The organism is Kitasatospora sp. NPDC029312 (genome assembly GCF_055569215.1).
The window spans coordinates 1-53944 of sequence record NZ_JBVHXY010000051.1; the positions used below are offsets into that span (position 1 = coordinate 1).

A 53944-nucleotide genomic window follows, 5' to 3' on the forward strand; every position below is an offset into this window, starting at 1 on the left:
GGCGTTGACTTTTGGCACGCTGTTGAGTTCTCAAGGAACGGACACTTCCTTCGGACCGCCTTCCAGCGGGCCCTCCGGGCGCTTCGTTCTTTCGTTTTCCAGCTTATCAGACGTTTTCCGCTCCGCTTTCCGGAACTTCATTCATCCGATTTCCCGAACTGGCTGGGGCCGCTTTCTGCGACGACCACCACGTTAGCGCATTCCGAGCTTCGCTCGAAATTCACCCTCACGCCCGGTCGACGAAAACGCCGACCAACCCAACCGAATGGGCATCGAGGTGAGAGGGGGACGCGCTACGAGGGATGGCCGCTCCAGCGACTCGTTCAACACTAGGCCACCTGGAGGACATCGTCAAACACCGAGGGCCGGATCTGTCCAGATCCGGCCCTCGGGGCTCAAAACCGCAGGTCACAGCGGGTACATTTTCGGCCAGTTGATCAACTGCGAGCCCGTCGGGCGCCGCCCGGCCGGGCGGCGATCAGCCGGCCGTGACGAGCTCCGCCGCCGCCAGGTTGCGCTTGCCGCGGCGCAGCACCAGCCACCGGCCGTGCAGCAGGTCGGCCTCAGTGGGCACCGCCTCCTCGTCCGTCACCTTGACGTTGTTGAGGTAGGCACCGCCCTCCTTGATCGTCCGGCGGGCGGCCGAGCGGCTCGGCGCCAGGCCGACGGCGACCAACAGGTCCACCACCGGCTGGAGTTCGGCCACCTCGGCCTTCGGGACCTCGGCCAGGGCGGCGGCCAGGGTCGGGGCCTCCAGGTCGGCGAGATCTCCCTGGCCGAACAGCGCCTTGGACGCGGCGACCGCGCGCTCGTACTGCTCGGCGCCGTGCACCAGCGTGGTGAGCTCCTCGGCCAGCGCGCGCTGGGCGAGGCGGGCGGCCGGGCGCTCGGCGGTCTCCCGCTCCAGTTCCTCGATCTCCTCCTTCGAGCGGAAGCTGAAGATCCGCAGGAAGTTGGAGACGTCCCGGTCGTCCGCGTTCAGCCAGAACTGGTAGAAGGCGTACGGGGTGGTCAGCTCGGGGTCGAGCCAGACCGTGCCGGACTCGGTCTTGCCGAACTTGGTGCCGTCGGCCTTGACGATCAGCGGCGTGGCCAGCGCGTGCACGGACTTGCCGTCGGCCTTGCGGATCAGGTCGGTGCCGGCGGTGAGGTTGCCCCACTGGTCGCTGCCGCCGGTCTGCAGGGTGCAGCCGTAGCGCCGGTTCAGCTCCAGGTAGTCCATGCCCTGGAGGATCTGGTAGCTGAACTCGGTGTAGCTGATGCCCGCGTCGGAGTTCAGCCGCCGGGCGACGGCCTCCTTGGCGATCATGTTGTTCACGCGGAAGTACTTGCCGACGTCACGGAGCAGGCTGATCGCCGACATCCCGGAAGTCCAGTCCAGGTTGTTGACCATGCGCGCCGCGTACGGGCCGTCGAAGTCGAGGAAGCGCGAGATCTGGCCACGCAGCCGCTCGACCCAGCCGGCCACCGTCTCCGGGTCGTTCAGCACGCGCTCCGCGGTCGGCTTCGGGTCGCCGATCAGGCCCGTGGCGCCGCCGACCAGGCCGAGCGGCAGGTTCCCCGCCTGCTGGATCCGGCGCATGGTGAGGATCTGCACCAGGTTCCCGAGGTGCAGGCTGGGGGCTGTCGGGTCGAAGCCGCAATAGAACGTGACCGGGCCGTCCGCGAACGCCTTGCGCAGTGCGTCCTCGTCGGTGGACAGGGCGATCAGCCCACGCCACCGCAGCTCGTCGACGATGTCCGTCACGGTCACGCTTCTCCTTCTATCGGGCGCCCGCCCGGCGTCGGCCCGATTCGGTCGGGCCCCGGGTCCGGTACGACTCCAGCCTGATAGAGCCTACGCGGTCCCGGCCAGCGAGTTTCCCCGAGGCGCCGGGCGGGGCGAGCGGCCCGCTCCCCCGGGGCGCCTCCGCGATACCGGAAATTCCGTTGTTCGTCGGCTGGGGGCCCATTCAGAGTGGGTTCACCGCCGTGCGGCGGCAGTGACGTGTGTGGAGACGGTCGTGCCGCCGTGGCACGCCCGCGGGAAGGGTGTGCCCAGTGCGCAACACGCTGGTTCTGAACGCGAGCTACGAGCCCCTGACGACGGTGTCGCTCCAGCGCGCCGTCGTCCTGGTGCTCCAGGACAAGGCGGTGGTGGAACAGGCGCATCCCCTGCGCTCGATCCGGGGGACGGGCGTGGCCGTCCCGGTGCCCCGGGTGATCAGACTGCAACGGTACGTACGAGTGCCGTTCCGACAACAGGCGCCGTGGTCGAGGCGGGGTGTCCTGGCGCGGGACCAGCACCTGTGCGCGTACTGCGGACGCCGGGCCACCACGGTGGACCACCTGCAGCCGAGGTCGCGCGGTGGCGCGGACAGCTGGATGAACACGGTGGCCGCCTGCGCGGAGGACAACCAGCGCAAGGCCGACCGCACGCCGGAGCAGGCGGGGATGAAACTGCTGCGGCGGCCGTTCGTGCCGACGCCCCAGGCCACCCTGATGCTGGCGCTGGGGCTGCGCGGCTCGGAGGTCCGGGAGCTCGCCGACTGGCTGCCGGCCGTGCCGGCGGCGTAACCCTCCGACGACGCTCGGCGGCTGGCCCCCTCGATGGCCTGGCCTCCCTCGATGGCCTGGCCCCTCGCGGTGGGCTGTCGGGCGAGGGCTACCGCCGGCTCAGCCCTTCGCCTGGTAGCCCGCCGCAGTGCCGAAGTTGGTCGAGTGCTCGGGAATCACGACCACCTGCCCGCCGCCGATCACGACCCGCCCGGAGACCAGCAGCGAGCCGGTGCCGGGCGGAAAGTTGCCGCCGACCGCCTCCTGGCCGCCTGCCAGCGGGAAGCGGCCGAGGCGGGCGGGCTGGTCGCGGCGCTCGTCGGCGGCCAGCACCAGCGAGCCGCCGTCGATGCCGACCGCCCGTACGGCGCCCTTGGCGGCGGTGGGCGCCTTCCAGCGCTGCTTGCCGGTGTCCAGGTCGTACCCGGCCACGGACACCGGCCCGCCGCCGTTCGCCGGGGTGAGGGTGGCGACCATCGTGCGGCCGTCGAAGAAGACGTTCGGAGTGGCCGAAAACGTACCGCGGGCGACGTCCAGCCGGCCGCCGTCGGTGACCACCGGGATTTCGGCGGCCGGATCGCCGGAGCCGCCCCAGGCGAACACCCGGTCGTCCTCGGGCTTGGCGCCGGTGGTGAGCACGACGGCCGGCTCGGCGGAGAGCACCGTCACCGTCTTCGGCTGGTTGTTAAGGCCCCGCCACCAGGAGACCTTGCCGTCCGTGGTGTTCAGCGCGACGGCCTGGTCGGCGGGGGTGGAGTCGGCGCAGGAGGAGGCGACCAGCACGGTCTTTCCGCTGACGCCGCCGGACAGGGTGCAGAACTTGCCCTGCCCGGTGTACTGCCAGACGTCCTTGCCGTCGGCCGCGTCCCAGGCGACCGCGCGGTCGTCGCCCACCGCGATCACCTTCTCCTCGGTGACACCGATCTGCGCGGCGTAGGCGCCTTTGGTGTCCGAGACGGTCTTGGTCCAGGCGGTCTTTCCGGTCTTGGTGTCCACGGCGGCGACCAGCGTGCAGGGGCTCTTCGGGTCGGCCTGCGGCCGGAACAGCGCGGCGCCCAGCCCGGCCGGGTTCACGCCCGCAGACAGCCCGCACGGGACGGCCCCGGCCGCCGGGGGCTCGACCGACCAGGTCGGCTTGCCCGCCGTCCGGTCGTAGGCGTGCACGCCGGTGCCGTCGGCCCGGACCACCGCGTCGGCCAGCAACCAGCTGCCGACCAGCGTGTCGTCGCCGCCCTGGGTGGCGGCCGCAGGCTGCGCCGACCAGGCCTTGGTGTGCGCCACCGAGAAGCCGGGCTCGCCACTGCCGGTCGCGGACGCGCTGCCGCCGCCCTCGGCGCCGACCGTCAGCGCGGCCGTTATCAGCACCCCGAGCGCGGCCACCCCGGCGCCGGCCCGCACCATCAGCGCCCGGCGGCTGGGCACGTGTTCGCCCGCCAGCACGGCGTCCGCGGCCGCCCGCGCCTTGGCCACCAGGGACGCGCCGGAGCCGGACGGCCTGCCGGAGCCCGAGCCGGCCGCGCCCGAGCTCCCGGCACCACCACGCGCGCCCCGACGAGCGGCGCGCGGCGAAGCGGCGGCCTCGGCCGGGGCCTGCGCCGGGGCCGACTCGGACTCCGCCGGGGACTCCTCGAGCTGCACGTAGCCGTCGGCCGAGTACTCGACGCCCGCCGGAACGTACAGCGCGTCCTCCGCCGGCTGCTGCTGCTGCGGCTGCTGCTCCTGGTGCGGGGCGGCGTACGCCTGCTGCCCGTACTCCGGGTACGGCTGCTGGTACGGCTGGTACTGGCCCTGGTCGCCGTACGGTCCTTGGCCGTACCCGGCCTCGGCGTAGCCCGCCTGCCCGTACCCGCCCTCGACGTACCCCGTCGGGCCGTAGCCACCCTGCTGTTCGACCTGCTGTTCGATCTGCTGGCCGTACGGCTGCCCGTACGGGGCGTCGTAGGGCTTCTGGTCGTACGGATGACCGTCGTACTGCGGCGCCTGCTGCCACTGCCCGTGCGGCTGTAGCTGCGGCTGCGGCTGCGGCTGCGGCTCCTCGTGGTAGGCCCCCTGGGGGTACCACTGGTGCGGGGCGTGGGCGTCTCCGAAGGGCTCCTGTGCCATCGTTCCGTCCCCTCCAGCCCCCGCCGCCTGCCGATTGCGGCAGTCAGCATCTCACGCCCGCCCGAGTGCCCTGTCCGAGTGCCCCGGTCGAGTGGCATGTCCGGGTGCCCAGCCCGGGTGCCCAGCCCGGGCCCCCGACGCGGCGCGGGCGCAGCCCTCAGACCGCCGACTCGGCGCGCAGGGCCTCGTCGATCCGGGCGGCGAGGGTGAAGTCCAGGCCGGTGAGCCCGCCGGCGCTGTGGGTGGAGAGGACGAACCGCAGGGTGCGCCAGCGGATGTCGATGTCGGGGTGGTGGTCGAGCGCCTCGGCCTGTTCGGCGACGGCGTCCACCACCCGGACCGCCGCCGGGAAGTCGGGGGCGTCCGCGCTGCGGGCGATGCTGTCGCCCTCCCGGGTCCACTGCGGAAGGGCCGCCAGGGCCTCCGTGATCTCGTCCTCGCTCAGCCGTGCCCTGCTGTTCACCGGTGCGCTCCCGTTGGTCGTCGGTCGAGGTGCGAACCGGGCCAGCCTACTGATCGGAGTGCCTGACGCCCTGTCAACTCACCAGCAGCTTGGTGACGGCCGCGAGCCCCACCACCACGATGACCCCGCGCAGCGCGGCCGGCGGGAGACGGCGGCCGACCTTGGCCCCGAGCAGGCCGCCGACCAGTGAGCCGACCGCGATCAGCCCGGCGGCCGTCCAGTCGACGGTCGCGGTGAACAAGAAGAACAGCGCGGCGACGCCGTTGACGATCAGCGCCAGTGCGTTCTTCACCGCGTTGATCCGCTGCAGCTCCTCCTGGAGCAGCATGCCCATCAGGGCCATCAGCAGGACGCCCTGCGCGGCGCCGAAGTAGCCGCCGTAGATGCCGGTGAGGAACACCCCGGCCAGCAGCACCGTGCTGCCGTCCGGGTCGCCGCCGGGGCGGCGGCGGGCGGCGACGGCCTTGGCCACCCGCGGTTGGATCACCACCAGGACGAGGGCGAGCAGGATCAGCGCCGGGACGATCGCGTCGAACGCTCCGCTGGGCAGCTTGGTCAGCAGCAGTGCGCCGAGCAGGCCGCCGAGCAGCGAGGCGGTGCCCATCCGCCGTAGCCGGCGCCCCTGGCCGGCCAGTTCGCGGCGGTAGCCGATCACGCCGCTGAGCGAACCGGGCACCAGGCCGAAGGAGTTGGAGACGTTGGCGGTGACCGGCGGGATGCCGACGGCGAGCAGGACCGGGAAGGTGATCAGGGTGCCGGAGCCGACGATCACGTTGATCATCCCGGCGCCGACGCCGGCCACCAGGACGGCGATCGCCTCCCAGAGCGTCATGGATCACCTCTCCTCGCGGTCCTGTCCGAAGCGATCATGCCGGACCCCGCACCGGCCGGACCAGGGCCGCCCATCATTCGGGACGTACGCCACAGCGCCGGGCACCACGGCTACCCCGGCCGCGCCGCCGCCCCGACGCCCCGACCGCCGCCGCCCCGCCGTCCCGGCCGCCCCGACGCCCGCCCGAACACGCCGCGGGCCCGCCGCCACCAGGCAGCGGGCCCTCCACCGGACGCCGTCGGTCACATCACTCGGGGTCGATCTTGCGGTACTCCCGCGCCGGGTCGACCCGCGGCCGGGCGGCACCCTTCTCGACGTCCACCGGCCGCGGCCCGGTCGCCGGGTCGAGCGGGACCTGGGTGGCCGCCGGAGCCGCCGGCGGAACGCTCGGCGCCGCGACCGTGCCACCACCATTGGCGCCGCCGTTGCCGGTCAGCCCGTTGAAGGCACCGCCGAGGCCCTTGAGCGCGTCGCCGACCTCGCTGGGAATGATCCAGAGCTTGTTGGAGTCGCCCTTGGCCAGCTCGGGCAGGGTCTGCAGGTACTGGTAGGCGAGCAGCTTCTGGTCGGCGTCACCGTCGTGGATGGCCTCGAAGACCGTCCGGATCGCGGCCGCCTCACCGTCGGCGCGCAGCACCGCGGCCTGGGCCTCACCCTCGGCCTTGAGCACCTCGGCCTGCTTCTCACCCTCCGCCTTGAGGATCTGCGCCTGGCGCTGGCCCTCGGCGGTGAGGATCGCGGCGCGCTTGTCACGGTCGGCGCGCATCTGCTTCTCCATCGAGTCCTGGATGGAGGTCGGCGGCTCGATCGCCTTCAGCTCGACGCGGTTGACCCGGATGCCCCACTTGCCGGTGGCTTCGTCCAGGACGCCGCGCAGGCCGGCGTTGATGACCTCGCGCGAGGTCAGGGTGGACTCCAGGTCCATCGAGCCGATGATGTTGCGCAGCGTGGTGACGGTCAGCTGCTCGATCGCCTGGATGTAGCTGGCGACCTCGTAGGTCGCCGCCCGGGGGTCGGTGACCTGGTAGTAGATGACAGTGTCGATGTTGACCACCAGGTTGTCCTGGGTGATCACCGGCTGCGGCGGGAACGGCACGACCTGCTCGCGCAGGTCGATCCGGTTGCGGACGCGGTCGATGAACGGGACGACGATGTTCAGCCCTGCGTTGAGCGTCCGGGTGTAGCGGCCGAAGCGCTCCACGATCGCGGCGCTGGCCTGCGGGATGACCTGGATCGTCTTGATCAGCGCGATGAAGGCCACCACGACCAGGACGACCAAAACGATAAGGACGGGTTCCACGGACTCTCCCCTAGACGACCAGGGCGGTCGCGCCCTGGATTTCGACGACGTCGACCTTCTGACCCGGCTGGTACACGCTGTCCGGATTGAGCGCGCGGGCCGACCAGATCTCGCCGTTGAGCTTGATCCGCCCGCCCTCCCCGTCGACGGTTTCCGCGACGACCGCGGTGGCGCCGTGCAGCGCCTCGATGCCCATCTTGACCTGACCGCCCTTCCGCAGCTGCCGCCGCGCGATCGGACCGACGAAGACGACCAGTCCGACCGAGACCGCGATGAAGGTCAGGGTCTCCAGGACCACTCCCCCGCCGAGCCCGGCCACGCCGGCCGCCGCCAGGGCACCGATCGCGAACATGGCGAACTCGGGCACCGCGGTGAGCACCAGCGGTATGCCGAGCGCTGCGGCGGCCAAGAGCCACCAGATCCAGCTGTCCACATGTCCATCCTAGGGAGCGAAGGGCCTTCGAGGCGGACAGTTCCCGCAGGTGGAGGGGCGGAAACCGGTCGCACGTGCGACCGGTTCCGGCGGCCCTCACGTCATGGACGACTATCGGACGGGTGCGGACGGACGAGTGGTCAGGCCGTCACCGGACGGCGCCTCAGCCCAGCGGCAGGCCCTGGGCCGACCAGCGGTCGCCGTGGCGCTCCAGGGTAAGCGGCAGGCCGAAGCACTTGGAGAGGTTGCGGGCGGTCAGCTCGGTGTCGATCGGACCGGCGGTGAGCACCTTGCCCTGGCGGATCATCAGGACGTGGGTGAAGCCGGGGGCGATCTCCTCGACGTGGTGGGTGACCATCGCCATGGCGGGGGCGAACTCGTCCTGGGCGAGCGCGCCGAGCCGGCGGACCAGGTCCTCGCGGCCGCCGAGGTCCAGGCCGGCCGCGGGCTCGTCGAGCAGCAGCAGCTCGGGGTCGGTCATCAGGGCGCGGGCGATCAGGGTGCGCTTGCGCTCGCCCTCGGAGAGGGTGCCGAACTTGCGGCCGGTCAGGGTGGCCATGCCCATCCGGTCGAGCAGGGCGAGGGCGCGGGACTCGTCGGACTGCTCGTAGGTCTCCTGCCAGCTGACCGTCATGCCGTAGGCGGCGGTGAGCACCGTCTGCAGGACGGTCTGCTCGGCCGGCAGCTTGTCGAACATGGCGGCGCCGGCCAGGCCGATCCGGGAGCGCAGTTCGAAGACGTCGATCTCACCCAGCTTCTCGCCCAGCACCGAGACCTTGCCCGAGGTCGGGAACAGGTACGAGGAGGCGATCTGCAGCAGGGTCGTCTTGCCGGCGCCGTTCGGGCCCAGGATGACCCAGCGCTCACCCTCGGAGATGGACCACGAGACCTGGTCGACCAGCGCGCGCCCCTCCCGCACCACGGATACGTCCACCAGCTCCAGCACGTCGCTCATGCCTACGCCTTCCCCAATACACACGAAAATCTCGGCCGTCGGTGCGGGCGGCGAGCCTACTCCGGCAGCCGGGGGGCACGGGTGGGTGCGCCGCACACGCATGGGCAAACCTACGCCACGCGGATGACCGCCGATTCCGTAGGCTGGCCGGATGCTCGCGACACCTGCCGACAATCCGTACCAAGAGCCCCGTTCGGGGCGGTTGACCGCCTGGGGCAACGCCCTGCTCAGCGGCCTGGTGCCGCCCGACGACGCCGCCACGGCCGTCCTGGGCGCCGACGAGGGCCACCGGGTGACCGGACTGCCCGGGGACGAACCGGGCGAGCAGCACGGACTGACCTGGGCGCTGGGCCGGCTGCGGGTGCTCGGGGTGAAGGGCCTGCGTCTGGCGCTGCCCTCGGCCGGGCACCCGCTGGGACTGACCGGGCCGGCGGCCTTCAACGAGCGCGCCCTGGCGGCCGGGGAGGCCGTGCTCGCGGTGGGTGCGCCGCTCGGCCTGGTGCCGGAGATCACGGTGTTCGGCCCGGAGGGGGACCGCTCGGCCACCGTGCTGTGGCGCTGCGGCGTGGTCGAGGACCTCCCTCCGGCCGACGTGCCCTCGCTGCACGAGGCGGAGCGCGAGCTCGCGGAGGGGCTGCGCGAGGCGACCGTCCTGCTCACCCGGCTCGACGTGGCGGGCGCCGATCCGGAGGCGCTGCGCGCCCTCGAGGTCTACCGCCGCCGGGGCGACGCCGAGCTGCTCGCCCCCGGCTATCCGCCGCGGGCGGTCCGGGTGCTGGAGTCGGCCCGGCAGGTGTCCGCCCTGCTGTCGATCGCCTCGGGCGGCCACGGCGCGGCCGTGAGCGCCTCCGAGATGGCGGCCCGCCGCTCCGTCCTGGCCCCGCTGTGGCGCACCGCCCGGCGCGCCCAGGTCGCCGCCTACAACGCCCTGGTGGACGAGCGCGAGGACCGCTAGCAGGGCCTCGGCGGTCAGGTGCCGGCCTGGCCGTCGGGGCCCCGGGCGCTCAGGCGCCGGCCTCGCCGTTGCGGACGGCCCACAGCGCGGCCTGGGTGCGGTCGGCGAGGTCCAGCTTCATCAGGATGTTGGAGACGTGGGTCTTCACCGTCTTCTCCGACAGGTGCAGGCTGCGGGCGATCTCCCGGTTGGAGCGGCCGTCCGCGATGTGGCCGAGCACTTCGCGCTCGCGCTCGGTGAGGGTGCCGCCGCGGCCCTGCGGGGCGCGCGGGCCGTCGTCGGAGAGCAGCGCCTCGGCCAGTTCGGGCTGGAGCAGCACGTGGCCGGCGTGCACCGAGCGGATCGCTCCGGCCAGCGCCTCCGGGTCCACGTCCTTGTAGACGTAGCCGGCGGCGCCGGCCCGCAGCGCGGGGACCACCGTGCGGTGCTCGGTGAAGCTGGTGACGATCAGGACCCGGGCCCGCCTGCCCTCCTCCTTGAGGGCGCGCAGCGCCTCGATGCCGTCGACGCCGGGCATCTTGAGGTCCATCAGGACGACGTCCGGGTCGAGTTCGCGGGCGCGCTCGACGCCCTCGGCCCCGTCGGCGGCCTCCCCGACCACCTCGATGTCGTCCTGGACCTCCAGGAAGGTGCGCAGCCCGCGGCGGACCACCTGGTGGTCGTCGACCAGCAGGACGCGGATCGACGGCGTGCTGTCAGGCACCGGGGACCTCCATCTCGACGAGCGTCCCCTTGCCGGGGGCGGACTCCAGGGTGAGCGTGCCGCCGACGGCGGCCGCGCGGTCGCGCATCGAGGCAAGGCCGAGGTGGCGGCCGGCCCGGCGGACGGACTCCGGGTCGAAGCCGCGCCCGTCGTCGCGCACCCGCAGCAGGGCGCCCCGCGCGGGCGTCCCGGCCAGGGTGACGGTGACCCGGCCGGCACCGGAGTGGCGCAGCGCGTTGTGCAGCGCCTCCTGGGCGACCCGCAGCAGCGCGGCCTCCTGGGCGGGCGGCAGGGCGCGCACGCCGTCGGCGGTGAAGGCGACGTCGGCGGTGTGCGCCCGGTCGAGGAGCTTCACCTGGGAGGCGAGGGTGGCGCTCAGCCCGTCCTCCTCCAGGGCGGCGGGACGCAGTTCGACCACGACGGCGCGCAGTTCGTCGGCGGCCTCGGCGGCGAGCCGGGCGACCTCGGCGAGTTCGGCGCGGGCGCGGACCGGGTCGCGGTCGACGAGCTTGGCGGCGGCCTTGGCGGTCAGCCGCAGCGAGAAGAGCTTCTGCGAGACGGCGTCGTGCAGGTCGTGGGCGATCCGGGCGCGTTCGCCGGCCAGGGTGAGTTCGCGGCTGCGTTCGTACAGCCGGGCGTTGGAGAGCGCGAGGGCGGCGTGGGCGGCGAGGATCCGCAGCAGTTCCTCGTCGTGGTCGGTGAACAGGCCGCCGCCGCGCTTGTTGGCGAGGAAGATGACGCCCATCACCTGGGGTTCGTCCTCGGCGGCCTCGCCGTCCAGGATCGGCATGCCGAGGAAGGCGTCCATGTCGGGGTGGGCGCTGGGCCAGCCCTCGAAGGCGGGGGCCTTGCGGACGTCGGCGAGCCGGGTGGGGCCGGTCTCGTGCAGCATCTCGGCGAGCACGCCGTGCTGACGGGGCAGCGGGCCGATCGCCCGCCACTGCTCGTCGGTGACGCCGTCGACGACGAACTGGGCGAAGCCGCCGTGGTCGTCGGGCACGCCGAGGGCGGCGTACTCGGCGCCGAGCAGCTCCCGGGCGGAGGCGGTGATGCGGCGCAGCACCTCGCGGACCTCCAGGTGGCGGCTCATCGCTAGCAGGGCCCGGCTGACGGCCTCGATGCCGGCCAGCGGGTCGCAGGCGGCATCGGCCCCGGTCAGCGGGTCGCAGGCGGGCGGCGGGCCGGCGGGGGTCCGGTCGTCACCGGTCGTGCTGGGCATACCGCCAAACTACCGCCGCCGTGAGCGCCCCCGCGTCCGTCCCCGGCCGCCCCGGGCCCAGGTCCCCAGACCTAGGCCGCGGGGCCCACCCCGCCCCGCCCCGAGCCGAAGGGGCGCGCCGGTGCCGAAAGGAAGAAGCGAGGAGGCCCGAGGAACGAGGCCTTGGAGCGCCGACCGTCGGCACCGGGTCAGAGCGCCCCGGAGGCGAGCGGGCGAATAGCAGCCCCGGAGGCGAGCGGGCGAATAGCAGCCCCGGAGGCGAGCAGGCGAATAACAGAAGGGCGCTCCCCCCCGAGTGCGGAGGGAGCGCCCGATCAGCGGCGGGCCGTCAGCCCTTCTGCATGACCTCCGGCTCGTGCCGGCGCTGGAGCCGGGTCACGATCACGCCGATCACGACGGCGATGGCGATCAGCACGCCGGCGTCGATCGACCACTGGGCGATGGAGTGCGTCCACAGCGGGTCGTACTCGGGGTTCTGGAAGTCCTTGTTCCAGGGGCCCATCAGGTGTGACAGGTCGAGCGTGGTGGAGACGATGCCGGTGCCCCAGCGGGCCGGCATCAGCCAGGCGACCTGTTCCAGGCCGGGCTTGCCGAAGATCTGGAAGAGGCAGCCGGTGAAGACGACCTGGACGATGGCGAACATGACCAGCAGCGGCATGGTCTTCTCGGCGGTCTTGACCAGCGCGGAGATCATCAGGCCGAACATCATCGCGGCGAAGCTCAGCAGGATCATGCCGATGGTCATCTCGATGATCGGCAGGTCCTTGACGATCAGCCCGTGCTCGGGGAGCTTGCGCGGCAGGAAGCCGACGGCGGAGATGATCGCGCCCTGGATCACCGAGAAGATGCCCAGGACGATGATCTTGGACATCATGTAGGCCGAGCGGGACAGGCCGGTGGCCCGTTCCCGTTCGTAGATCGCCCGCTCCTTGATCAACTCGCGGACGGAGTTGGCCGCGCCGGAGAAGCACGCGCCGATCGCCAGGATCAGCATGATCGTCGCGGCCCCGTTGTTGAGGTGGAGCTGCGTCTTGGGGTTGGGCGCGAGCCCCGGTTCGTTGGGGATCAGCACGCTGACGGCGCCGATGACCGCGGGCAGCAGCACCGACAGCGCCAGGAAGCCTCGGTCCGAGGCGAGCACCGACATGTAGCGCCGCATCAGGGTCCACAGCTGCGAACCCCAGCTCTGCGGCTTGGGCGGGCGGATCGCCTCCTGGGAGACCTGGGCGTGCTGGACCTCGCCCGCCTCGACGGTCGGGGCGGAGTACTGCTGGTAGTGCACGGATCCGCGGTAGCGGCCGGCCCAGTCGTGGTCCGGGTAGTTCTCGAAGGCCTGGAAGACGTCCGCCCAGGTTTCGTACCCGAAGAAGTGCAGTGCCTCGTCCGGCGGGCCGAAGTAGGCCACCGAGCCGCCCGGCGCCATCACCAGCAGCCGGTCGCACAGGGCGAGTTCGGCCACCGAGTGGGTGACGACCAGGATCGTGCGGCCGTCGTCGGCCAGACCGCGCAGCATCTGCATGACCTCGCGGTCCATGCCCGGGTCGAGGCCGGAGGTGGGCTCGTCCAGGAAGATCAGCGAGGGCTTGGTGAGCAGCTCCAGGGCGACCGAGACGCGCTTCTGCTGACCGCCGGAGAGCGCGGTGATCTTGTTGTCCGCGCGCTTGTCCAGGCGCAGCTCGTACAGCACCTCGTCGATCCGGGCCGCGCGCTCGCTGGCCTCGGTGTCACCGGGGAAGCGCAGCCGGGCCGCGTACTTGAGGCCGGAGCGGACGGTCAGCTCGCGGTGCAGGATCTCCGACTGCGGCACCAGGCCGATGCGGGAGCGGAGTTCGGCGAACTGCTTGTAGAGGTTGCGGCCGTCGTACAGCACCTCGCCGCGGTCGGCCGGGCGGTAGCCGGTGAGGGCGCGCAGCAGGGTCGACTTGCCGGAGCCGGACGGGCCGATGACGGCGACCAGGGACTTCTCCGGGACGCCGAAGCTGACGTCGTTGAGCAGGATCTTCTTGGCGCCCTTGTGCTCGACCTCGACGGTGAGGTGGCGGGCGGAGAAGGAGACCGCGCCGGTGTCGACGAACTCCTGCAGCTGGTCGCCGACCAGGACGAAGCTGGAGTGGCCGACGGTCAGCCGGTCCTGCGGGCCCATCAGCTGACGCTGGACCCGCTGGCCGTTGAGGAAGATGCCGTTGTGGCTGCCGAGGTCGACGATCTCGTAGCGGCCATCCGGCAGTTGGCGCAGCTCGGCGTGGTGGCGGGAGACCTGGAGGTCGGAGACCACGACGTCGTTGTCCAGCGCGCGGCCGATTTTGACGGTGCGCATGCCGGCCGTCAGGTTGCGGATCACCGTGGGCTGAGGGCCGCCGCCGTCCACGGGCTGCGGCGCCGGCTGGAAGCCCTGCTGCTGCGGGAAGCCGCCGTGCTGCGGGGCGTGCTGCGGCTGGGGCGCGTACTGCTGTTGCGGCACGAACTGCTGCTGCGGCGGCTGCTGGCCCGGCCAGGCCTGCTGCTGGTACGGGTCCTGCCCCGGCCAGGCCGGCTGCGGCGCGGGCGGGTGCGGCGTCGGGACGGGCCCGCGGGCGGTGGCGGCGTCGTGCACCGGGGACGGCTGCGGGGCGGGCGCGGTGACGGGCGCCGAGAAGGTGAGTCGGGGGCCGTTGTCCGGGTTGCCCAGGTTCACCACGGCGCCGGGGTACAGCTGGGCCTGCAGGGTGCGGGCGCCGGCCGCGTACGTGCCGTTGGTGCTGCCGTGGTCGTCCAGCAGCCAGCTGCTGCCGTTGAAGCTGATGGTCCCGTGCTGCCAGGAGACCCTGGCGTCGTCGAACGTGAAGTCCGACTGCGGGTTGCGGCCGATGGTGTAGGACCGCCCGGGCTCGAGGGTCCGCTGCTGTCCGTTGATCTCAATGACGAGTTGCGGCACTGCTCGCCTGCCCCGCTCTCTCGGTTCCCCCGAATTGTGGCCCCCGGCCGGGGGTGCGCTGTTCCTCTGACTGACGGGGGGAATCATTCCAGCCCGCCGTCCGCCGGTGAAAGTCACCCCGGGTGACTGTGACCAGGCTGCTACCGGACCGGGGCGCACCGGTGTCCCGGGAGGTGGACGGGTGCCCGTCGGCCCGTGGCCGACGGGTAGCGTGGGACTCACCATGAACGCATCGCCCCTGGCCGCTGAGCCCCTCCCCGTCGCCCAGCCCCGGACCGCGGACGAGCGCACCCTGCTCGTCAAGGTGTTCGGCAAGGACCGTCCCGGCATCACCGCCGGCCTCTTCGCCACCCTGGCCGGCTTCGGCGTCGACGTGATCGACATCGAGCAGGTCGTCACCCGTGGCCGCATCACGCTGTGTGCCCTGGTCACCCCGCCGACCGCGCCCGGCGCCGAGGGCGGCCTGCGGGCCACCGTGCACCGCTGGGCGGACGAGCAGAAGCTTCAGGCCGAGATCCTCTCCGGCATCGGCGACAACCGGCCGCGCCGCGAGGGCCGTTCGCACGTGACGGTGCTCGGCAACCCGCTGACGGCCTCCGCCGTCTCCGCGCTGACCTCCCGGATCACCGCGGCCGGCGGCAACATCGACCGTGTCTTCCGGCTCGCCAAGTACCCGGTGACGGCGGTCGAGCTGGCCGTCTCCGGGGTGGCCACCGAGGAGCTGCGGGCGGAGCTGGCCCAGGAGGCGGCCACCCAGCGGGTGGACGTCGCGGTGGTGGCGGCCGGGCTGGAGCGCCGGGCCAAGCGGCTGGTGGTGATGGACGTGGACTCCACGCTCATCCAGGACGAGGTGATCGAGCTGTTCGCCGCCCACGCCGGCTGCGAGGAGCAGGTCGCCGAGGTCACGGCGGCGGCGATGCGCGGCGAGCTGGACTTCGCCGAGTCGCTGCGCGCCCGGGTGGCGCTGCTGGCGGGGCTGGACGCGTCGGTCACCGACAAGGTCCGCGCCGAGGTCCGGCTCACCCCGGGTGCGCGGACCCTGATCCGGACGCTGCAGCGGCTGGGCTTCCAGGTGGCGGTGGTCTCCGGCGGGTTCACCCAGGTGACCGACCACCTGGTGGAGCTGCTGGGGCTGGATTTCGCGGCCGCCAACACCCTGGAGGTGGTGGACGGGAAGTTCACCGGCCGGGTGGTCGGCGAGATCGTGGACCGGGCCGGCAAGGCCCGCTGGCTGGCCCGGTTCGCCGAGCAGGCGAAGGTGCCGCTGGAGCAGACGGTGGCGATCGGCGACGGCGCCAACGACCTGGACATGCTGAACGCGGCCGGGCTCGGGGTGGCGTTCAACGCCAAGCCGGTGGTGCGCGAGGCCGCCCACACCGCGGTGAACGTGCCGTTCCTGGACACCGTGCTCTACCTGCTGGGCATCACCCGCGAGGAGGTCGAGGCGGCCGACGTGCGCGCCGGCACCCCGACCGAGTGAGCCCTGCGGACGTGAACGAGGGGCGCGCGGGTCCACCCCGCGCGCCCCTCGCATCCGTTCCGGACGTCAGTCCTGCGGGGTGTGGTACGAGACCAGCTCGGCGACGCCCGGCTCGACGCCCTTCCACGAGCCGCTGAAGCTGAGCACCGCGATCGCCGCGGTCGGGAAGCCGCCGAGGCGCAGCCGCTCCAGCGCGTCCCGGTCGCCCGCGTCGCCCGCCAGCACCTGGGTCAGGCCCAGCACGCCCGGGTTGTGGCCGACCAGCACGACGTCGGCGTACTCCTCCGGGGTCTCCTGGAGGACGGTGATGATCTCCCCGGGGCTGGCCTCGTAGATCCGCTCCTCGTAGACGGTCTTGCGGGCCCGCTTGGGCAGCTCGTGCGCGGCCAGCTTCCACGTCTCCCGGGTGCGCAGGGCGGTGGAGCAGAGCACGAAGTCGGGGTTGATGCCGGAGTCGGCCAGCCAGCGGCCGGCGTCCGGGGCCTGGTGGCGGCCCCGGTCGGCCAGCGGCCGCTCATGGTCGTCCACGCCGTTGGGCCAGTCGGCCTTGGCATGGCGGAGAACGATGATCCTGCGGGGCGTTTCGGCGCTCATACCCAGCAAGCTTGGCAGAAAAGCGGCCCGGGGGCGCGGTGCCCCCGGCTGCCGCCACTCCGCGGGGTGGCGCGTGCCATCGCGCCGGGTTCACCACGGCGTCACCGGGTGGACGGCGGTGGTACGGACGGTGGTCAGCCCAGCTTGGCGGCGACGGTGGCGATGATCGCGACCAGCACCGCGATGGCGGCGAAGGTGAGGGCGATGCGGCCGAGTTGCTTGCGGCCGTCGGTGGGGTTCGGGTCGAGAACGGGCATGTCCGGAATTCTCCCACCCCGAACACGCCCGCCCCTTCCCGGCCCCGCCGCCTTGGCCGGGTCTTGACCTTCCCGGCCGGGCCTTGACCTTCCCGGCCGCGTCCCGGCCTTCCGGCCGGGCCGAGATCCCGCCGGTCAGGCCCCGGCCCGTCCTGCGGCCTGCCGCGCCGGAGGGACCGCCTCGTCCTCGATGTGCCGGGCCCGCGCGGCGCGCAGGCCGACCAGCATCTGCGGCACCAGCAGCAGCGCCAGGAAGCCCAGCGGCCCGTACCACTGGCCGGTGGCCTGGTAGAGCCGGCCGATCAGGATCGGGCCCGGGATGGAGATCAGGTAGCCGACGCCCTGGGCGAAGGCGGACAGCTGCGCCACACCGCCGGCGGTCCGGGCGCGCAGCCCGATCATGGTCAGCACCAGCGGGAAGGCGCAGTTGGACAGCCCCACCAGGACGGCCCAGACCCACGGCGCCGCGGCCGGGGCGAGCGCCAGGCCGGCGTACCCGGCCATGCCGCACAAGGCCAGCGCGACCACGAACAGCCGCTGGTCGCCGCGGCGGGCGGCCAGGTTGGGCAGCACGAAGGAGACCGGCACCCCGATCACCATGGTGACCGCGAGCAGCACCCCGGAGGTGCCCTTGTCGACGCCGGAGTCCTGGAAGATCTTCGGCAGCCAGCCCATCACCACGTAGGCGCCGGTGGCCTGGAGGCCGAAGAAGCAGGCCATCGCCCAGGCCGTACGGCTGCGGGTGATCGGCAGCCTGGCGGGGATCGCGGCTCCGCCCGCGTGGTCGCCGCGCTCGCGCTTGGCGATCAGCACCGGCAGCCAGAGCACCAGGGCGAGTGCGCCCAGGGCCGCCCAGACGCCGAGGCCGTAGCGCCAGTCGCCGCCGAGTGCGCTGGTCAGCGGCACGGTGACGGCGGCGGCCAGCGCGGTGCCGGCGGACAGCGCCATGGAGTAGAGGCCGATCATCGGGCCGACCTTCTCCGGGAAGTACCGCTTGATCACCACCGGCAGCAGCACGTTGGAGACCGCCACGCCGGCCAGCGCGAGGGCGGTCAGCAGCAGGAACACCGCGGTGCCGCCGGCGAAGGAGCGGGCCAGCACGCCGGCCGCGATCGCGCCCATGCCGGCCGTGACCACCGCGATCGGGCCGATCCTGCGGGCCGCGGCGGGCGCGGCGAAGCCGAACAGCGCGAAGCACAGCGACGGGACGGCCGTGAGCAGCCCGGCGAGGGTGGGGTTCATTCCCAGGTCGCCGCGGACCTGGTCGAGCAGCGGTCCGAGGCTGGTGACCACGGGGCGCAGGTTGAAGGCGGCGGCGGCGATCGCCACGGCGAACAGCCAGCCCAGGTATGTGGCGGAGGAGGAGGGCCGCTCGGTCTGCGGCCCGGTTTCGGTTCGTGGGGAGGCGGCGGTGGTGTCTGCTGCGGGAGGCATGGGCGCCATCATAGAATGATGGGATGAATTGATGCACCTTGGAATTGGCATGATGTGCCGACCGTTCATCCACCGGTCGCTTTCCCCAGAGCCCACCCACCCGTCCCGTAGCCGCAAGGAGTCCCCCGTGGCGCTGTCATCGCCGAGGCGCACCCCGCTGTCCGACCAGGTGATCGCACAGCTGCGCGCCCAGATCACCTCCGGGGAGTGGCCCGTCGGCTCGCGCATCCCCACCGAGGCCGCGCTGGTCGAGCAGCTGGGGGTGGCCCGCAACACCGTCCGCGAGGCCGTCCGCGCCCTCGCCCACAACGGGCTGCTCGACATCCGGCAGGGCTCCGGCACGTACGTGCTCGCCACCAGCGAGCTGGCCGGGGTGATGCACCGCCGCTTCGCCGACGCCGACCAGGCGCAGGTCTCCGAGCTGCGGGCGGCCCTGGAGACCTCGGCGGCGGGCCTGGCGGCCGTCCGCCGCACCGCCCGTGACCTCGACCTGCTGGACGCGGCACTCGCCCGTCGGGAGGCCGCCTGGCGCTCCGGCGACGCCGAGGACTTCATCCAGGCCGACGCCGCCTTCCACCAGGCCGTGGTCGCCGCCGCCCACAACGACGTGCTGCTCGCCCTCTACGCCGACCTCGGCGAGGTCACCCGCGCGCACCTGCGCCACGACGTCGGCCCCGAACTCGTCGCCGAGCGGTACATCGGCCACGACAGCATCCTGGACGCCATCCGGTCCGGCGACGCCCAGCGCGCCTCGATCGAGGCCGGCCGCGCCATCGGCGCCTGCGGCAAGGCCGAGGCGGCCGCGGCGGAGGCAGCCGTGACGGGGACGGTCACCGAGGCCTGATCACCGAGGCCGACCCGCCCCGCTCGACACCGCGCGGCCCGGAAGCGGCCCGGGAACGCCGCTGCCCGGCACCCCTCCACAGGGGTGCCGGGCAGCGGCGGTTTCAGCGGATCAGGCGCCGATGGCGTGCAGGCCGCCGTCGACGTGGATGATCTCGCCGGTGGTCTTCGGGAACCACTCGGACAGCAGCGCGACGATGGCGCGGCCGGCCGGCTCCGGGTCGCTCAGGTCCCACTTCAGCGGAGAGCGGTGGTTCCAGGTGTCGGCCAGGTCGCCGAAGCCCGGGATGGACTTGGCGGCCATCGAGCCGAGCGGACCGGCGGAGACCAGGTTGCAGCGGATGTCCCGCTCGCCCAGGTAACGCGCCAGGTAACGGCTGGTCGACTCCAGGGCGGCCTTGGCGGGGCCCATCCAGTCGTACTGCGGCCACGCGAACTGGGCGTCGAAGGTCAGGCCGACCACCGCGCCGCCGTCCTGCATCAGCGGCAGCAGCGCCATGGTCAGCGACTTCAGCGAGTACGCCGAGACGTGCATGGCCGTCGCCACGGACTCCCACGGGGTGTCCAGGAAGTTGCCGCCCAGCGCGTCCTGCGGCGCGAAGCCGATCGAGTGGACGATGCCGTCCAGCGTCGGCAGGTGCTCGCGGACCTGGTCGGCGATGCCGGCCAGCTGCTCCGGGTTGGAGACGTCCAGCTCCAGCACCTTGACCGGCTTCGGCAGCTTCTTGGCGATCCGCTCCGTCAGCGTCGGACGCGGGAAGGCGGTGAGGATGATCTCCGCGCCCTGCTCCTGCGCCAGCTTGGCGGCGTGGAAGGCGATGGAGGACTCCATCAGCACACCGGTGATCAGGATCCGCTTGCCTTCGAGGATTCCACTCATGATCAGTGACCCATGCCCAATCCGCCGTCGACGGGAATGACGGCTCCGGTGATGTACGCGGCCTCGTCCGACCCGAGGAACCGCACGGTGGAGGCGACCTCGGAAGGCGCCGCGTAGCGGCCCAGCGGCACACCGGAGACGATCTCGGCGCGGCGCTCGTCGCTGAGCACGGCGGTCATGTCGGTGTCCACGAAGCCGGGCGCCACCACGTTGACGGTGATGTTGCGCGGGCCGAGCTCGCGCGCCAGCGACCGGGCGAAGCCCACCAGACCGGCCTTGGAGGCGGCGTAGTTGGCCTGGCCCGGCGAGCCGGTCAGGCCCACCACGGAGGAGATCAGCACCACGCGGCCCTTCTTCGCGCGCATCATCAGCTTCGACGCGCGCTTGACCACCCGGAAGGTGCCGGTCAGGTTGGTGTCCAGGACGGACGTGAAGTCCTCCTCGGACATCCGCAGCAGCAGGGTGTCGTTGGTGATGCCCGCGTTGGCGACCAGCACCTGGACCGCGCCGTGCTTCTGCTCGATCTCGGTGAAGGCGGCGTCGACCTGCGCGGCGTCCGTGATGTCGCAGCGGACGGCCAGGACGTCGTACTTCTCCAGCGCCTCGGGCACCTCACCCGAGCGGCTGGTGATGGCCACCTTGTCGCCCGCTTCGGCGAAGGCCTGAGCGATCGCGAGGCCGATGCCCCGGTTTCCTCCGGTGACGAGAACCGAGCGGCTCAACGATCCACCTCTCTCCGTGTGTGAGCACGTACGTCGGAATGCGTACGCACTGTGACGCTATCGGGCGGTCGGCGGTGTCGGCGCATCGGGCTCCCACAGCGCCGAACCGGAGGAACTGTCGCAATCCGACAATCCGTGGCCGCAGCGCCCGGAGTCTCCCGTCGGTGCCCCGCGGGCCGGGTCGCCGCCGCGATCGGGGCGACTGTACGGGAACAACACGGGCGGGCGCACCCGTTGCCCCCCTGGTGCGGGCCGACCCGGGATCGGCCGTATCCTCCCCCGAACAGTCCCGGCGAGGAACGAAGGCAGGGCGCATGACCAAGGAACGGCGCGGGAGCACCCACCGACGCGGACGACTGCTCGCCCTGACCGCCCTCGCGGCGGCCGTGGGCTCGGCCGCCTGGTCGCTGCGCGACCTCCCGGCGGCGTTCGGGCGCCGCCCCGACGGCGAGCGCGAGGAACGGGTGCGCAACTCCCCGCAGTACCGCGACGGCGTCTTCCACAACGCGCCCTCGGCCCTCACCCGCACCACCGACGTCCCCGGCATCGACCCGGCCACCGTCCGCCGGATGCTGTTCGAGCGCGACGGCCGTGTCCCCGCCCACCCGGTGCCCACCGTCCGCCCGGCCCCCGCCACCGGCCCGGCCGCCGAGGGCGTGGAGATCACCTGGTACGGGCACGCCTCCGCGCTGGTGGAGATCGAGGGCTCGCGCGTACTGCTCGACCCCATCTGGAGCGACCGCTGCTCCCCCTCCGCGCACGTCGGCCCGAAGCGGCTCCACCCGGTGCCGGTCGAGCTGGAGGAACTGCCGCCGGTCGACGCCGTGCTGATCTCGCACGACCACTACGACCACCTCGACATGGCCACCGTCAAGCGCCTGGTGCGCAGCCAGTCAGCGCCCTTCGCGGTGCCGCTCGGCATCGGCGGCCACCTGCGCCGCTGGGGCGTCCCGGAGCACCGGATCATCGAACTGGACTGGGACGAGACCTGCACCCTGGGCGAGCTGGTGCTCACCCTCACCTCCGCGCACCACTTCTCCGGCCGCGGCCTCACCCGCAACACCACCCTGTGGGGCTCCTGGGTGATCGCCGGCCCCACCCGCAAGGTCTTCTACACCGGCGACTCCGGCTACTTCGAGGGCTACGGCCGGATCGGCGAGCAGCACGGCCCCTTCGACGCCGCCCTGGTGCAGATCGGCGCGTACGACACGGCCTGGGCCGACATCCACATGACGCCCGAGGACGCCGTCCTCGCCCACCGCGACCTCCGGGCCGGGCTGCTGGTGCCGGTCCACTGGTGCACCTTCAACCTGGGCCTGCACCCGTGGGCCGAGCCGATCGAGCGGCTGCTCAAGGAGGCCAAGGCCCAGGCCGTCACGCTGGCGGTGCCGCGCCCCGGCGAGCGGGTCGACGTGGACAACCCGCCGGAGCTGGACGGTTGGTGGGAGTCCGTCTCCTGACGGCCACCCCCTCGGCCGGCCGGCGTTACCGGGCCTCAGCCGCAGCGCACCGGCCGAAATGCGCTGGCCGGAAACCCGGTGGACGGGAAATGATGCGGTGCGGGCGCCCCTGTGGGCACCCGCACCGTCACCCTCCGCGACCTGGGAGCCCGATTGCCTCCGATCCCTCCGGCCGACAGCGCCGGCGCCCCGACCGGGCGCGCCGTCGACCCGCTGTTCCTCGCCCTCCCGCTGCGCCCCCTCGCCGACGCCGCCCTCACCCGCGCCCGTGAACTCGGCGCAAGCCACGCCGACTTCCGCCTGGAACGGGTCCGCAGCGCGTCCTGGCGGCTGCGCGACGCCCGCCCGGCCGGCACCTCCGACAGCGTGCAGCTCGGCTTCGCCGTCCGCGTCCTGCTGGACGGCGCCTGGGGCTTCGCCGCCGGGGTGGACCTGACCCCTGAGGCCGCCGCGGCGGTCGCCGCCCAGGCCGTCGCCGTGGCGCGCCTGTCCGGCGGGATCAGCCGGGCGGCCGGCTCCGGCGAGCGGGTCGAGCTGGCCGACGAACCGGTCCACCGGGACGTCACCTGGGTCTCCGCGTACGAGGTCAACCCCTTCGAGGTGCCGGACGTCGAGAAGACCGCCCTGCTCGCCGAGCGCAGCTCCCGGCTGCTGGCCGCCCGGGGCGTCTCGCACGTCCAGGCGGCCCTGCTGACCGTCCAGGAGAACAAGTTCTACGCGGACACCGCCGGCACCGTGACGACCCAGCAGCGGATCCGGCTCTACTCCGACCTGGAGGCGACCTCGGTCGACGAGCGCACCGGCGCCTTCGACTCGATGCGCACCCTCGCGCCGCCGGTCGGCCGCGGTTACGAGTACCTCACCGGCACCGAGTGGGACTGGGACGCGGAGATCGCCGAACTGCCCGTGCTGCTGGCCGAGAAGATGAAGGCCCCGAGCGTCCGGGCGGGCCGCTACGACCTGGTCATCGACCCGTCCAACCTGTGGCTGACCATCCACGAGTCGATCGGTCACGCCACCGAGCTGGACCGCGCGCTCGGCTACGAGGCCGCCTACGCCGGCACCTCCTTCGCCACCTTCGACCAGCTCGGCACTCTGAAGTACGGCTCCGAGCTGATGCACGTCACCGGTGACCGCACCGCCGAGCACGGCCTGTCCACCATCGGCTACGACGACGAGGGCGTGGCCACCCAGTCCTGGGACCTGGTCCGGGACGGCATCCTGGTCGGCTACCAACTCGACCGGAGCATGGCCAGGTTGAAGGGCTTCGAGCGCTCCAACGGCTGCGCCTTCGCGGACTCCCCGGCGCACGTGCCGGTGCAGCGGATGGCCAACGTCTCGCTCCAGCCCGCCGCCGGCGGCCCGGACACCGAGGGCCTGTTCGCCGGGGTGGAGAACGGCCTGTACATCGTCGGCGACCGGTCCTGGTCGATCGACATGCAGCGCTACAACTTCCAGTTCACCGGCCAGCGCGCCTACGCCATCAAGAACGGCGAACTCGCCGGCCAGGTCAAGGACTTCGCCTACCAGGCCACCACCACCGACTTCTGGGGCTCGATGGCCGCCGTCGGCGGCCCGCAGACCTACGTCCTCGGCGGCGCCTTCAACTGCGGCAAGGCCCAGCCCGGCCAGGTCGCGGCGGTCAGCCACGGCTGCCCGTCGGCGCTGTTCCGCAACGTCAACGTGCTCAACACCCAGCAGGAGGCGGGTCACTGATGTCCGCGATGCAGCCCCACGAACTCGTCGAGCTGGCCCTCGGCCTCTCCCGCGCGGACGGCTGCGTGGTGATCGCCGACGAGGAGTCCACCGCCAACCTGCGCTGGGCCGGCAACGCGCTGACCACCAACGGTGTCACCCGCGGCCGCCGCCTCACCGTGATCGCCACCGTGGCCGGCGCCGAGGGCACCGCCTCCGGCGTGGTCTCCCGCGAGGCCGTCACCGCCGAGGACGTCGAGGGCCTGGTCCGGGCCGCCGAGGAGGCCGCCCGCGCGGCCGGCCCGGCCGAGGACGCCCAGCCGCTGGTCGCCGACCGGCCGGCCTCCCCGGACTTCACCCGGCCGCCCGCCGAGACCTCGATCGAGGTCTTCGACGCCTTCGGCCCGGCCCTCGGCGCGGCCTTCGCCCGCGCCGCTGCGCAGGGCGAGCTGCTGTACGGCTTCGCCCGGCACGAGGTCACCACCAGCTACCTGGGCAGCTCCACCGGCCTGCGGCTGCGCCACGACCAGCCCACCGGCATGGTCGAGATCAACGCCAAGACCGCCGACCTGTCCGGCTCGGCCTGGGTCGGCGCCGCCACCCGGGACTTCTCCGACATCGACGTGGAGGCCCTGCACGCCGAGCTGACCAAGCGCCTCGGCTGGGGCGCCCGCAAGGTCGACCTGCCGGCCGGGCGCTACGAGACGCTGCTGCCGCCCTCGGCCGTCGCCGACCTGATGATCTACCTCAGCTGGTCCTCCGGCGGCCGGGACGCCCACGAGGGCCGCACCGTCTTCTCCAAGCCCGGCGGAGGTACCAGGATCGGCGACAAGCTCGCCGGCCTGCCCCTGACGCTGCGCTCCGACCCGCGCGAGGAGGGCCTGGAGGCCGTCCCCTTCGTGCTGGCCCACCGCAGCGGCGGCGACGTCTCGGTCTTCGACAACGGCGCGCCGATCACCGCCACCGAGTGGGTCCGCGAGGGCGTGCTGACCGACCTGATCACCAGCCGCCACGCGGCCGGCCTCACCGGCCTGCCGCTGCGCCCGGCGATCGACAACCTGGTGCTGGAGACGGCCGGCCAGGAGTCCGCGCCGACGCTGGAGGAGATGATCGCCCGCACCGAGCGCGGTCTGCTGCTCACCTGCCTCTGGTACATCCGCGAGGTGGACCCGGCGACGCTGCTGCTCACCGGCCTCACCCGGGACGGCGTGTACCTGGTGGAGAACGGCGAGGTGGTCGGCGCGGTCAACAACTTCCGGTTCAACGAGTCCCCGGTCGACCTGCTCGGCCGGATCACCGAGGTGGGCCGCACCGAGCGCTGCCTGCCCCGCGAGTGGAGCGACTACTTCACCCGCACCGCGATGCCACCCGTGCGTGTCGCGGACTTCAACATGAGTTCGGTGAGCCAGGCCTCATAGCCGGCGGCCGACGGGGGGATACGAGAGACATGACGGACGAGAAGCGGCTGGTCAGAACGAGCAGGATGCTGTCGCGCATCCTGCGGCACGAGCCGGAGCTGGTGGGGATCACCCTGGACGGGGCCGGGTGGGTCCGGATCGACGAACTGCTCATCGCCCTCGAGGCGGAGGGCAGGCCGCTCACCCGGGCCGAGCTCGACCACGTCGTGGCCACCAGCGACAAGCGCCGCTTCGGCTACTCGCCCGACGGCCTCTCGATCCGCGCCAACCAGGGCCACACGGTGGCGGTCGACCTCGGCCTGACCGCCACCACCCCGCCCCACGTGCTCTACCACGGCACCGCCGACCGCCACCTGGCGTCGATCTTCCGCGAGGGCCTGCGCCCGATGACCCGCCGGGACGTCCACCTGTCGGCGGACACCGAGACGGCGACCCGGGTCGGCGCCCGGCACGGCCGCCCGGTGGTGCTGACCGTGAACGCGGCCGCCATGGCGGCGGCCGGCCACGAGTTCCGGCTCAGCGAGAACGGCGTCTGGCTCACCGACGCCGTTCCCCCGCAGTACCTCTCCCGCCGCTCGTAGCGGCCGGATCTCCCCGGACACCGCTGCCGCCGGACGGCTCCCTATCACGCCCGACCGGGTGGGCCCCGCCCACCCGGTCTCGTCGCTCCCGGGCGCCCGGGCGTACCGTGAGGAGGCCGCGCGGCACGGCGCGCGGGTGCGCGGACGAGGGCGGTAGGACACATGCGCAAGAACGCCGAGGGCGGACGGATCTACCGGATCACCGGGGCTCGCAGCAGTCTCACCGAGGACGTCCGGGGGCGTCAGCGCCGCTACGTCATCTCGATGCTGATCCGCACGCTCTGCGTGCTGCTCGCGGTGGTGCTGTGGGACGTCCAGCGCTGGCTGGCGGTCGCCGCACTGGCGGGCGGTGTGCTGCTGCCCTACTTCGCGGTGCTGGTCGCCAACGCCGGCCGGGAGCGGATGCCCGGGCTGCCGAGCACCTTCGACATCCCGCACGACACCCCGCTGATGCTCGGCCCGGGTGGTACGGGTGGGGCTGGAGCGTCCAGCGGTACAGGACAGGCAAAGGCCCCCGGCACCGGGACTTCACCGAGCGCGGACCCCTCACCCGATTCGTGACGGTTGGGCGCGTTTCGGCCCTGCGAAAGCTCAAAAGAACCTCAGATTAATCATGCAAGACCTCCCCATCCGAGGGTGTCGGCGTGACATACTGCGTACGCGCTCCGCATCCCCCGTCGGAGCGACGGACCGACGCCGGGCGGCTCCCCCCGTGGCTGCCCGGCGTCGCCATGTCCGGATCCGGACGGGCCCGTCCGACCACCGGGCCCCCGCTGGTGCTCGTGAAAGACTGACGGCGACGATCAACCCGCCGAGCACCCGAGGACGACCCGATGGACACCCCGCAGACGCCGATCTGCTCCGCCAAGGGCTGCCGGGCGGACGCCCGCTGGGTGCTGGTGTGGAACAACCCCAAACTGCACACCCCGGACCGCCGCAAGACCTGGCTGGCCTGCGAGGAGCACCGCGAGCACCTGTCCCAGTTCCTGGGCGTCCGCGGCTTCCTCAAGGAGGTCGTCGCCTTCGCCGACTACTCGGAGACTCCCGAGGGGCCCGCAGGGCGCTAGCCGCCGATCGCCGACATCGGCCGCTCGGGCTGCAGGAACTCCGGGTCGTCGATCCCGGCTCCGGCCTTCTTGCCCCACATCGCCGCCCGCCACAGCGTGGCCAGCTCCGCGTCGTCCGCCCCCGAGCGCAGCGCGCTGCGCAGGTCGGTCTCCCCGGTCGCGAACAGGCAGTTGCGCACCTGCCCGTCGGCGGTCAGCCGGGTCCGGTCGCAGGCCCGGCAGAACGGCCGGGTGACCGAGGCGATCACGCCGACCCGGCCCGGGCCGCCGTCCACCACCCAGCGTTCGGCGGGCGCCGCGCCCCGGCCCGCGGCCGGCTCCGGGGTGAGCGTGAAGCGCGCGCTCAGCAGGTCCAGGATCTCCGCCGCGGTGACCATCGAGGACCGGTCCCAGCCGTGCTGGGCGTCCAGCGGCATCTGCTCGATGAAGCGCAGTTCGTAGCCGCGCTCCAGGCACCAGGCCAGCAGGTCGGCGGCCTCGTGGTCGTTGACGCCGCGCATCAGCACGGTGTTCAGCTTGACCGGCGTCAGCCCGGCGGTCTCCGCGGCGGCCAGCCCGTCCAGTACGTCCTGGTGGCGACGGCGGCGGGTGAGGGTGTGGAACACCTCGGGGTCGAGGGTGTCCAGCGAGACGTTGATCCGGTCGAGTCCGGCCTCGCGCAGCGCGGTCGCGGTGCGGGCCAGCCCGATGCCGTTGGTGGTCAGCGACAGCTCGGGGCGCGGCTCCAGCTCCGAGCAGGCGGCCACGATGGCGACGAGTCCGGGGCGCAGCAGCGGCTCGCCACCGGTGAAGCGGACCTCGCGCACGCCCAGGTCCCGGACGGCCAGGGAGACCAGCCGGACGATCTCCTCATCGGCCAGCAGGTCGGGCTTGGCCAGCCACTGCAGGCCTTCCTCCGGCATGCAGTAGGTGCATCTCAGGTTGCACCGGTCGGTCAAGGAGACCCGCAGGTCGACGGCCTGTCGTCCGAAGGTGTCGAGCAGCACGTGCGTCCCTTCCCGAAAATGCGGCCGGCCCGGCCACCGTCACGGCGGGCCGGGCCAGCATAGTCATCGCGGGATGATCAGTGGGCGCCCAGCCCGGTGAGCGAGCGGACCTCCAGTTCAGCGTACTTCGCCGGGTCGGTGGGTTCCTTCGACAGCAGGGTGCCGAGCCAGCCGGCCAGGAAGCCGACCGGGATGGAGACCAGGCCGGGGTTCTCCAGCGGGAACCAGTGGAAGTCGGCGTTCGGGAAGAGTGAGGTCTTCGCGCCCGAGGCCACCGGGGAGAAGACCACCAGCAGCACCGAGGAGATCAGGCCGGCGTAGACCGAGCTGACCGCGCCGGCGGTGGTGAAGCGCTTCCAGAACAGTGAGTAGAGCAGCGTGGGCAGGTTCGCCGAGGCCGCCACCGCGAAGGCGAGCGCCACCAGCGCGGCGGTGTTGAGCTTGTCGGCGAAGAGGCTGAGCACGATCGAGACCGCGCCGATCGCCACGGCCGCCCACTTCGCCGACATCACCTCCTCCCGCTCGGTCGCCTTGCCGCGCCGGATCACGTTGGCGTACAGGTCGTGGGCGAAGGAGGCCGAGGAGGCCAGGGTGAGCCCGGCGACCACGGCCAGGATGGTGGCGAAGGCGACAGCCGAGATCACGGCGAGCAGGATCGCGCCGCCGGTGCTGCCGCTGCCGCCGCCGAGCGCCTCGGCCAGTTGCGGGGCCGCGGTGTTGCCGGCCGCGTTGGCCGCCTTGATCTGCTTGGAGCCGACCAGCGCGGCGGCGCCGAAGCCGAGCGCCAGGGTCATCAGGTAGAAGACGCCGATGATGCCGATCGCCCAGAGCACCGACTTCCGGGCCGCCTTGGCGGTGGGCACGGTGTAGAAGCGGACCAGGATGTGCGGCAGGCCGGCGGTGCCGAGCACCAGCGCGATGCCGAGGCTGATGAAGTCGAGCTTCGCGGTGCCGCTGCCGTACTTCTGCCCGGGTTGGAGGAAGGCCTCGCCCTTGCCGCTGGCGCTGGCCGCCGCGCCCAGCAGCTCGGAGGGGTTGAAGTGGTACTTGGCGAGCACCAGTACGGTCATCAGCGCGGCGCCGGCGATCAGCATCACCGCCTTGACGATCTGCACCCAGGTGGTGCCCTTCATCCCCCCTATCACCACGTAGACGATCATCAGGGCGCCGACCCCGACGATGGTCCAGCGCTTGGCGGCGTTCCCCTCCGCCCCGAGGAGCAGGGCGACCAGCGTCCCCGCCCCGACCATCTGCGCCAGCAGGTAGAAGATCGACACCACGATGGTCGAGACCCCCGCCGCGGTGCGCACCGGGCGCTGGCGCATCCGGAACGCGAGCACGTCCGCCATGGTGAACCGGCCGGAGTTGCGCAGCGGCTCGGCGATCAGCAGCAGCGCGACCAGCCAGGCGACCAGGAAGCCGATCGAGTACAGGAAGCCGTCGTACCCGGCCAGGGCGATGGTGCCGGCGATGCCCAGGAACGAGGCGGCGGACATGTAGTCGCCGGAGATGGCCAGGCCGTTCTGGAAGCCGGTGAAGCCGCGGCCGCCGGCGTAGAAGTCGGCGGCGCTGCGGTTCTGCCGTCCGGCCCAGACGGTGATGACCAGGGTGGCCACCACGAACAGTCCGAACAGGGCCATCGTCAGGCCGCGGTGCTCCGTGGCGGAGCTGGCGAGCACGGTCATTCGGCGGCCTCCCGGGGGGCGTGGACGACGGCGCCGTGGGCCTCGCGGATCGCCGCGGCGGGCGGGTCGATCCGCCGGTCCGCGTAGCGGGCGTACCAGGCGGCGATGGCGAAGGTGGTGACGAACTGCAGCAGCCCGAGCACCAGGGCGACGTTGACGTGCCCGACGACCTTGGTGCCCATCAGTCCGGGCGCGTAGCAGGAGAGCAGGACGTAGAGCAGGTACCAGAGCACGAAGCCGATGGTGACCGGGAAGGCGAAGCTCCGGAACGAGCGCCGCAGGGTACGGAACTCCTCGCTGTCATCGATGAGTTGGACGTCCGTATCGGTAGTGGTGATCGGCGGCGAATCCACTCTGTCTCCTCACTCCTTCGGCGTAGCGGTCACACGAGTGGGACGATCGAACGTGAGGGGCGTCACATGTCTCGTGCGCGCCGCGCAATGCTAGGAGCGTCCCGCCCGGCCGGGAAGGGGTTCGCCGCGATCAGCCATTCGTTCACCCCCTCGCACTAGCCGATTGGCCGAAAACCACCCCTCGCGTCACGTCACGACATCGGCTCCCCATGCGAAAGGGGCGGCACCGGCCAACGGCGCCGCCCCTCTTGACGTCGCGTCAGAACGCGACGCGGACCTTCAGCGCCGAGCGGTCGTCCATCGCCCGGTAGCCGTCCGGAACGCCGTCCAGGTCGACCGTGCGGTCGAACACCAGCCCGGGCTCGATGGCCCCGGAGAGCACGTCCGGCAGCAGCTCGGGGATGTACGCGCGGGCGGGCGCCACGCCGCCGTTCAGCGAAACGTTTCGGCCGAACATCTGGCCGATGTCGACGCCCGCGCTGCCGCCGTGCGGCACACCCACGTAACCAACCGAGCCGCCGTCCCGGGTGATCGAGATCGCCGTCCGCATCGACTCCTCGGTACCGACCGCCTCCAGCACCGCGTGCGCGCCCACGCCGCCGGTCAGCTCCTTGACCGCCTCGACGGCGGCGTCCCCGCGCTCGGCCACCACGTCGGTCGCGCCGAAGCGGCGGGCCAGCTCCGTCCGGGCGGGGTGACGGCCCAGCGCGATGATCCGGCCCGCACCCAGCCGGTGCGCCGCGAGCACGCCGCACAGGCCCACCGCGCCGTCACCCACCACCGCGACCGTCGCCCCCGGACGCACCCGGGCCGAGACCGCCGCGTGGTGCCCGGTGGACATCACGTCCGACAGCGCCAGCAGCCCCGGCAGTAGCTTCTCGTCACCGGCCGCCTCCTTCGGCAGCTTCACCAGCGTCCCGTCCGCGAACGGCACCCGGACCGCCTCGCCCTGTCCGCCGTCCGAGCCGACCTGCCCCCAGAACCCGCCGTGCGGGCAGGAGGTCTGCAGCCCCTCCCGGCAGAAGTCGCAGACCCCGTCCGACCAGACGAAGGGCGCCACCACGAGGTCGCCCACGGCGAAGTCGCGGACCTCGGCGCCGGCCTCCTCGACCACGCCCAGGAACTCGTGCCCGATCCGCTGCCCGGCCACCCGCGGCGCCACCCCGCGGTAGGCCCACAGGTCACTGCCACAGATGCAGGCGTTCACCACCCGGACCACCACGTCCGTCGGATGCTGGATCACCGGGTCCGGCACCTCTTCGATGCGGATGTCATGGGGGCCGTGGATCACGGTGGCGCGCATGCGTTCTTCCTCACACAAAATCCGGCCGGGCGGCCGGAAACGATTCGACCAGCTGTACGACACCCCCGCCGACCACTCTATTCCGGCTTCTCCGTCACGACACGCCGACCGGTCCCCTCCTACGCGCCCCTTATCCTGTTGGACCATGCAACCGATCCAGCCCGAGACGTACGGCGCGCCGCGGACCGCCCCGGTCCCCGCCCAGCGCTCCGCCGCCCCCGCCGAGGGCTTCGCGGTGGTCGACGTCGAGACCACCGGTCTCGGCCGCTCCGACCGCGTCATCTCGGCGGGCGTCTACCAGCTGGACCCGGACGGCGAGGTCACCGACCACTGGTACACCCTGGTCAACCCGGAGCGGGACCCGGGCCCGGTCTGGATCCACGGCCTCACCGCTGAACTGCTCTCCTGCGCCCCGACGTTCCCCGAGATCGCCGACGAGTTCGCCGCGCGCCTGGAGAACCGCGTCCTGGTCGCCCACAACGCGCTCTTCGACTGGAACATGATCTCCCGCGAGTTCTCCCGGGCCGGCCGGCGCGCCCCGGTCGAGCAGCGGCTGTGCACCATGGTCCTCTCCCGCGACCTGCGCCTGCCCCTGCCCAACGGCAAGCTCTCCTCGCTCGCCACACACTTCGGCGTCCAGCAGCGCCACGCCCACAACGCCCTGGACGACGCCCGGGTGCTCGCCGAGGCCTTCCGCCCCAGCCTCCACCTCGCCCGCCACCACGGCGTACCGCTCCCGCTCCAGAACTGCGTCGCCGTCACCGACCTCGGCGACGACGAACCCGCCACCCCCGGCCGCGGCAACTGGACCGGCTCCCAGTACCGCCAGGCCAAGAAGCGGCCGCCCTGCCCGTACCCCAACCCGGGGCGCTGGGAGGACGGCAAGCCCCTCGTCCAGGGGATGCGGGTGGCCTTCACCGGCGACACCGCCACCGACCGGGAGGTGCTGGAGGACCGCGCCACCGAGGCCGGCCTGCACGTCGCCGGCTCCGTGAGCCGCCTCACCAGCCTGCTGGTCACCAATGAGCCGAACAGCTGGAGCGGCAAGGCCCGCAAGGCCCGCGAGGTCGGCACCCCGGTGGTCGGCGAGGACGCCTTCCTCCAGTTGCTGCAGGAGGTCGCCCCGCACCCCGGTGCGTGAGCCGGTTGTGAGGTCGGCGTACCGTTCCCATGTGTACCGTTTTCTGCTGACCCGCCAGTGGCTGATCACCATGCTGATCGCGCTGCTGCTGATCCCCGCGACGATCAAGCTGGGTTTCTGGCAGCTGCACCGCCACGAGGCGCGGGTGGCCCGGAACGAGCTGATCGGCAAGGCCCTCACCGCCTCGCCCGAGCCCTTCGACACCCTCTCGCCGACCCCCGGCTCCACGGTGCCCACGGACCTCACCTGGCACGCCGTGACGGCCACCGGGCAGTACGACCCGGCGCACGAGTTCGTGGTCCGCAAGCGCACCGACTCCAACGGGACGATCGGCTACTTCGTCGTCACCCCGCTGAAGCTCGCCGACGGCAAGGGCACCGTACTGGTCAACCGCGGCTGGGTCCCCTCCGGTGACGGCGCCCTCGAGTACCCGCCCGTCCCGGCCGCCCCGACCGGCGAGGTCACCCTCACCGGCCGGCTGCGCGCCGACGAGACCGCCGGCAGCAGCGGCGGGTTCGTCAAGGACCGGGCCGGACTGCCGCCCCGCCAGTTCAACCTGATCAACACCGAGCAGCAGGCCAAGGAGACCGGCACCACCCTCCTCGGCGGCTACCTCGAACTCACCGGCACCACCCCGGCCCCGGCCGACCAGCCCCAGCTGATCCCCGAGCCCAACCACTCCGACATCGGCCCGCACATGGCCTACGCCATCCAGTGGTGGCTGTTCACCGCGATGATCCCGGTCGGTGTCTGGGTCCTCGTCCGCCGCGAGGCCAAGGACCGCGCCAAGCAGGCCGCCGAAGCCGAGGTCCCCCTCGACGCCCTCCCGGCGTAGCCGCAGCCCGTCTTCATCCGGAGATCCGGAGCACGTCGTCCAGCTCCCGCAGCAACCGCGCCTTCGCCCGCGCCCCCACCACCGACCGCACCGGCTGCCCGTCCCGGAACACCATCAGCGTCGGCATCGACAGCACCCCGTACGCCGCCTGCGTCCGCGGATTGCGGTCCACGTCCAGGCTCACCACCCGCAGCCGGTGCGCCTCCTCCCGCGCGATGTCCGCCAGCACCGGCGCCATCATCCGGCACGGCGGGCACCAGTCCGCCGTGAAGTCCACCAGCACCGGGCCCTGCGCCGCCAGCACCTCGGCGTCGAACGTCTCGTCCGTGACCGCCGGCACACCCGCGATGTCCACCATCGTCTACTCCTTCACCAGTTCACACATCGGCGGCTGCTCGGAAGCCGCGAGTTCGTCCCGCGCCCGCACCGCCCGCTCGAACTGCCCGGCCACCTGCCGCCGGACGTCCCGCAACCTGGCGATGCACTCGTCCAGCTCGGACAGCTTCCGCCGGTACACCTCCAGCGAAGCCGGACAGGAATCCCCCTCCGGGTGCCCCGCCCGCAGGCACTCCACGAACGGCCGGGTCTCCTCCAACCCGAACCCGAAGTCCTGCAACATCCGGATCTCCCGCAGCAGCCGCAGATCCCCCTCGTCGTACGCCCGGTACCCGTTGCCCGCCCGCCGGGCCGGCAACAACCCCAACTGCTCGTAGTACCGCAACGCCCGCGTGGTCGTCCCCGCCCGCTCCGCCAACTCCCCGATCCGCACGCCGAACCACTCCTTCCGTACAGCCGCCAACGACCGTAAACCTTGCCGCACGCGTCAACGCCAGCCCCCTGGCAACACCCTCGCAGCCGCCCCAGCAGCCACCCCCCACACCAACACCGCCTCCACCGGGCAAGATGTCCCCCATGGATCTAGGACTCAAGGACAAGGCCTACATCGTCACCGGCGCCACCCGGGGCCTCGGCCTCGCCACCGCCCGTGAACTCGCCGCCGACGGCGCCCGCGTCCTCATCAGCGGCCGCACCCAGGACGCCGTCGACGCCGCCGTCACCGAACTGAACACCCTCGGCACCGCCCACGGCCTGGTCGCCGACAACGCCGCCCCCGACACCGCCGAGCGCCTGATCACCGAGGCTCGCGACCGCTTCGGCCGCCTCGACGGCATCCTGATCAGCGTCGGCGGCCCCCAGGCCGGCCCGGTCGAGACCACCCCCGAGTCCGCCTGGCGCGACGCCTTCGAATCCGTCTTCCTCGGCGCCCTCCGGATCGCCCGCACCACCGCCGCCGCCCTCCACGACGGCGGCGTGATCGGCTTCGTGCTCTCCAGCTCGGTCCGTCAGCCGATCGCCGGCCTGGGCATCTCCAACGGCCTGCGCCCCGGCCTCGCCATGGCCGCCAAGTCCCTCGCCGACGAGCTCGGCCCCCGCGGCATCCGGGTCCTCGGCCTGCTGCCCGCCCGGATCGACACGGACCGGGTCCGCGAGCTCGACTCCCTCGCCCCCGACCCGGCGGCCGCCCGCGCCCAGCACTGCGCCGGCATCCCGCTCGGCCGTTATGGCACCCCCGAGGAGTTCGGCAAGGTCGCCGCCTTCCTGCTCTCCCCCGCCGCCTCCTACCTGACCGGCATCATGGTCCCCATCGACGGCGGCGCCCTCCGCACCCTCTGATCACCCGTCCGCCCGAGCTTTCCCTACACCACCCGCGGACGCCCCCGCCGGTCCCGGCGACCACGCGACCTTCGCCGACGCTCGACGGGGGCCTCCTGCAACACCCGGATCCGCAGCTCGGCCGGCAGCTCCGCCAGCCCCAGGCTCTTGACGGCGTCCGACCGGGGGCCGTCCTCGAAGTGCTCCACGAGCCCCACCGGATCCCCGCCCGGCGTCAGCCGTACGGCCCCGCGCAACCGCGGGTGCCGCGGCGCCCGCACCAACCGCACCCCCACCCGCTCGACCTCCGGCAGCACCACCGTCCCGCTCTCCAGCGCCTCCTCCAGCGCCCTCGCATTCACCCGCAACCGCAGCCCGCTCACCCCCGGCGTGGGCACCGCGATGCTCGACAGCCCGGTCCGCCGCAGCTGCGCCACCAGCCACCACGCCATCCCCACCACCAGCACCGACAGTCCCCCGATCACCGTCGGCCACCACCAGGACGACCCCACCCACCGCTCCCGCGACCGCGCGCTGACCACCGGCTGATCCGGCGAGGTGAGCGGCCACCAGCTCGGCGGATCGACCCCCAGCCGCCGGTACAGGTCCAGGCCGCCCGCCAGCACCAGCACCCCGACCCCCAGCAGGACCGCCCCGACCACGCCCAACAGCACCCGGTTGACGACCGTCCTCACCGCGCCGCCCTCTCCCCGGCCCCACCGGCCTCACCCACCCCAGCAGCGCCGCCGGCACCCAGGCCGGCGTCCAGGTCGGCGTCCGGGCCGGCCTCCCGCCGCCCCACCGTCCGGACATCCAGCCGCAACGGCCGCGCCAGGCCCACCCGTCCCAACTCCTCGCGCAGTTGCCGCTGCACCGACGCCGGATCGGCGGGCCCGCGCACCGTCACCCTGATCCTCCGCCGCCCCACCCGGATCCTCAGGTGGTCGATGCCGTCCAGTCCGGCCGCCCGGTCCGCCAGCAGATGTCCGATCCCGCCCTTGTCGATGGCCGCACGCGTCCCGCCGTACGGCCGCAGCACCAACCACCGCCGCAGCCCGGGCGCGATCGCCAGCCAGAGCAGCCACCCGCCCAGCAGCGTGGCGACGCCCGCCCCCACCAGCACCCACAGGTCGTCCAGGTGACGCGTCGCCAGCTCGTCCGCGATCTGCGCCCGCCACCGTCTGGCCGGCTGCCCGGCCCGTACCGCGATCACGTCGTACAGCAGCGCTCCCGCCACCACCAGCACCGCCGTGGCGACCAGCGCGGCCGCGCCGGCCCGGGTGGCCCGCAACCGCCGGACCTTCGCCGCGACCGCCGACGGCTCCCGGAGCCCCTCCTCGCTCACCACGCTCCCCCCGCGATCAACCTCTCCACCACGACGACCACGGCGGACACCCTGGTCCCGGTCAGCCCGGCCACCCGGTCGGCCACCCGCTCCCGCAGCGCGCCGGCGAGCCCCGCGAGGTCCGCCGGGAACGGCAGCTCGACGGTCACCCGAACGGTCACCGTGCTGCCCGGCACGGCCACCGACACCCGTGGCGGCGCGCCCTTCGCCGACCTCCCGGCCCACGCCTGCGCGAGCACTTCCCGCACGGCGTGGTCGGCGATCCGGGCGTAGACGCGGTCCGCGACCCGCAGCCGCCCCCGCCGGGCCGCGACAACGGCGGTGGCGGTGGCAGCGGCGGGGCTGGTGGCCGTGGCGGCTGCGGTATCCGAGGCCCCCATCAGCGCCGCCGGTCACGACCGCGGAGCAGGTCCCCGAGGTCGCCCAGCTCGATGTCGCCCTCCAGCAACCGCCCGACCACGAAGCCGACCAGCCCCAGCGCCGCCACCAGCAGGAACGCCGCGAACCCGCCGAAGTACCCGGCGAAGCCGAGGGCCATCCCCACCACCAGGCCGACCATGGCCAGGTTCATCCGCTACTCCCTCGTCTCCCTCGCGTCCCCGGCGTTCGACGAACCCGGGGACGCGACCTGATGACCGTGGGCCTACCTGAGCGCCGGCCTACTTGAGCTTGGGCCGCTGCCCCGACGACGCCACCGGCTCCTCTTCCTCGTCGAACTCCGGTTCGTCCGGAAGGTGGACGTCGTTGACCGCGATGTTGACCTCGACGACCTCCAGTCCGGTCATCCGCTCCACCGCGCCGATGATGTTCTCCCGCACCTGACGCGCCAGGTCCGGGATGACCACGCCGTACTCGACCACCAGGGCGATGTCGATCGCGGTCTGCTTCTCGCCGACCTCGGCCTTGATCCCGCGCCCGATGCTGGACTTCCCGCCGGGCACCCGGTCCCGCATGGCCCCGAAGGTGCGGGCCAGCCCGGAGCCCAGGGCGTGGATGCCGGCGACCTCCCGGGCGGCCATCCCGGCGATCTTCTCGACCACCCCCACGGCCAGCGCCGTCCGGCCGCGCTCACCGGTCGATCGGCCGGTCTCGCCGCCGCCCGCGCCGGAGCCGGGCCTGGCACCGGGCGGGCCGGGCGTATGGGTGCCGCCGGGGGTCTTGTGCAGGGTCGCGGGCGTCGGAGTGTCAGGCATAGGGCACATCTCCCGTCGTACGGCTCCAGCTATATCGCAAACCTCATCAACTCTGACATTTCGCCACGGTCCCCGCCCGCCGAAAGCTCACCCCGAAGCCCTTCGAAAGCCCACCGAAAGCCCCGGGAACGCCGAAGGCCCGGCCCCGGTGTTCCCCGGGGCCGGGCCTCGTACGAGTGCCGGAGGACCTCAGTCGCCGATCCCCGCCAGTTCCCGCAGCCGACGCGCCTGCGCCGCCCGTTCGGCGGAACGCTGCTCGTCGAAGGAGCGCCCGGCGGCCCCCTGCAGCAGCGCCTTGGTCTCGATCACCGCACCCCGCGGAGCGGCCAGGAGGGCGGCGGCGAGGTCGCGGGCGGCGGCGTCCAGCTCCGCCGCGGGGACGGCCAGGTTGGCCAGTCCGGTCGCGGCGGCTTCCTCCGCGCCGACCCAGCGGCCGGTCGCGCAGATCTCCAGCGCCCGGGCGTAGCTCACCAGTTCGACCAGCGGCTTGGTCCCGGCCAGGTCGGGGACCAGGCCGAGCGAGGTCTCCTTCATCGCGAACTGCACGTCGTCGGCGACCACCCGCAGGTCGCAGCCGAGGGCGAGCTGGAAGCCCGCGCCCACGGCGTGGCCCTGCACGACGGCGATAGAGACCAGGTCGGCGCGGCGCCACCAGGTGAAGGCCTCCTGGTAGGAGGCGATGGTGTCGTCGAGCTCCTTGTCGTCGGAGCCCGCGAGCTGGAGGAAGGTGGGCTCGCCGGGGATGCCCTCGGGGGTGAACATGGCCCGGTCCAGGCCGGCGGAGAAGGAGACGCCCTCCGCGCGGAGCAGCACCACCCGGACGCTGCCGGGCAGTTCGCGCCCGGCAGCGGCGAGGGCGCGCCAGAGCGCCGGGGACTGGGCGTTGCGCCGCTTGGGTTGACAGAGGGTGACGACGGCGAGTTCGCCGTCGATCTCCAGGCGGACGCCGTCCCGCTCCCAGCTCGGAGCCTGCGGGTCGGTGGCGGGGGCGGTCATGCGGGACCTCCGGTGGCGAGGGACGTGGCTACCGGAGAGTAACAAACCTGGGCTCGGACGGGCAGGGCACCCGGCCCGGAAAGAGTCGGAGGGCGGGAGCGGGCCCGGGCCCGGGCATGACGATCGGCGGCCGGTCCGCTCGACGCGAGGGCGGACCCGGCTGGGATCAGCCGTCGTCTCCTCGGCCGGCGCCGTGCCGCCGCGTCATTCAGCCATGTGCTGACGGCCCGTCAGGAAGCAGCCCCAGCAGTCGCCTTGTTCTTGCCCCGCGTGGCACCACCGCGGCCCCGGAGGATCACTCCGGACTCGCTCAGCATCCGGTGCACGAAGCCGTACGAACGACCGGTCTCCTCCGCGAGAGCGCGAATGCTCGCCCCGGAGTCGTACTTCTTCTTGAGATCGGCCGCGAGCTTCTCACGCGCGGCACCGGTCACCCGGCTGCCCTTTTTCAGAGTCTCGGCCACCCGTGCCTCCTCGTAGCGTTGCTCGGTCAGATTCCCATGATCACCCATCCACCGCGTCCTGGCCACCCATTCGACAAGGTCGATGTCGCAAATGCGTGGTCCTGCGGTGGTGATCCGAGCGCATCAGGGCGCTCACGCAGAGTGCACGCCCCCGGGCGGGTTCCGGCCGTTCGCCGTGAAAGAGCTGATCAGCAGCGGTCGGCCCGACCACGATCGAGTGGCGGGCCGACGGGAAGTCGTCAAACGGAATCCGGGCCTACTTCATTCCCGGACACGCCGTAGGGACTAGTTTTTCTGGTCCGAAAAGCGGATGCGGCGTCTACTTCCGGTCAGGCCAGCGAGACCAGATCGGCGTAGGCCGGGCTCCAGAGGTCCTCCACCCCGTCGGGCAGGAGGATGATCCGCTCCGGCTGGAGCGCGTCGACAGCCCCCTCGTCGTGGGTGACCAGCACGACCGCGCCACTGAACTCGCGCAGCGCGCCCAGGATCTCCTCGCGGCTGGCCGGGTCGAGGTTGTTGGTGGGCTCGTCCAGCAGCAGCACGTTGGCGGAGGAGACCACCAGGGTGGCCAGGGCCAGACGGGTCTTCTCACCGCCGGAGAGCACCCCCGCCGGCTTGTCCACGTCGTCGCCGGAGAACAGGAAGGAGCCGAGGATCTTGCGGATCTGCACCAGGTCGGTGTCCGGCGCGGCCGAGCGCATGTTCTCCAGGACGGTACGGTCCGGGTCGAGGGTCTCGTGCTCCTGGGCGTAGTAGCCGATCTTCAGACCGTGGCCCGGAATGACCTCGCCGGTGTCCGGCGCCTCCACCCCGGCCAGCATCCGCAGCAGGGTGGTCTTGCCGGCGCCGTTGAAGCCCAGCACGACGACCCGGGAGCCGCGGTCGATCGCCAGGTCGACGTCGGTGAAGATCTCCAGCGAGCCGTAGGACTTGGACAGGCCGCTGGCGGTCAGCGGGGTCTTGCCGCAGGGGGCCGGGTCCGGGAAGCGCAGCTTGGCGACCTTGTCGTTCACCCGGACCTGCTCCAGGCCGGAGAGCAGCTTGTCGGCGCGGCGGGCCATGTTCTGGGCGGCCACCGTCTTGGTCGCCTTCGCGCGCATCTTGTCGGCCTGCGCGTTCAGGGTCGCGGCCTTCTTCTCGGCGTTGGCCCGCTCGCGCTTGCGGCGCTTCTCGTCGTCCTCGCGCTGCTGCTGGTACTGCTTCCAGCCCATGTTGTAGACGTCGATGCGGGAGCGGTTGGCGTCCAGGTAGAAGACCTTGTTGACGACCGTCTCGACCAGGTCGACGTCGTGCGAGATGACGATGAAGCCGCCCTTGTACGTCTTCAGGAAGTCCCGCAGCCAGACGATCGAGTCCGCGTCCAGGTGGTTGGTGGGCTCGTCGAGCAGCAGCACGTCGGAGTCCGAGAACAGGATCCGGGCCAGCTCGACGCGGCGGCGCTGGCCACCGGAGAGGGTGTGCAGCGGCTGGCCGAGGATGCGGTCCGGCAGGCCCAGCGCGGCGGCGATGGTGGCGGCCTCCGCCTCGGCGGCGTACCCGCCCTTGGTCAGGAACTCGGTCTCCAGCCGGGCGTACTTCTTCATCGCGTTGTCCCGGGTGGCGCCCTTGCCGTTGGCCATCCGGTCCTCGTTCTCGCGCATCTTCTTCAGCACGGTGTCGAGGCCGCGGGCGGAGAGGATGCGGTCCTTGGCGAGGACGTCCAGGTCGCCGGTGCGCGGATCCTGCGGGAGGTAGCCGACCTCGCCCGAACGGGTGATGGTACCGGCGGCCGGCAGGCCCTCGCCGGCCAGCACCTTGGTGAGCGTGGTCTTCCCGGCGCCGTTGCGCCCGACCAGACCGATCCGGTCACCGGCGGCGACCTTGAAGCTCGCGGACTCGATCAGGATCCGGGCACCGGCGCGCAGTTCGAGGGCGTTGGCGGAAATCATGGCTGGGAACTACTCCTGGGACGTGGGCGGGCGGCCGGGACGGACCCGGGCAGCGGGAAGGGGCTTCATCGGCGGTCGGCGCGGTGGGAAGGAGGGGCGCCGCCGCCCGCTATTGCCCGGAGAAGATAGCCATGACGGCCAGTCTACCGGGCCGCGCGAAACGCCCCGGGGATTACCGCCCGGGGGTACGGGGAAGCGCCCGCGCTACTGCTGCGCCGCGTCCGGTCGGTCGGTCGCGGGGGCCACCGGGCCGGTCGGCGCCGTCGGGTCGGCCGGGGCGGCGGGCACGTCGACGGCCGGGCCCGCCGACTGGTCCGCGCAGCCGTTCTGCTGGCGGACGGCGGCGAACGGCGCGTCCGCGGTGCCGCAGGCCGTCTCGGGCGCCGCCGCCTTGGTGTCGAACACCCGGGGCGGGACGATCGGGCCGTCGGTGATCTCCACCCGGCTGGCGTCCAGCACCTTGACCGTCGCGGCCGGCCCGGTGCTCATCGCCCAGCCGTTGCTGTCCAGCCGGTAGCCGGTGATGCCGCCGGAGACGGCCACTCCGCTGCCGTTGGTGCAGGTGCGCGGGATGAGCACCGCGTAGTCGGTGTGGACGGTGCGCAGCGGGTCGTAGACGCAGCCGTTGGCGGGCCGGTCGTTGTAGCGCAGGTCGCCGTCGACGTCGCGCAGGCCCATGGTCAGGTTCGGCGTCACCACGGCCAGCCACGGCGAGCCGACTCGCTGGACGGTGTGCAGCGCGGCGGCGGCCCGCTGCACGGCCGCCTGCTTGCGCTGCGCGTCGGTGCGCTTGTCGGCACCGGGCTCGCCGTCGGCGCGCAGGTAGTCGGCGAGGCCGGGCACCGCGCGGTGCCAGCGCACCTCGTGGTCGCCCGGGCGCACCGACGTGACCAGGCCGTCGTCCCAGACCACGATCGCGTTGTCGCCGGCCATCGCCACGGAGAGCGCCTCGGCGCCCTCTCGGCGGTAGGACCAGGCCCGCTCCCCGGTCGTCTTGTGGTACGCCTCCAGCGCGGGGCCGACCACCTTGAGGTCCAGGTCGGACGAGTCACCGGACTGCGAGTTCACCGGGGTCGCCTCGGCGTCGCCCGGTCCTGCCACCCGGTCGCCGAAGGGCACCGGCTTGTTCGCGTGCGCCGCCGCTCCGGCCGCAAGGACCAGCATCACCGCCACGGCAGGCAGGATCGACCGGGGGGTGAGGACACGCGGCGGCTTCCAGGACACGGCCGGAGCGTACCTGTCACCGGGCGGGAGAGTCAGCCCGGAATCGCCGCGCGCGGGTGGCGTCGGCCGTGCTTTCGGCGGCGTGCGCCGGTCCCGTATGCCTGCCCGCCCACCTGCGTCGTAGGCCCCCCAGCGCGGTGGCGCGGCGGTCCGCGGTAGGGCTCGCAGGCTCGGTCGGAACGTTACAGAGCTGATACACGGACGCCTCCCGGTGGGGTCTTGCGGCAGACGGCGTTCGAATATCGCCCACTTTAGGGTGACATTCGGCTTTCCCGCCCTCCGACGGCCCTACTGTCGGCGAGCGTGGCGCCACCTTCCGTCGCCGCGTCCCGTCCGCCCCCGCCCGTGACGCCCGGAGGAGAGACCATGCGCATCGGCCGTCTGACACTGGCCGCCGCCGCTCTGCTGCTGATGGCCACGGTCGGTGTCCCGGCCGGGACACCGCTCAGTCAGACGGAGCGGCACACCCTCTCCTCGGACGCGTTCGAGCCGCGCGGCGCCGCCCCCCGCCCGCCCGTCCAACGGCCGAAGCACGAGCCGCCGTTCGGCGCCTTCGTCGGCTCCTGGGACAACTACATCCCGCAGATCGGCCAGTACGCCCGGTGGTTGGGCGACGCCAACCTGCAGGTCGGCCATACCTACCTGGCGGGCAACGGCTGGGCCGACATCGAGGGCGAGCCGGTGGTGCTCGGCATGTGGTCGCAGTGGCGGCTGGCCGACCCGTCCCGGATGCTCGTGCTCGGCGTGCCGATGCTGGTGCCCAACGAGGCGAACGTCCCGGACGGCACCGTCGCCAAGCTGCTCGCGCAGGGCGCCCGCGGGGACTTCGACAGCCACTTCCTGCGGCTCGCCCGCCGCCTGGTCGCCCTCGGCGGCTCGGACACCGTCATCACCCTCGGCTGGGAGATGAACGGCGTCACCTACACCCACCGCTGCAAGCCCGACCCCACCGCGTGGAAGGCCTACTGGCGGCGGATCGTCGGGGTGATGCGCTCGGTGCCCGGCCAGCGGTTCCGCTTCGACTTCACCCCGAACCGCGGCCTGGACGCCATCGCGTGGACCAAGTGCTACCCCGGCGACGACGTGGTCGACATCATCGGCACGGACAGCTACGACCAGCCGTCCGGGAGCACCTTCGACGACTACGTGCGGGAGCCCTACGGCCTGCAGGACCAGGTGGAGTTCGCGGCCAGGCACGGCAAGCCCGTCTCGTACCCGGAGTGGGGGCTGTTCCGCAACGGGGACAACCCCGAGTTCGTCCGGCGGATGGTCGACTGGATGCGCACCCACGACACCGCCTACCAGACCGTCACGGACTACTGCCCGCACGGCTTCTACCAGTGCCGGAGCAACCCGCGTTCGGCCGCGGTCTTCAAGCAGCTGATGTCCGGTTCGAAGGGGGCGCCGACGGCGGTGCCGACGGCGCCACCCGCCCCGATCGTGCCGGTGGCGCCCAGCCCGCCGAGCGCACCGGCCGTACCGAGCGCACCGGCCGTACCGAGCGCGCCGGCGGTACCGAGCGCACCGACGCCGCCGAGCCCGCCGACGCCGTCCGCGCCGGGGACGCCCTCCCGGCGGTGAGCGGCGGGCGGCGGCACCGAGCGACGGGGGGCAGCCGCTCAGCCGTGCCGGCGGGCCGGCAGGAACTCCTTCAGCCTGGGGAACCGGCTGCTCAGCACGTCCGCCACCGCGCGCCGGGCGCGCACCGCCCCGGCCCGGACGGCGGCCGCCGGGGCCGCACCGGCCGGGCCCAGCAGCAGCCGCTGGTTGTGCAGCCGGTCCGGCCGCCAGCGCTGCTTGTACGGCTCCTGGCCGCGCAGCAGCCCGAGCATCGGGATGCCCGCCGCGACCGTCTCGTCCAGGGCCGCGCCGAACAGCAGCCCGGCGATGTCCAGCCGCTCGCGCAGCGCCGGGTGGGCGCCGTACAAGTACAGCCCGCCGAAGGACGGGCAGAGCAGCAGGAGGTTGACCGCGACCAGCTCGCCGTCCAGGTGGAACCGGTGCACGGCCGCCCGGCCGGTGGCGACCAGCCCGGTGGTGGACTCGGTCAGGTGCTTGGCGAAGCGTTCCCTCCGGTGCTCCGGGGTGACGCCGCGCTCCTGCCACTGCAGGAAGTGCAGGCGCAGCAGCCCCTCCAGAGCGGCCGGCACCTCCTCGGGCGGTGCGGAGCTGACCCGCACCCCGGCCTCGGCGATCTTGCGCAGCTTCACCCGGCTGCGCTGGGCGGTCTTGCCGGGCACCCGCTTGAGCAGCCGCTCCATCGGGACGGCCGGGAGGTACTGGCAGATCGAGTCCGGGTGGCGTCGGCGGGATCCACGCCAGTGCGCGTACACCCGCTGCATCGCCGCCTCGGGGTGCACCTCGCGCAGCTCCAGCCAGTGCCAGGGCCGGGTGAGCGGGAGGGCGGCGGCGAACTCGGCGGCGGCCCGGTCCGCGCACTCGTCGTCGAGCAGGACGTCGCCGTAGTCGACCAGCCCGGCGCCCAGACCGGTCAGACCGCCGAACGGGCCGGGGCGCCGCATGAAGGCGCCCGCGCCGACCAGCCGGCCGTCCCGGCGGACGACCACCACCAGCAGCGCGCCGGGGCGGCCGTAGTGGCGCCACCAGGAGCACTGCCAGGCGGCGGCCTGGAAGAAGGTGGCGGTCCGGCAGCGGGCGACCAGGTCGTCCCATTCCTCGGCGAGGGTGTCCAGGGCGTCGTCCTCGCACCGCAGCTCGGTGGTCCAGGCGGGCGCGGCCGACTGGGCCGGCAGGCAGGCCGGGCGAGCCTCGGTGCTCACCTCTTGCTCCCGGTGGCGGTGGTCTCCTTCTCCTTCACCGGGGCTTTGGCGGCGGTCTTGCGCCTGGCCTCGGGCACGGCCTCGGCCTCGGGCCGGGCTTCGGAGCCGGTCTTCGGCTCGGTCGCGGCTCCCGCTCCGGCCTTCGGCTCGGGCTTGGCGGCGCGCTTGGACTCGGCCTTGGGTTCGGCCCGGGTGACGGCCTTGGGCTCCGCCCTGGTGACGGTCTTGGCGCCGGCCCCGGTGCCGCTGCGCGGGCGCGGGGTGGCCGGGGCCTCGGCCGGCACGGCGACCTCCTCGGCGGCCCCCTCGGCCCCCTCAGCCCCCGGCGCCCCGGCGGCCTGTGGGACCGGCGGGGCCTGCGGGGCCTGGGTGATCCGGGGGAGCTCGGTAGCCTGCGGGACCCGCGGGGTCTCGGTGCCCTCGACGGCCGCGGGCTCGGCGGCGTCCCCGCCACGGCGGCGGGTCATCATCACCAGCGACCCGAGCAGCACCCCGGCCGCGCCGCCGACCGCGACGTCCAGCTGGGCGGAGGGCGTGGTGGGCTTGTCCGGCTCGGAGGCCGGAGCCAGCGTCACCAGCCGGACGTTGGTGTCCTTGCTGCTGGTGTTGGCGAAGGCGACCAACGAGCGGGCCACCGCGTCGGCCGTCCGGGCGGCGTCCTCGGCACGCGTCCCGGTGCCGGTGATCTCGATCATCGGTGCGTCCGGAGAGGTCGTGCCCGCCACCAGGGGCTCCAGCTCGGCCAGGGTGCGGCCGGTCTCGGCGGCCGCGACCGCGAGGACCTGCGGCTGGCCCGCCAGCCGTCCGTAGGCCTGGGCGAAGTTGGTCGCCGTCGCCGCCTCCCCCGAGTTCTGCGGCACCACGAGGACGTAGGCGGTGGCGGAGTACGACGGGTGCGAGACGACGGCGTACCCGGCGCCGGCCGCGGCGCCCAGCGGCACCGCGAGCGCCACCGGCCACCAACGGCGGACCAGGCGGCGGGCGCTTCGGCGCGGTGTGGTCATGGTGTGGCTCCTTGGGTGTGGGACGGCGGTTCCGGCGGCGGGCGGTCAGACGCGGGCCAGCCGGTCGTAGAGGGCGGCCAGGTCGGCGGCGACCCGGGCGATGTCGTAGTGGCCGACGGCCGGGGGGTGCGGCAGCGGGTCGGCGGTGTGACCGCTCAGCTGTCGCAGGTCGCGCAGCGCGGCCGCGTAGGCGGCGGGGTCGGAGGGGATGCGGCGGGCCTGCGGGGCGGCGCTGGGCGGCAGTTCGTCCAGCGCCGGGCAGGCGCTGTGCCGCACCGGCAGCCCGGCCGCGAGGCCCTCCAGGACGCCGAGGCCGAAGGTCTCCGCGGTGGAGGGCGCGGCCAGCACGTCCATCGCGGCCAGCAGGTCGGGCACGTCATCGCGCTCGCCGGCGAGCACCAGCCGCTCCCGGACGCCGAGTTCAGCGGCCCGCCGCTCCAGCGCGGCACGCTCGGGGCCCTCGCCGACCAGCACCAGCCGGGTGGCCGGGTCGAGCTCGGCCAGCGCCTCCAGCAGCACCTCGAAGCGCTTGCCGGGCACCAGCCGGCCGACCCCGCCGACCACCCAACCGCCCTCCGGCAGGCCGAGCTCGGCCCGCACCCGGCGGCGGACGGCGGCCCGCTCGGCGGCCGGGCGGAGGTACCCGGCGGTGTCGATGCCGTTGGGGATCAGCTCGATCCGGGCCGGCGGGACGCCCCAGGACCGCAGGGTCTGGGCGACCTGGCGGGACACCGCGACGGTGGTGCTGCCGAGCCGTTCGGCCGCCAGGTAGAGGCCCTTGACGCCCCGGGTGACCGGGCGGCCCTCGATGACCCCGGCGTGCAGCGAGTGCTCGGTGGAGACCACCGCGCGCACCCCGGCCAGCCGCGCGGCCAGCCGGCCGTACAGCTGCGCCCGGTAGAGGTGGGTGTGCACCAGGTCGTACCGGCCGGCCCGGACCAGCCGGACCAGCCGGGGCAGGGCGCCGAGGTCCCGGTTGCCGCGCATGCCGAGGTGGTGGACGGCCACCCCGTCGGCGCGCAGCGCGTCGGCGACCGTGCCGGGGTTGGTCAGGGCGAGCACCTCGCACCGCTGGTGCGGCGGCAAGTGCCGGAGCAGCAGGTGGACTTGGCGCTCGGCTCCGCCGGAGGCGAGCCCGGTGACGATGTGCAGGACCCTCACGGCTGACGCTCCCCGCGGCCGCGGCGCAGCGCGGTGGAGGCGTCGCGCAGCAGGTGGCGCCCCTTCTTGGCCCGCAGCCGCCAGGCGCCGTCGCGGTCGCCGACGTAGCAGCGCGGCAGGGCGAAGCGGCCGGTCAGCGGGGAGTGGGCGATGGCGCAGGCGTAGTCGTACCCGGCGTCGCGCACGGCCAGGGCGGCGGGCTGGTCGACGGCGCCGTACGGGTAGCAGAAGCCGGTGACCGGGCCGTCCACCACCTCCTCCAGCAGGCGCCGGCTCTCCCGGGTCTGCACCGCGAGGACGTCGGCGGGCAGGCCGGGCAGGGCCTGGTGGCCGAGCCCGTGGGAGCCGATCTCCCAGCCGGCGGCGGCGAGTTCGGTGACCTCCTCGACGGTGAGCAGCTTCTTGCGCGGGCCCTCGGCGTCCCAGCCGTTCTCCTGGCCGAGCAGGTCGGCGACCACGTACGCGGTGGCGGTGAAGCCGTACGCCTGGAGAATCGGCACGGCGTAGCGGGCGAAGTCCGCGTAACCGTCGTCGAAGGTCAGGCCGACCAGCTTGTCGTCCCGGCCGTCGGCCCGTGCCCGCATCAGCTCGCGGACCGAGACGCCGCGCCGTCCGCGCCGGTGCAGCCAGCCGATCTGCTCGGCGAACCGCTCGGGGCTGACGGTGAGTTGGTACGGGTCCTCCTCCTCGACCGCCACCGAGTGGTACATCAGGATCCACGGCGTGGAGGAGCCGGTGGCGGCCGGTTCGCTGACCGGGCGGCGGCTCCTGGGCAGTCGTGCCCGGTCGGGCGGGGCGTTGGTGACGCCCGCCTGAGCCGAACGGACGGTTCCCCGTTCATTGTCCATGGGGAAGCTTCCCTTCATCGGCGACGGTTGGCGGGTTCGGAGCCCCGGTGCGCGCCCCGGTTCGCGGGTTCGCGGCCCCGGCGTGCGGGCTCAGGATTCGGGCGGCGGCCAGGACCGGGCCGCGTACCTCGCGGGCACCGAGGCCGGTACCGAGGGCGGCGAAGACCAGCGCCACGGTGAGGCCCCCGAGGGCGGTGGAGAGCAGCGGGTCGCCGACCAGGCCCGCGACGGCGCCGCCGAGGACGGTGGCCCCGGTGGCGGCGGCGACCAGCCGTCCGTGGCCGCCGAGCACCCGGCGCAACCGCAGCGGGATGCCGCGCAGCACCAGGCCGCGCAGCAGCAGCGCGGCGGCGGCGGTGATCCCGGCGGCGTTCCCGGCGGCGAGGCCGAGGGCGCCGAAGCGGCCGGCGGAGAGCAGGCCGACCGTGACGGTGACGCCGAGGCCCAGCACCATCGCGGCGGTCGGGTACCAGTCCAGCAGGCGGCGGCCGCGGTCGTCGGCGCGCGGGTCGTCGGCCCGGCGGACCACCGGGCGCAGCGAGAAGTACGGGCGGACCATCACGCCGATCAGCGCCTGGGCGGGGAGGCCGAAGCTGTACACCCGGATGACGGCGGCGGTGGCGGCGGTGTCGCGCGGGCCGAAGGCCCCCCGTTCGAACAGCAGCGAGACCACCGAGGGAGCGCAGGCCATCAGGAAGGCGGTGCCGAGCAGGACCACCGCGGCCGCCTGGCCGAGGTCCTTCTCGACCCGGTCGCGGGCGGCGGCGAGGTTCCCGGCCGCGAGTGCCCGGGCGACCAGCGGGAAGGTGACGATGCAGATCAGGACGCCCGCCGTCATGGCGAGTTGGGAGACCTTGGCGGCGTAGTTGAGGTGCGAGATGGTGCCGGGCGGCAGGGCGGAGCCGAGGTAGCGCTCGACGAACACCTGCGCCTGCCGGGTCAGGGTGAAGGCCGCCACCGGCAGCAGGGCCAGCGGCATCAGCACCAGCGCGGGGCGGGAGCGCCGGTTGCGCCCGGTGGCGCCCTGGCCCCGGCGCAGCCGGCGCAGGAACGGGCCGATCAGCAGCCCGGCCATCAGCAGGCTGCCGAACGCGACCCCGAGGGCGGCGGAGCGGACGCCGAGGTGGCTGTGGAAGCCGATCAGCAGGGCCAGGATGCCGAGGTTGTAGGCGACGTAGATGCCGGCCGGGGCGGTGAAGCGGTGGTGGGCGCGCAGCGCGGCGGCCAGGTAACCGACCACTCCGAACGGCAGCACGGTGATCGCGGTGATCCGGGTGCAGGCCACGGCCAGGCCCGGGTCGGGCAGGCCGGGGGCGAGCAGTTCGACCAGCTGGGGGGCGCCGAGCGCGGCGGCCAGGGAGAGGCCGGTGAGGGCGAGCAGCAGCCAGGGCAGGGTGGCGCGGACGAGTTGGCGGACGGGGTCGGGGGCGTCCGGGTCCTCCTCGCGCAGCACCAGGGCGAGGGCGAAGGCGGGCACCATGAGGAAGGACATGGCGTCCTCGATGAGCAGCGGCGCGGCCGTCTCCGGGACGGTCCAGGCGACGAGGAAGGCGTCGGTGCCCTGGTTGGCGCCGAAGAAGCGGGCGAGCAGGAGGTCGCGCAGCAGGCCGAGGCCGGAGCCGACCGCGCTGAGCAGGGCGGTGATGCCGAAGGCCTTGGCGAGGAAGCCTCCCCGGGGCACCGGGTCGGGCCCGGCGACCGGGGGTCGGACGGGCGCGCTGCGCGGGACCGGGAGGGTGGGGGCGGCTGCCGGGTGGTCGGTGGTCACCGGGTCCTCGTCCGCTCGTCGCGTTCGGCACCGGCGTCCCCCGCGAGACTGGTCGGCTCCTGCGCGGCGGCGCGGGCCGCGAGGCCGAGGACGACGGAGGTCAGCACGGTGGTCGTGCCGCCGATGTCGGCGTACAGGAAGTCGACCAGCACCCAGGTCAGCAGGGCGAGCGCGGCCAGGGCCGGGCCGTCCCGCCGGCCGGGGCCCGCGGTGCGGCCGCGGCGGCTGCGCAGGCAGCCGAGCAGCAGGCCCAGGAAGAGCGCGAGGTAGGCGGTGATGCCGATCAGGCCCTGTTCGCTGAGCACCAGGAAGTACATGTTGTGCGGCGAGAGCAGCGGTTCGCGCTGGAAGCCGATGGTGGAGTCCTCGGCGTCGCTGCCGGAGGACAGCCGCAGCGGGGCGTGGCTGTCGCGCAGCTTCGGGAAGGCCTTCGGTCCGGCGCCGTGCACGGGGTGGTCCTGCCAGATCCGCCCGGCGGTGGCCCACAGGTCGTAGCGGTCGGAGACGGACTGGTCGGGGGCGGCGGAGACGGAGCCGATCGAGCTGAGGCGTTCGGTGACTCCGGAGGCGCCGAGGCCGAGGCCGCCGACCAGGACGACCGCGGCGGCCAGGCCGAGGACGGCGCCGCGCACCAGCAGCCGGGCGTCGGCGCGCAGCAGCAGGACGGTGACGGCGATGGCGGTGGCGATCCAGCTGCCGCGGCTGAAGGAGACGGCCAGCGGGAAGGCGAGGAAGGCGGCGGCCGCGAACATCGCCCGGCGCAGCCGGACGTTCCCGTCGGGCCCGCGTTCGCCGATGGCCAGGGCGAGGGCGGCCAGCAGCCCGTAGCTGACCACCGTGGACATCGCCATGATGTCCAGCGCGCCGAAGGTGCCGACGGCGCGGATCGGCTGGCCGGTGTAGGAGGCGCCGGTGCGGGTGAGGTACTGGTGGGCGCCGACCACGCCCTGGATCAGCGCGGCGAGCACGAAGGAGCCGAGGACCAGCCGCCGGTCGTCGCGGTCGCGCAGCGAGCAGAGCACGGCGGCGGGCACCAGGACGAACACCTGGGTGAGCCGGACGAAGCCGGTGAGGCTGGTGGCCGGGTCGATCGAGCCGACGGTGGCGACGGCGGTGGCGACCACGATGCCGCCGAACAGCGCGCAGGTGGCGCGGCTGAGAGCGGGCAGCCGGCCGCGCAGCAGGTTCAGCGCGGTGAGGGCGACCAGGGCGAGCGAGGCGACGTCGGCTGCGGTGACGTGGACGGCGGCGGTGACGTCCTTCTCGGTGGTGGGCACGCAGACCAGCAGGACGGTGGCCGCGGCCAGCAGGCTGGGCCGGTCCGCGAGCGCGGGCAGGGCCCGGCGTAAGACGGGGCGCGGGAGGGTCGACAGGGTGAGGGCCACGGGTCAGCTTCCGTCCGGGTGGAGCATCAGGACAGCCGTGCGGCACAGGATCTTGACGTCCTGCCAGAGGCTCCAGCTCTCGATGTAGCGGTTGTCGAAGCGGGCCCGGTCCTCGATCGAGGTGTCCCCGCGCAGGCCGTTGACCTGGGCGAGGCCGGTGAGGCCGACGGGCACCCGGTGGCGGTCCGCGTACTCGGGGTAGGCCTGGCTGAACCGCATGACGAAGTAGGGGCGTTCGGGGCGCGGGCCGACCAGGCTCATGTCGCCGCGCAGGACGTTCCACAGCTGCGGCAGCTCGTCCAGCGAGCTCTTGCGCAGCAGGCGGCCGACGGCGCCCATCCGGTGGTCCTGGGCGATGTTCCAGCGGGTGGCCGACTCGTGTTCGTTGCTGGGGCGCAGGGTGCGGAACTTCAGGACGGTGAAGACCCGGCCGTCCAGCCCGGTGCGCTGCTGGCGGAAGAGCACGCCGGGGCCGGTGTCGAAGCGGACGGCGAGGGCGCAGAGCGCCAGGACGGGGGCGAGCAGCAGCAGGCCGAGGGCGGCGGCGGTGATGTCCAGGGCGCGCTTGACGGCCCAGCCGGGGCGGCTCATGGCCGGGCGGCCGACCCGCAGGCAGGGGAAGCCCCACAGGTGGTCGCCGCCGGAGACCGGGGCGGTGGGCAGCGAGCCGAACTCGCGCAGCGCGGGCACCAGCCAGACCTGGCAGCCGAGCCGGACGGCGTCGCGCAGGGCGGCGGCGGTCTCCGACTCGTCGGCGGCGCCGGCGGTGGCGATCACGTGCTGGATCCGGTGCCGGCGGACCTCGCGCTCGAGGACCTCGCGGCCGCCGAGGACGGGCAGGTCGGTGCCCCCGGCCAGGAGCGGCGGGTCGGCGTCCAGGAAGCCGACCGGGCGCATCCCGTACTCGCCGTGCTCCTTGAGGGCGCCGGCGACCTTGCGGCCGAGCCGGCCGGCGCCGAGCACCAGGGCGGGGCTGGGGCGGCCGCGGCGGATCCGCCGGACCAGGTGGTACAGGACGCCCCGGCCGACGGCGGCGATCAGCAGCTGGGCTCCGAGCAGGACGGTGAGGCGGGCCGGGGTGGCCGGGCCGCAGTCGGGCCAGCGGCCGTCCAGGCAGCCGGCCAGGGTGACCGCGAAGGCGGTGGCGACCACGGCGCGGACGGCCAGCGCGGGCAGTTCGTCGAGGACGGACAGGGTGAGCCTGGTGCGGTAGAGGCCGCCGGCCAGGTTGAGCAGCAGGAGCAGCGGCAGGACGGCGGCGACGCCGAGCAGCGGGGCGAGCGGGGCGTCCGGGTCGATGGCCCGGTTGGCGATGCCGGCGGCGGTGGCCAGCGCGATCGCGTCGACCTGGACCAGAGCGAGCGGCAGGGCGAGCCGGGGCCGGATCGCCCTTCGGTGCCGGCGGGGCGGCGGGACCGCCCTGGTGTGCGCCGACCCGGCCGGCCGGTCGAGCAGCCCGGTGGAGGGCCGCCGCGGGCCCGACAGGGGCCCTCCGGATCGCGGCACGCTGTCGTGGTCAATGGTCATCAGCGCACGAACTCCCCTGCTGTGTGCCCGGGGTGACGACGCCCCGGCACCGATAGGCGTGGAGCGGCCGTCCCGGCCCGGTGGGCGAGGTCCTGACAGCACCTGCTACCGCTGGCGGCTTCCGGTTCTCCCGCGTCGGGCCCGATCGTGGAGCGGCCGGCCGTACGGGACGCGGTCATGATGGGGTCAGGCGCGAATTTCCGGGATGAAATCGAAACGAAGCAGGCAAAATCCGACAATACCGAGTCTGGCCATACGGTCCGGAAGTTGACTTGCCGTTTCATTCCAGCCGCCCATTAATAGGTATTTCCGACTTAACGCCCCGCCCCTATCCGGTTGAGGGTGCGAATACGACAGCGCCTGGCGGGCGGGCATTCACGGCATGTGAAACGATCAGATCCGCTGTGGGACACGGGCCCGGCGCCTCCCGGCGGCCGGACCGGCACCCAGCAGATGGCGGTACAGGACGTCCACCTGTTCGACCACCGTGCGGACGTCATGCCGGGCCACCACGTGGTCGCGCAGACGGGCGCCGCGTCGCTCGCATTCGATCGGATCGGACAGCGCTTCCGCCATTCGGGTGGCGAGCGCGGTCGGGTCCTCCGAGGGCACCACCGCCTGCTCCCGCGCCGCCTGCGGCAGGCACTCGCGCGCCCCCGGCACGTCGGTCAGCAGCACCGGACGGGCGGCCGCCATCGCCTCCAGCGGGGCCAGCGCCATGCCCTCCCAGCGCGAGGGCAGCACCACCAGATCGGCCGCCGCCAGCCACGGGCGCGGGTCCGGCACGTCCCCGACCAGCCGGACCCGGGACGGCTCGGCCGTCTCCCGCACCGACTCCGCGATCCGCTGTTCGTCGGGACCGCCGCCGACCAGCGCCAACCGGGCCTGCGGAACCCGCCGCAGTACCTCCGGCCAGGCCGCCATCAGCACGTCCTGGCCCTTCTGCCGGCACAGGCGCCCGACGCAGACCGCCAGCGGGGCGTCCAGCTCCAGGCCGAGCGCGATCCGGGCGGCCCGGCGGTCGGCGGGCGCGTAGTGGCGCACGTCCACGCCGTTGGGCACCACCGCCCAGTCGGCGTGCATCCCGGCGGCGACGCCGTCCGCGCGTTCCTGGACGCTGACGCACAGCAGCCGGTGCGCCCAGCGGGTCGCGAAGCGCTCCCAGCGCAGAGTGGCGGCGGCCATCGCGCCGTCCACGGCGGCGAAGGACCAGGCGTGCGGCTGGAAGACGGTCGGCACCGCTCCGCGCACGGCCAGCCGGCCGGCCAGTCCGGCCTTGGCACTGTGCAGGTGGACCACGTCGGGCCCGGCGGCCCGGACGATCCGGCGCAGCCGCCAGGCCTCGGCGGCGGTGGAGGGGCCGGGCGAGGGGGGGGGGGGGGGGGGGGGGGGGGGGGGGGGGGGCGGGGCGCCCCCCCCCCCCCCCCCCACCCTCCCCCCCCCCCCCCCCCCCCCCCCCCCCCCCCCCCCCCCCCCGCTACCGGGAAGGGCACGCCACGCGCCGCCTGACGTGCCCGTGTGG

General features: G+C 73.4%; 52 protein-coding genes. 14 read left to right on the forward strand and 38 right to left on the reverse strand.

Annotated features, from left to right (window positions below):
- Nucleotides 1-478: 478 nt before the first annotated feature.
- Entirely contained in the window at nucleotides 479-1747 is a 1269-nt protein-coding gene (gene tyrS, locus ACZ4WV_RS30475) for a tyrosine--tRNA ligase (protein WP_465751910.1), read from the reverse strand.
- A gap of 293 nt (nucleotides 1748-2040) precedes the next feature.
- Between tyrS and ACZ4WV_RS30480 the strand changes: the two genes are divergently transcribed.
- Nucleotides 2041-2556 (forward strand): HNH endonuclease, encoded by a 516-nt coding sequence (locus ACZ4WV_RS30480; protein ID WP_465751864.1) that lies wholly within the window; start codon nucleotides 2041-2043, stop codon nucleotides 2554-2556.
- 99 nt (nucleotides 2557-2655) lie between these two features.
- Here ACZ4WV_RS30480 and ACZ4WV_RS30485 read toward each other — a convergent pair whose 3' ends face one another.
- The 6 genes from ACZ4WV_RS30485 to ACZ4WV_RS30510 all read right to left on the reverse strand — a co-directional run bounded on the left by ACZ4WV_RS30485 (nucleotide 2656) and on the right by ACZ4WV_RS30510 (nucleotide 8621).
- Nucleotides 2656-4638, reverse strand: coding sequence for an outer membrane protein assembly factor BamB family protein (locus ACZ4WV_RS30485; RefSeq protein WP_465751865.1), 1983 nt, complete (start codon nucleotides 4636-4638; stop codon nucleotides 2656-2658).
- 157 nt (nucleotides 4639-4795) lie between these two features.
- Nucleotides 4796-5101 (reverse strand): 4a-hydroxytetrahydrobiopterin dehydratase, encoded by a 306-nt coding sequence (locus tag ACZ4WV_RS30490; protein ID WP_465751866.1) that lies wholly within the window; start codon nucleotides 5099-5101, stop codon nucleotides 4796-4798.
- Nucleotides 5102-5174: 73 nt separating this feature from the next.
- The gene (locus ACZ4WV_RS30495) at nucleotides 5175-5933 is read right to left on the reverse strand and encodes a sulfite exporter TauE/SafE family protein (RefSeq protein ID WP_465751867.1); all 759 of its coding nucleotides are present in this window, start codon (nucleotides 5931-5933) and stop codon (nucleotides 5175-5177) included.
- A gap of 247 nt (nucleotides 5934-6180) precedes the next feature.
- Complete coding sequence (locus ACZ4WV_RS30500; RefSeq protein WP_465751868.1) at nucleotides 6181-7233, reverse strand: SPFH domain-containing protein; 1053 nt, start codon at nucleotides 7231-7233, stop codon at nucleotides 6181-6183.
- A gap of 10 nt (nucleotides 7234-7243) precedes the next feature.
- Nucleotides 7244-7666: an NfeD family protein gene (locus ACZ4WV_RS30505; RefSeq protein ID WP_465751869.1), complete on the reverse strand. Its 423-nt coding sequence runs from the start codon at nucleotides 7664-7666 to the stop codon at nucleotides 7244-7246.
- Nucleotides 7667-7829: 163 nt separating this feature from the next.
- Nucleotides 7830-8621 (reverse strand): ABC transporter ATP-binding protein, encoded by a 792-nt coding sequence (locus ACZ4WV_RS30510; RefSeq protein WP_465751870.1) that lies wholly within the window; start codon nucleotides 8619-8621, stop codon nucleotides 7830-7832.
- 151 nt (nucleotides 8622-8772) lie between these two features.
- On the opposite strand from ACZ4WV_RS30510, the gene ACZ4WV_RS30515 reads away from it, so the two are divergent.
- Nucleotides 8773-9576 carry a hypothetical protein gene (locus ACZ4WV_RS30515; protein WP_465751871.1) on the forward strand — a complete coding sequence of 268 codons (804 nt, stop codon included), beginning with the start codon at nucleotides 8773-8775 and terminating at the stop codon, nucleotides 9574-9576.
- A gap of 49 nt (nucleotides 9577-9625) precedes the next feature.
- Here the strand turns inward: ACZ4WV_RS30515 and ACZ4WV_RS30520 are convergent, their stop codons facing one another.
- The 3 genes from ACZ4WV_RS30520 to ACZ4WV_RS30530 form a co-directional block, all read right to left on the reverse strand.
- The gene (locus ACZ4WV_RS30520) at nucleotides 9626-10279 is read right to left on the reverse strand and encodes a response regulator (protein ID WP_465751872.1); all 654 of its coding nucleotides are present in this window, start codon (nucleotides 10277-10279) and stop codon (nucleotides 9626-9628) included.
- Nucleotides 10272-11369 carry a GAF domain-containing sensor histidine kinase gene (locus ACZ4WV_RS30525; RefSeq protein ID WP_465751911.1) on the reverse strand — a complete coding sequence of 366 codons (1098 nt, stop codon included), beginning with the start codon at nucleotides 11367-11369 and terminating at the stop codon, nucleotides 10272-10274. The genes ACZ4WV_RS30520 and ACZ4WV_RS30525 overlap by 8 nt, the downstream gene beginning before the upstream one ends.
- Nucleotides 11370-11826: 457 nt before the next feature.
- Complete coding sequence (locus tag ACZ4WV_RS30530) at nucleotides 11827-14412, reverse strand: FHA domain-containing protein (RefSeq protein ID WP_465751873.1); 2586 nt, start codon at nucleotides 14410-14412, stop codon at nucleotides 11827-11829.
- A 223-nt stretch (nucleotides 14413-14635) separates the two neighbouring features.
- Between ACZ4WV_RS30530 and serB the strand changes: the two genes are divergently transcribed.
- The gene (serB, locus tag ACZ4WV_RS30535) at nucleotides 14636-15892 is read left to right on the forward strand and encodes a phosphoserine phosphatase SerB (protein ID WP_465751874.1); all 1257 of its coding nucleotides are present in this window, start codon (nucleotides 14636-14638) and stop codon (nucleotides 15890-15892) included.
- Nucleotides 15893-15958: 66 nt separating this feature from the next.
- On the opposite strand, the gene ACZ4WV_RS30540 is transcribed toward serB, so the two are convergent.
- The 3 genes from ACZ4WV_RS30540 to ACZ4WV_RS30550 form a co-directional block, all read right to left on the reverse strand.
- Nucleotides 15959-16486 (reverse strand): SixA phosphatase family protein, encoded by a 528-nt coding sequence (locus ACZ4WV_RS30540; RefSeq protein ID WP_350744616.1) that lies wholly within the window; start codon nucleotides 16484-16486, stop codon nucleotides 15959-15961.
- A 134-nt stretch (nucleotides 16487-16620) separates the two neighbouring features.
- A complete protein-coding gene (locus tag ACZ4WV_RS30545; protein ID WP_465751875.1) occupies nucleotides 16621-16743 on the reverse strand; it encodes an SGM_5486 family transporter-associated protein in 123 nt (40 codons plus the stop codon).
- A 135-nt stretch (nucleotides 16744-16878) separates the two neighbouring features.
- Nucleotides 16879-18177 carry an MFS transporter gene (locus ACZ4WV_RS30550; RefSeq protein WP_465751876.1) on the reverse strand — a complete coding sequence of 433 codons (1299 nt, stop codon included), beginning with the start codon at nucleotides 18175-18177 and terminating at the stop codon, nucleotides 16879-16881.
- 127 nt (nucleotides 18178-18304) lie between these two features.
- Here ACZ4WV_RS30550 and ACZ4WV_RS30555 point away from each other — a divergent pair, with 127 nt between their 5' ends.
- Nucleotides 18305-19021 (forward strand): FadR/GntR family transcriptional regulator, encoded by a 717-nt coding sequence (locus ACZ4WV_RS30555; protein ID WP_465751877.1) that lies wholly within the window; start codon nucleotides 18305-18307, stop codon nucleotides 19019-19021.
- A 111-nt stretch (nucleotides 19022-19132) separates the two neighbouring features.
- Here ACZ4WV_RS30555 and fabI read toward each other — a convergent pair whose 3' ends face one another.
- Entirely contained in the window at nucleotides 19133-19900 is a 768-nt protein-coding gene (fabI, locus tag ACZ4WV_RS30560) for an enoyl-ACP reductase FabI (protein ID WP_465751878.1), read from the reverse strand.
- 2 nt (nucleotides 19901-19902) lie between these two features.
- The gene (gene fabG, locus ACZ4WV_RS30565; protein ID WP_465751879.1) at nucleotides 19903-20622 is read right to left on the reverse strand and encodes a 3-oxoacyl-[acyl-carrier-protein] reductase; all 720 of its coding nucleotides are present in this window, start codon (nucleotides 20620-20622) and stop codon (nucleotides 19903-19905) included.
- 314 nt (nucleotides 20623-20936) lie between these two features.
- Here fabG and ACZ4WV_RS30570 point away from each other — a divergent pair, with 314 nt between their 5' ends.
- The 6 genes from ACZ4WV_RS30570 (at nucleotide 20937) to ACZ4WV_RS30595 (ending at nucleotide 26843) form a co-directional block, all read left to right on the forward strand.
- The gene (locus ACZ4WV_RS30570) at nucleotides 20937-22082 is read left to right on the forward strand and encodes an MBL fold metallo-hydrolase (protein ID WP_465751880.1); all 1146 of its coding nucleotides are present in this window, start codon (nucleotides 20937-20939) and stop codon (nucleotides 22080-22082) included.
- A 162-nt stretch (nucleotides 22083-22244) separates the two neighbouring features.
- Nucleotides 22245-23798 (forward strand): TldD/PmbA family protein, encoded by a 1554-nt coding sequence (locus tag ACZ4WV_RS30575; RefSeq protein WP_465751912.1) that lies wholly within the window; start codon nucleotides 22245-22247, stop codon nucleotides 23796-23798.
- Complete coding sequence (locus tag ACZ4WV_RS30580; RefSeq protein ID WP_465751881.1) at nucleotides 23798-25195, forward strand: metallopeptidase TldD-related protein; 1398 nt, start codon at nucleotides 23798-23800, stop codon at nucleotides 25193-25195. The genes ACZ4WV_RS30575 and ACZ4WV_RS30580 overlap by 1 nt, the downstream gene beginning before the upstream one ends.
- 29 nt (nucleotides 25196-25224) lie before the next feature.
- Entirely contained in the window at nucleotides 25225-25776 is a 552-nt protein-coding gene (locus tag ACZ4WV_RS30585; protein WP_465751882.1) for an RNA 2'-phosphotransferase, read from the forward strand.
- A 162-nt stretch (nucleotides 25777-25938) separates the two neighbouring features.
- A complete protein-coding gene (locus tag ACZ4WV_RS30590) occupies nucleotides 25939-26337 on the forward strand; it encodes a DUF3099 domain-containing protein (protein WP_465751883.1) in 399 nt (132 codons plus the stop codon).
- A gap of 272 nt (nucleotides 26338-26609) precedes the next feature.
- A complete protein-coding gene (locus ACZ4WV_RS30595; RefSeq protein ID WP_465751884.1) occupies nucleotides 26610-26843 on the forward strand; it encodes a hypothetical protein in 234 nt (77 codons plus the stop codon).
- Here the strand turns inward: ACZ4WV_RS30595 and moaA are convergent.
- The 4 genes from moaA to ACZ4WV_RS30615 all read right to left on the reverse strand — a co-directional run bounded on the left by moaA (nucleotide 26840) and on the right by ACZ4WV_RS30615 (nucleotide 31170).
- Nucleotides 26840-27829 carry a GTP 3',8-cyclase MoaA gene (gene moaA, locus ACZ4WV_RS30600; protein WP_465751885.1) on the reverse strand — a complete coding sequence of 330 codons (990 nt, stop codon included), beginning with the start codon at nucleotides 27827-27829 and terminating at the stop codon, nucleotides 26840-26842. The two genes, ACZ4WV_RS30595 and moaA, sit on opposite strands and share 4 nt — an antisense overlap.
- Nucleotides 27830-27906: 77 nt before the next feature.
- Nucleotides 27907-29514: a solute symporter family protein gene (locus tag ACZ4WV_RS30605; protein WP_465751886.1), complete on the reverse strand. Its 1608-nt coding sequence runs from the start codon at nucleotides 29512-29514 to the stop codon at nucleotides 27907-27909.
- The gene (locus ACZ4WV_RS30610) at nucleotides 29511-29867 is read right to left on the reverse strand and encodes a DUF485 domain-containing protein (RefSeq protein ID WP_465751887.1); all 357 of its coding nucleotides are present in this window, start codon (nucleotides 29865-29867) and stop codon (nucleotides 29511-29513) included. The genes ACZ4WV_RS30605 and ACZ4WV_RS30610 overlap by 4 nt, the downstream gene beginning before the upstream one ends.
- Before the next feature lie 259 nt (nucleotides 29868-30126).
- Nucleotides 30127-31170 carry a zinc-dependent alcohol dehydrogenase family protein gene (locus ACZ4WV_RS30615; protein ID WP_465751888.1) on the reverse strand — a complete coding sequence of 348 codons (1044 nt, stop codon included), beginning with the start codon at nucleotides 31168-31170 and terminating at the stop codon, nucleotides 30127-30129.
- Between the two features lie 145 nt (nucleotides 31171-31315).
- On the opposite strand from ACZ4WV_RS30615, the gene ACZ4WV_RS30620 reads away from it, so the two are divergent.
- Both ACZ4WV_RS30620 and ACZ4WV_RS30625 read left to right on the forward strand, forming a co-directional pair.
- Nucleotides 31316-32311, forward strand: coding sequence for a DEDDh family exonuclease (locus ACZ4WV_RS30620; protein WP_465751889.1), 996 nt, complete (start codon nucleotides 31316-31318; stop codon nucleotides 32309-32311).
- Nucleotides 32312-32342: 31 nt separating this feature from the next.
- Complete coding sequence (locus ACZ4WV_RS30625) at nucleotides 32343-33146, forward strand: SURF1 family cytochrome oxidase biogenesis protein (protein ID WP_465751890.1); 804 nt, start codon at nucleotides 32343-32345, stop codon at nucleotides 33144-33146.
- Nucleotides 33147-33159: 13 nt separating this feature from the next.
- On the opposite strand, the gene trxA is transcribed toward ACZ4WV_RS30625, so the two are convergent.
- Together trxA and ACZ4WV_RS30635 are read right to left on the reverse strand one after the other, a co-directional pair.
- Nucleotides 33160-33504 (reverse strand): thioredoxin, encoded by a 345-nt coding sequence (gene trxA / locus ACZ4WV_RS30630; RefSeq protein WP_465751891.1) that lies wholly within the window; start codon nucleotides 33502-33504, stop codon nucleotides 33160-33162.
- Between the two features lie 3 nt (nucleotides 33505-33507).
- The gene (locus tag ACZ4WV_RS30635) at nucleotides 33508-33915 is read right to left on the reverse strand and encodes a MerR family transcriptional regulator (RefSeq protein WP_465751913.1); all 408 of its coding nucleotides are present in this window, start codon (nucleotides 33913-33915) and stop codon (nucleotides 33508-33510) included.
- A gap of 143 nt (nucleotides 33916-34058) precedes the next feature.
- On the opposite strand from ACZ4WV_RS30635, the gene ACZ4WV_RS30640 reads away from it, so the two are divergent.
- Nucleotides 34059-34820: an SDR family oxidoreductase gene (locus tag ACZ4WV_RS30640; protein WP_465751892.1), complete on the forward strand. Its 762-nt coding sequence runs from the start codon at nucleotides 34059-34061 to the stop codon at nucleotides 34818-34820.
- Nucleotides 34821-34843: 23 nt separating this feature from the next.
- Here ACZ4WV_RS30640 and ACZ4WV_RS30645 read toward each other — a convergent pair whose 3' ends face one another.
- The 9 genes from ACZ4WV_RS30645 to ACZ4WV_RS30685 all read right to left on the reverse strand — a co-directional run bounded on the left by ACZ4WV_RS30645 (nucleotide 34844) and on the right by ACZ4WV_RS30685 (nucleotide 41949).
- Nucleotides 34844-35494: an alkaline shock response membrane anchor protein AmaP gene (locus ACZ4WV_RS30645; RefSeq protein WP_465751893.1), complete on the reverse strand. Its 651-nt coding sequence runs from the start codon at nucleotides 35492-35494 to the stop codon at nucleotides 34844-34846.
- Nucleotides 35491-36144 carry a DUF6286 domain-containing protein gene (locus ACZ4WV_RS30650; protein ID WP_465751894.1) on the reverse strand — a complete coding sequence of 218 codons (654 nt, stop codon included), beginning with the start codon at nucleotides 36142-36144 and terminating at the stop codon, nucleotides 35491-35493. The genes ACZ4WV_RS30645 and ACZ4WV_RS30650 overlap by 4 nt, the downstream gene beginning before the upstream one ends.
- On the reverse strand, nucleotides 36141-36524 hold the full coding sequence (locus ACZ4WV_RS30655; protein ID WP_465751895.1) for an Asp23/Gls24 family envelope stress response protein: 384 nt from the start codon (nucleotides 36522-36524) through the stop codon (nucleotides 36141-36143). Before ACZ4WV_RS30655 ends, ACZ4WV_RS30650 begins: the two co-directional genes overlap by 4 nt.
- A complete protein-coding gene (locus tag ACZ4WV_RS30660; protein ID WP_350749761.1) occupies nucleotides 36524-36715 on the reverse strand; it encodes a hypothetical protein in 192 nt (63 codons plus the stop codon). The genes ACZ4WV_RS30655 and ACZ4WV_RS30660 overlap by 1 nt, the downstream gene beginning before the upstream one ends.
- 88 nt (nucleotides 36716-36803) lie before the next feature.
- A complete protein-coding gene (locus ACZ4WV_RS30665) occupies nucleotides 36804-37337 on the reverse strand; it encodes an Asp23/Gls24 family envelope stress response protein (RefSeq protein WP_465751896.1) in 534 nt (177 codons plus the stop codon).
- 189 nt (nucleotides 37338-37526) lie between these two features.
- Complete coding sequence (locus tag ACZ4WV_RS30670; RefSeq protein ID WP_465751897.1) at nucleotides 37527-38333, reverse strand: enoyl-CoA hydratase/isomerase family protein; 807 nt, start codon at nucleotides 38331-38333, stop codon at nucleotides 37527-37529.
- A 230-nt stretch (nucleotides 38334-38563) separates the two neighbouring features.
- A complete protein-coding gene (locus ACZ4WV_RS30675) occupies nucleotides 38564-38797 on the reverse strand; it encodes a helix-turn-helix domain-containing protein (protein WP_465751898.1) in 234 nt (77 codons plus the stop codon).
- A 329-nt stretch (nucleotides 38798-39126) separates the two neighbouring features.
- Nucleotides 39127-40725, reverse strand: a complete 1599-nt coding sequence (locus ACZ4WV_RS30680; protein ID WP_465751899.1) for an ABC-F family ATP-binding cassette domain-containing protein — start codon at nucleotides 40723-40725, stop codon at nucleotides 39127-39129.
- A gap of 204 nt (nucleotides 40726-40929) precedes the next feature.
- On the reverse strand, nucleotides 40930-41949 hold the full coding sequence (locus tag ACZ4WV_RS30685) for a hypothetical protein (RefSeq protein WP_465751900.1): 1020 nt from the start codon (nucleotides 41947-41949) through the stop codon (nucleotides 40930-40932).
- Nucleotides 41950-42315: 366 nt separating this feature from the next.
- On the opposite strand from ACZ4WV_RS30685, the gene ACZ4WV_RS30690 reads away from it, so the two are divergent.
- Nucleotides 42316-43530, forward strand: coding sequence for a glycoside hydrolase family 26 protein (locus ACZ4WV_RS30690; RefSeq protein WP_465751901.1), 1215 nt, complete (start codon nucleotides 42316-42318; stop codon nucleotides 43528-43530).
- A gap of 38 nt (nucleotides 43531-43568) precedes the next feature.
- Here ACZ4WV_RS30690 and ACZ4WV_RS30695 read toward each other — a convergent pair whose 3' ends face one another.
- From ACZ4WV_RS30695 to ACZ4WV_RS30730, 8 genes are all read right to left on the reverse strand, one after another.
- Nucleotides 43569-44729 (reverse strand): GNAT family N-acetyltransferase, encoded by a 1161-nt coding sequence (locus ACZ4WV_RS30695; protein WP_465751902.1) that lies wholly within the window; start codon nucleotides 44727-44729, stop codon nucleotides 43569-43571.
- The gene (locus ACZ4WV_RS30700) at nucleotides 44726-45733 is read right to left on the reverse strand and encodes a Wzz/FepE/Etk N-terminal domain-containing protein (protein ID WP_465751903.1); all 1008 of its coding nucleotides are present in this window, start codon (nucleotides 45731-45733) and stop codon (nucleotides 44726-44728) included. Before ACZ4WV_RS30700 ends, ACZ4WV_RS30695 begins: the two co-directional genes overlap by 4 nt.
- A 45-nt stretch (nucleotides 45734-45778) precedes the next feature.
- Nucleotides 45779-46894 (reverse strand): glycosyltransferase, encoded by a 1116-nt coding sequence (locus ACZ4WV_RS30705; protein ID WP_465751904.1) that lies wholly within the window; start codon nucleotides 46892-46894, stop codon nucleotides 45779-45781.
- Entirely contained in the window at nucleotides 46891-47742 is an 852-nt protein-coding gene (locus ACZ4WV_RS30710; protein ID WP_465751905.1) for a polysaccharide deacetylase family protein, read from the reverse strand. Before ACZ4WV_RS30710 ends, ACZ4WV_RS30705 begins: the two co-directional genes overlap by 4 nt.
- Nucleotides 47732-49510: a lipid II flippase MurJ gene (locus tag ACZ4WV_RS30715; RefSeq protein ID WP_465751906.1), complete on the reverse strand. Its 1779-nt coding sequence runs from the start codon at nucleotides 49508-49510 to the stop codon at nucleotides 47732-47734. The genes ACZ4WV_RS30710 and ACZ4WV_RS30715 overlap by 11 nt, the downstream gene beginning before the upstream one ends.
- Nucleotides 49507-50895: an O-antigen ligase family protein gene (locus tag ACZ4WV_RS30720; protein ID WP_465751907.1), complete on the reverse strand. Its 1389-nt coding sequence runs from the start codon at nucleotides 50893-50895 to the stop codon at nucleotides 49507-49509. Before ACZ4WV_RS30720 ends, ACZ4WV_RS30715 begins: the two co-directional genes overlap by 4 nt.
- A gap of 3 nt (nucleotides 50896-50898) precedes the next feature.
- Nucleotides 50899-52422, reverse strand: a complete 1524-nt coding sequence (locus ACZ4WV_RS30725; protein ID WP_465751908.1) for a sugar transferase — start codon at nucleotides 52420-52422, stop codon at nucleotides 50899-50901.
- A gap of 393 nt (nucleotides 52423-52815) precedes the next feature.
- Nucleotides 52816-53853 carry a glycosyltransferase gene (locus ACZ4WV_RS30730; RefSeq protein WP_465751909.1) on the reverse strand — a complete coding sequence of 346 codons (1038 nt, stop codon included), beginning with the start codon at nucleotides 53851-53853 and terminating at the stop codon, nucleotides 52816-52818.
- Between the last annotated feature and the right edge of the window lie 91 nt (nucleotides 53854-53944).

Bases quoted from the DNA above. Each gene is read 5' to 3' on its own strand.
- ACZ4WV_RS30485 (WP_465751865.1), bottom strand. From the start codon at position 4,638: ATGGCACAGGAGCCCTTCGGAGACGCCCACGCCCCGCACCAGTGGTAC.
- ACZ4WV_RS30495 (WP_465751867.1), bottom strand. From the start codon at position 5,933: ATGACGCTCTGGGAGGCGATCGCCGTCCTGGTGGCCGGCGTCGGCGCC.
- ACZ4WV_RS30510 (WP_465751870.1), bottom strand. From the start codon at position 8,621: ATGAGCGACGTGCTGGAGCTGGTGGACGTATCCGTGGTGCGGGAGGGG.
- ACZ4WV_RS30515 (WP_465751871.1), top strand. From the start codon at position 8,773: ATGCTCGCGACACCTGCCGACAATCCGTACCAAGAGCCCCGTTCGGGG.
- ACZ4WV_RS30525 (WP_465751911.1), bottom strand. From the start codon at position 11,369: ATGAGCCGCCACCTGGAGGTCCGCGAGGTGCTGCGCCGCATCACCGCC.
- serB (WP_465751874.1), top strand. From the start codon at position 14,636: ATGAACGCATCGCCCCTGGCCGCTGAGCCCCTCCCCGTCGCCCAGCCC.
- ACZ4WV_RS30540 (WP_350744616.1), bottom strand. From the start codon at position 16,486: ATGAGCGCCGAAACGCCCCGCAGGATCATCGTTCTCCGCCATGCCAAG.
- ACZ4WV_RS30545 (WP_465751875.1), bottom strand. From the start codon at position 16,743: ATGCCCGTTCTCGACCCGAACCCCACCGACGGCCGCAAGCAACTCGGC.
- ACZ4WV_RS30550 (WP_465751876.1), bottom strand. From the start codon at position 18,177: ATGCCTCCCGCAGCAGACACCACCGCCGCCTCCCCACGAACCGAAACC.
- fabI (WP_465751878.1), bottom strand. From the start codon at position 19,900: ATGAGTGGAATCCTCGAAGGCAAGCGGATCCTGATCACCGGTGTGCTG.
- ACZ4WV_RS30570 (WP_465751880.1), top strand. From the start codon at position 20,937: ATGACCAAGGAACGGCGCGGGAGCACCCACCGACGCGGACGACTGCTC.
- ACZ4WV_RS30580 (WP_465751881.1), top strand. From the start codon at position 23,798: ATGTCCGCGATGCAGCCCCACGAACTCGTCGAGCTGGCCCTCGGCCTC.
- ACZ4WV_RS30585 (WP_465751882.1), top strand. From the start codon at position 25,225: ATGACGGACGAGAAGCGGCTGGTCAGAACGAGCAGGATGCTGTCGCGC.
- ACZ4WV_RS30590 (WP_465751883.1), top strand. From the start codon at position 25,939: ATGCGCAAGAACGCCGAGGGCGGACGGATCTACCGGATCACCGGGGCT.
- ACZ4WV_RS30595 (WP_465751884.1), top strand. From the start codon at position 26,610: ATGGACACCCCGCAGACGCCGATCTGCTCCGCCAAGGGCTGCCGGGCG.
- ACZ4WV_RS30605 (WP_465751886.1), bottom strand. From the start codon at position 29,514: ATGACCGTGCTCGCCAGCTCCGCCACGGAGCACCGCGGCCTGACGATG.
- ACZ4WV_RS30615 (WP_465751888.1), bottom strand. From the start codon at position 31,170: ATGCGCGCCACCGTGATCCACGGCCCCCATGACATCCGCATCGAAGAG.
- ACZ4WV_RS30620 (WP_465751889.1), top strand. From the start codon at position 31,316: ATGCAACCGATCCAGCCCGAGACGTACGGCGCGCCGCGGACCGCCCCG.
- trxA (WP_465751891.1), bottom strand. From the start codon at position 33,504: ATGGTGGACATCGCGGGTGTGCCGGCGGTCACGGACGAGACGTTCGAC.
- ACZ4WV_RS30640 (WP_465751892.1), top strand. From the start codon at position 34,059: ATGGATCTAGGACTCAAGGACAAGGCCTACATCGTCACCGGCGCCACC.
- ACZ4WV_RS30655 (WP_465751895.1), bottom strand. From the start codon at position 36,524: ATGGGGGCCTCGGATACCGCAGCCGCCACGGCCACCAGCCCCGCCGCT.
- ACZ4WV_RS30660 (WP_350749761.1), bottom strand. From the start codon at position 36,715: ATGAACCTGGCCATGGTCGGCCTGGTGGTGGGGATGGCCCTCGGCTTC.
- ACZ4WV_RS30665 (WP_465751896.1), bottom strand. From the start codon at position 37,337: ATGCCTGACACTCCGACGCCCGCGACCCTGCACAAGACCCCCGGCGGC.
- ACZ4WV_RS30670 (WP_465751897.1), bottom strand. From the start codon at position 38,333: ATGACCGCCCCCGCCACCGACCCGCAGGCTCCGAGCTGGGAGCGGGAC.
- ACZ4WV_RS30680 (WP_465751899.1), bottom strand. From the start codon at position 40,725: ATGATTTCCGCCAACGCCCTCGAACTGCGCGCCGGTGCCCGGATCCTG.
- ACZ4WV_RS30690 (WP_465751901.1), top strand. From the start codon at position 42,316: ATGCGCATCGGCCGTCTGACACTGGCCGCCGCCGCTCTGCTGCTGATG.
- ACZ4WV_RS30700 (WP_465751903.1), bottom strand. From the start codon at position 45,733: ATGACCACACCGCGCCGAAGCGCCCGCCGCCTGGTCCGCCGTTGGTGG.
- ACZ4WV_RS30710 (WP_465751905.1), bottom strand. From the start codon at position 47,742: ATGGACAATGAACGGGGAACCGTCCGTTCGGCTCAGGCGGGCGTCACC.
- ACZ4WV_RS30725 (WP_465751908.1), bottom strand. From the start codon at position 52,422: ATGACCATTGACCACGACAGCGTGCCGCGATCCGGAGGGCCCCTGTCG.